53 protein-coding genes and 1 tRNA gene (1 of these 54 running past the window's edge) are annotated in these 57,671 nt (G+C 31.2%); 17 read left to right on the forward strand and 37 right to left on the reverse strand.

The annotated features are described in order from the left end of the window. Nucleotides 1-281: 281 nt before the first annotated feature. The 4 genes from AC1DVP_RS18060 (at nt 282) to AC1DVP_RS18075 (ending at nt 3,047) form a co-directional block, all read left to right on the forward strand. Nucleotides 282-953 carry a hypothetical protein gene (locus AC1DVP_RS18060; RefSeq protein WP_477184877.1) on the forward strand — a complete coding sequence of 224 codons (672 nt, stop codon included), beginning with the start codon at nt 282-284 and terminating at the stop codon, nt 951-953. A 150-nt stretch (nt 954-1,103) separates the two neighbouring features. After that, nucleotides 1,104-1,505 carry a hypothetical protein gene (locus AC1DVP_RS18065; protein ID WP_477184878.1) on the forward strand — a complete coding sequence of 134 codons (402 nt, stop codon included), beginning with the start codon at nt 1,104-1,106 and terminating at the stop codon, nt 1,503-1,505. A 95-nt stretch (nt 1,506-1,600) separates the two neighbouring features. After that, nucleotides 1,601-2,338, forward strand: coding sequence for a protein phosphatase 2C domain-containing protein (locus AC1DVP_RS18070; protein WP_477184879.1), 738 nt, complete (start codon nt 1,601-1,603; stop codon nt 2,336-2,338). 172 nt (nt 2,339-2,510) lie between these two features. Beyond that, a complete protein-coding gene (locus AC1DVP_RS18075) occupies nt 2,511-3,047 on the forward strand; it encodes a hypothetical protein (protein ID WP_477184880.1) in 537 nt (178 codons plus the stop codon). Between the two features lie 677 nt (nt 3,048-3,724). Here AC1DVP_RS18075 and AC1DVP_RS18080 read toward each other — a convergent pair. From AC1DVP_RS18080 to AC1DVP_RS18090, 3 genes are all read right to left on the reverse strand, one after another. Next, nucleotides 3,725-4,264 carry a hypothetical protein gene (locus tag AC1DVP_RS18080; RefSeq protein WP_477184881.1) on the reverse strand — a complete coding sequence of 180 codons (540 nt, stop codon included), beginning with the start codon at nt 4,262-4,264 and terminating at the stop codon, nt 3,725-3,727. Between the two features lie 85 nt (nt 4,265-4,349). After that, nucleotides 4,350-4,727 (reverse strand): ankyrin repeat domain-containing protein, encoded by a 378-nt coding sequence (locus AC1DVP_RS18085; protein ID WP_477184882.1) that lies wholly within the window; start codon nt 4,725-4,727, stop codon nt 4,350-4,352. Between the two features lie 300 nt (nt 4,728-5,027). Next, entirely contained in the window at nt 5,028-8,609 is a 3,582-nt protein-coding gene (locus AC1DVP_RS18090) for a LamG-like jellyroll fold domain-containing protein (protein ID WP_477184883.1), read from the reverse strand. A 309-nt stretch (nt 8,610-8,918) separates the two neighbouring features. Between AC1DVP_RS18090 and AC1DVP_RS18095 the strand changes: the two genes are divergently transcribed. The 3 genes from AC1DVP_RS18095 to AC1DVP_RS18105 all read left to right on the forward strand — a co-directional run bounded on the left by AC1DVP_RS18095 (nt 8,919) and on the right by AC1DVP_RS18105 (nt 13,020). Further along, on the forward strand, nt 8,919-10,373 hold the full coding sequence (locus AC1DVP_RS18095; RefSeq protein WP_477184884.1) for an FAD-dependent oxidoreductase: 1,455 nt from the start codon (nt 8,919-8,921) through the stop codon (nt 10,371-10,373). A gap of 262 nt (nt 10,374-10,635) precedes the next feature. After that, nucleotides 10,636-11,397: a LytTR family transcriptional regulator DNA-binding domain-containing protein gene (locus AC1DVP_RS18100; RefSeq protein ID WP_477184885.1), complete on the forward strand. Its 762-nt coding sequence runs from the start codon at nt 10,636-10,638 to the stop codon at nt 11,395-11,397. Between the two features lie 144 nt (nt 11,398-11,541). Next, nucleotides 11,542-13,020 (forward strand): amidohydrolase family protein, encoded by a 1,479-nt coding sequence (locus AC1DVP_RS18105; protein WP_477184886.1) that lies wholly within the window; start codon nt 11,542-11,544, stop codon nt 13,018-13,020. Nucleotides 13,021-13,279: 259 nt separating this feature from the next. Here the strand turns inward: AC1DVP_RS18105 and AC1DVP_RS18110 are convergent, their stop codons facing one another. Both AC1DVP_RS18110 and AC1DVP_RS18115 read right to left on the reverse strand, forming a co-directional pair. After that, nucleotides 13,280-13,912, reverse strand: a complete 633-nt coding sequence (locus AC1DVP_RS18110) for a hypothetical protein (RefSeq protein WP_477184887.1) — start codon at nt 13,910-13,912, stop codon at nt 13,280-13,282. Nucleotides 13,913-14,327: 415 nt separating this feature from the next. After that, nucleotides 14,328-14,531: a hypothetical protein gene (locus AC1DVP_RS18115; protein ID WP_269225085.1), complete on the reverse strand. Its 204-nt coding sequence runs from the start codon at nt 14,529-14,531 to the stop codon at nt 14,328-14,330. 267 nt (nt 14,532-14,798) lie between these two features. Between AC1DVP_RS18115 and AC1DVP_RS18120 the strand changes: the two genes are divergently transcribed. The 3 genes from AC1DVP_RS18120 to AC1DVP_RS18130 are packed head-to-tail and all read left to right on the forward strand — an operon-like array spanning nt 14,799 to nt 16,182. Further along, nucleotides 14,799-15,557, forward strand: coding sequence for a hypothetical protein (locus AC1DVP_RS18120; protein ID WP_477184888.1), 759 nt, complete (start codon nt 14,799-14,801; stop codon nt 15,555-15,557). Further along, nucleotides 15,557-15,952 carry a DUF5675 family protein gene (locus AC1DVP_RS18125; RefSeq protein WP_477184889.1) on the forward strand — a complete coding sequence of 132 codons (396 nt, stop codon included), beginning with the start codon at nt 15,557-15,559 and terminating at the stop codon, nt 15,950-15,952. Before AC1DVP_RS18120 ends, AC1DVP_RS18125 begins: the two co-directional genes overlap by 1 nt. 11 nt (nt 15,953-15,963) lie before the next feature. Then, entirely contained in the window at nt 15,964-16,182 is a 219-nt protein-coding gene (locus tag AC1DVP_RS18130; protein WP_477184890.1) for a hypothetical protein, read from the forward strand. Between the two features lie 246 nt (nt 16,183-16,428). Here the strand turns inward: AC1DVP_RS18130 and AC1DVP_RS18135 are convergent, their stop codons facing one another. From AC1DVP_RS18135 to AC1DVP_RS18175, 9 genes are all read right to left on the reverse strand, one after another. After that, on the reverse strand, nt 16,429-16,608 hold the full coding sequence (locus tag AC1DVP_RS18135) for a hypothetical protein (RefSeq protein ID WP_100844885.1): 180 nt from the start codon (nt 16,606-16,608) through the stop codon (nt 16,429-16,431). Between the two features lie 29 nt (nt 16,609-16,637). Then, nucleotides 16,638-17,060, reverse strand: coding sequence for a DUF6943 family protein (locus AC1DVP_RS18140; RefSeq protein WP_477184891.1), 423 nt, complete (start codon nt 17,058-17,060; stop codon nt 16,638-16,640). A 1,449-nt stretch (nt 17,061-18,509) separates the two neighbouring features. Next, nucleotides 18,510-19,325: a HEPN domain-containing protein gene (locus tag AC1DVP_RS18145; protein WP_477184892.1), complete on the reverse strand. Its 816-nt coding sequence runs from the start codon at nt 19,323-19,325 to the stop codon at nt 18,510-18,512. After that, nucleotides 19,318-23,670, reverse strand: coding sequence for an NACHT domain-containing protein (locus AC1DVP_RS18150; protein WP_477184893.1), 4,353 nt, complete (start codon nt 23,668-23,670; stop codon nt 19,318-19,320). The genes AC1DVP_RS18145 and AC1DVP_RS18150 overlap by 8 nt, the downstream gene beginning before the upstream one ends. Before the next feature lie 48 nt (nt 23,671-23,718). Next, nucleotides 23,719-24,570 (reverse strand): nucleotidyl transferase AbiEii/AbiGii toxin family protein, encoded by an 852-nt coding sequence (locus tag AC1DVP_RS18155; RefSeq protein WP_477184894.1) that lies wholly within the window; start codon nt 24,568-24,570, stop codon nt 23,719-23,721. After that, the gene (locus tag AC1DVP_RS18160; protein WP_477184895.1) at nt 24,545-25,543 is read right to left on the reverse strand and encodes a type IV toxin-antitoxin system AbiEi family antitoxin; all 999 of its coding nucleotides are present in this window, start codon (nt 25,541-25,543) and stop codon (nt 24,545-24,547) included. Before AC1DVP_RS18160 ends, AC1DVP_RS18155 begins: the two co-directional genes overlap by 26 nt. Nucleotides 25,544-25,706: 163 nt before the next feature. Then, nucleotides 25,707-26,516, reverse strand: coding sequence for an ImmA/IrrE family metallo-endopeptidase (locus AC1DVP_RS18165; RefSeq protein WP_477184896.1), 810 nt, complete (start codon nt 26,514-26,516; stop codon nt 25,707-25,709). Further along, complete coding sequence (locus AC1DVP_RS18170; RefSeq protein ID WP_477184897.1) at nt 26,500-26,907, reverse strand: hypothetical protein; 408 nt, start codon at nt 26,905-26,907, stop codon at nt 26,500-26,502. Before AC1DVP_RS18170 ends, AC1DVP_RS18165 begins: the two co-directional genes overlap by 17 nt. Beyond that, the gene (locus tag AC1DVP_RS18175) at nt 26,897-27,499 is read right to left on the reverse strand and encodes a hypothetical protein (protein ID WP_477184898.1); all 603 of its coding nucleotides are present in this window, start codon (nt 27,497-27,499) and stop codon (nt 26,897-26,899) included. Before AC1DVP_RS18175 ends, AC1DVP_RS18170 begins: the two co-directional genes overlap by 11 nt. Nucleotides 27,500-27,601: 102 nt before the next feature. Here AC1DVP_RS18175 and AC1DVP_RS18180 point away from each other — a divergent pair, with 102 nt between their 5' ends. From AC1DVP_RS18180 to AC1DVP_RS18200, 5 genes are read left to right on the forward strand one after another with little or no spacing between them, the layout of a single operon-like run. Further along, on the forward strand, nt 27,602-27,916 hold the full coding sequence (locus tag AC1DVP_RS18180; protein ID WP_477184899.1) for a DUF3892 domain-containing protein: 315 nt from the start codon (nt 27,602-27,604) through the stop codon (nt 27,914-27,916). 5 nt (nt 27,917-27,921) lie between these two features. Continuing rightward, nucleotides 27,922-28,344 (forward strand): lecithin retinol acyltransferase family protein, encoded by a 423-nt coding sequence (locus AC1DVP_RS18185; protein ID WP_477184900.1) that lies wholly within the window; start codon nt 27,922-27,924, stop codon nt 28,342-28,344. Continuing rightward, nucleotides 28,334-29,344 (forward strand): CBASS cGAMP-activated phospholipase, encoded by a 1,011-nt coding sequence (locus AC1DVP_RS18190; protein WP_477184901.1) that lies wholly within the window; start codon nt 28,334-28,336, stop codon nt 29,342-29,344. The genes AC1DVP_RS18185 and AC1DVP_RS18190 overlap by 11 nt, the downstream gene beginning before the upstream one ends. 1 nt (nt 29,345) lies before the next feature. Further along, nucleotides 29,346-30,287: a cyclic GMP-AMP synthase DncV-like nucleotidyltransferase gene (locus tag AC1DVP_RS18195; protein WP_477184902.1), complete on the forward strand. Its 942-nt coding sequence runs from the start codon at nt 29,346-29,348 to the stop codon at nt 30,285-30,287. Nucleotides 30,288-30,290: 3 nt separating this feature from the next. Then, nucleotides 30,291-30,965, forward strand: coding sequence for a hypothetical protein (locus AC1DVP_RS18200; RefSeq protein ID WP_477184903.1), 675 nt, complete (start codon nt 30,291-30,293; stop codon nt 30,963-30,965). A gap of 29 nt (nt 30,966-30,994) precedes the next feature. Here AC1DVP_RS18200 and AC1DVP_RS18205 read toward each other — a convergent pair whose 3' ends face one another. The 23 genes from AC1DVP_RS18205 to AC1DVP_RS18315 form a co-directional block, all read right to left on the reverse strand. Continuing rightward, nucleotides 30,995-31,663: an AAA family ATPase gene (locus AC1DVP_RS18205; RefSeq protein WP_477184904.1), complete on the reverse strand. Its 669-nt coding sequence runs from the start codon at nt 31,661-31,663 to the stop codon at nt 30,995-30,997. Further along, complete coding sequence (locus AC1DVP_RS18210) at nt 31,593-32,435, reverse strand: transcriptional regulator (protein WP_477184905.1); 843 nt, start codon at nt 32,433-32,435, stop codon at nt 31,593-31,595. The genes AC1DVP_RS18205 and AC1DVP_RS18210 overlap by 71 nt, the downstream gene beginning before the upstream one ends. 8 nt (nt 32,436-32,443) lie before the next feature. Beyond that, a complete protein-coding gene (locus AC1DVP_RS18215; protein WP_477184906.1) occupies nt 32,444-32,737 on the reverse strand; it encodes a helix-turn-helix domain-containing protein in 294 nt (97 codons plus the stop codon). 202 nt (nt 32,738-32,939) lie between these two features. After that, nucleotides 32,940-33,785, reverse strand: a complete 846-nt coding sequence (locus AC1DVP_RS18220) for an RteC domain-containing protein (protein WP_477184907.1) — start codon at nt 33,783-33,785, stop codon at nt 32,940-32,942. Between the two features lie 140 nt (nt 33,786-33,925). Next, nucleotides 33,926-34,759, reverse strand: a complete 834-nt coding sequence (locus tag AC1DVP_RS18225; protein WP_477184908.1) for a phospholipase A — start codon at nt 34,757-34,759, stop codon at nt 33,926-33,928. Between the two features lie 117 nt (nt 34,760-34,876). Continuing rightward, the gene (locus AC1DVP_RS18230) at nt 34,877-35,494 is read right to left on the reverse strand and encodes a TetR/AcrR family transcriptional regulator (RefSeq protein WP_477184909.1); all 618 of its coding nucleotides are present in this window, start codon (nt 35,492-35,494) and stop codon (nt 34,877-34,879) included. A 118-nt stretch (nt 35,495-35,612) separates the two neighbouring features. Further along, nucleotides 35,613-38,747 carry an efflux RND transporter permease subunit gene (locus tag AC1DVP_RS18235; protein WP_477184910.1) on the reverse strand — a complete coding sequence of 1,045 codons (3,135 nt, stop codon included), beginning with the start codon at nt 38,745-38,747 and terminating at the stop codon, nt 35,613-35,615. A gap of 7 nt (nt 38,748-38,754) precedes the next feature. After that, nucleotides 38,755-39,819 carry an efflux RND transporter periplasmic adaptor subunit gene (locus AC1DVP_RS18240; RefSeq protein ID WP_477184911.1) on the reverse strand — a complete coding sequence of 355 codons (1,065 nt, stop codon included), beginning with the start codon at nt 39,817-39,819 and terminating at the stop codon, nt 38,755-38,757. 17 nt (nt 39,820-39,836) lie between these two features. After that, entirely contained in the window at nt 39,837-41,177 is a 1,341-nt protein-coding gene (locus tag AC1DVP_RS18245) for a TolC family protein (protein ID WP_477184912.1), read from the reverse strand. A 112-nt stretch (nt 41,178-41,289) separates the two neighbouring features. Next, nucleotides 41,290-41,889 (reverse strand): TetR/AcrR family transcriptional regulator, encoded by a 600-nt coding sequence (locus AC1DVP_RS18250; protein WP_477184913.1) that lies wholly within the window; start codon nt 41,887-41,889, stop codon nt 41,290-41,292. A gap of 452 nt (nt 41,890-42,341) precedes the next feature. After that, the gene (locus AC1DVP_RS18255; RefSeq protein WP_477184914.1) at nt 42,342-43,136 is read right to left on the reverse strand and encodes a DUF4249 domain-containing protein; all 795 of its coding nucleotides are present in this window, start codon (nt 43,134-43,136) and stop codon (nt 42,342-42,344) included. Between the two features lie 3 nt (nt 43,137-43,139). Next, on the reverse strand, nt 43,140-45,449 hold the full coding sequence (locus AC1DVP_RS18260; RefSeq protein WP_477184915.1) for a TonB-dependent receptor: 2,310 nt from the start codon (nt 45,447-45,449) through the stop codon (nt 43,140-43,142). A 101-nt stretch (nt 45,450-45,550) separates the two neighbouring features. Beyond that, a complete protein-coding gene (locus AC1DVP_RS18265) occupies nt 45,551-46,702 on the reverse strand; it encodes a hypothetical protein (RefSeq protein ID WP_477184916.1) in 1,152 nt (383 codons plus the stop codon). A gap of 199 nt (nt 46,703-46,901) precedes the next feature. Beyond that, nucleotides 46,902-47,606, reverse strand: a complete 705-nt coding sequence (locus tag AC1DVP_RS18270) for an ABC transporter ATP-binding protein (protein WP_477184917.1) — start codon at nt 47,604-47,606, stop codon at nt 46,902-46,904. Nucleotides 47,607-47,613: 7 nt separating this feature from the next. Further along, the gene (locus tag AC1DVP_RS18275; RefSeq protein WP_477184918.1) at nt 47,614-48,849 is read right to left on the reverse strand and encodes an ABC transporter permease; all 1,236 of its coding nucleotides are present in this window, start codon (nt 48,847-48,849) and stop codon (nt 47,614-47,616) included. A 3-nt stretch (nt 48,850-48,852) separates the two neighbouring features. Further along, complete coding sequence (locus AC1DVP_RS18280; RefSeq protein WP_477184919.1) at nt 48,853-49,980, reverse strand: efflux RND transporter periplasmic adaptor subunit; 1,128 nt, start codon at nt 49,978-49,980, stop codon at nt 48,853-48,855. 1 nt (nt 49,981) lies between these two features. Then, entirely contained in the window at nt 49,982-51,274 is a 1,293-nt protein-coding gene (locus tag AC1DVP_RS18285; RefSeq protein ID WP_477184920.1) for a TolC family protein, read from the reverse strand. Between the two features lie 2 nt (nt 51,275-51,276). Continuing rightward, nucleotides 51,277-51,654, reverse strand: a complete 378-nt coding sequence (locus tag AC1DVP_RS18290; RefSeq protein WP_477184921.1) for a hypothetical protein — start codon at nt 51,652-51,654, stop codon at nt 51,277-51,279. A 104-nt stretch (nt 51,655-51,758) separates the two neighbouring features. Next, a complete protein-coding gene (locus tag AC1DVP_RS18295; protein ID WP_477184922.1) occupies nt 51,759-52,523 on the reverse strand; it encodes a LytR/AlgR family response regulator transcription factor in 765 nt (254 codons plus the stop codon). Continuing rightward, nucleotides 52,523-53,506: a sensor histidine kinase gene (locus AC1DVP_RS18300; RefSeq protein WP_477184923.1), complete on the reverse strand. Its 984-nt coding sequence runs from the start codon at nt 53,504-53,506 to the stop codon at nt 52,523-52,525. The genes AC1DVP_RS18295 and AC1DVP_RS18300 overlap by 1 nt, the downstream gene beginning before the upstream one ends. 74 nt (nt 53,507-53,580) lie before the next feature. After that, nucleotides 53,581-54,816: a site-specific integrase gene (locus AC1DVP_RS18305; RefSeq protein WP_477184924.1), complete on the reverse strand. Its 1,236-nt coding sequence runs from the start codon at nt 54,814-54,816 to the stop codon at nt 53,581-53,583. 272 nt (nt 54,817-55,088) lie between these two features. Continuing rightward, nucleotides 55,089-55,163: transfer RNA gene (locus tag AC1DVP_RS18310), tRNA-Val, on the reverse strand. 339 nt (nt 55,164-55,502) lie between these two features. Next, a complete protein-coding gene (locus AC1DVP_RS18315; protein ID WP_477184925.1) occupies nt 55,503-56,753 on the reverse strand; it encodes a glycosyltransferase in 1,251 nt (416 codons plus the stop codon). A gap of 107 nt (nt 56,754-56,860) precedes the next feature. Here AC1DVP_RS18315 and AC1DVP_RS18320 point away from each other — a divergent pair, with 107 nt between their 5' ends. Next, nucleotides 56,861-57,442: a MiaE family protein gene (locus AC1DVP_RS18320; RefSeq protein WP_100433237.1), complete on the forward strand. Its 582-nt coding sequence runs from the start codon at nt 56,861-56,863 to the stop codon at nt 57,440-57,442. A gap of 59 nt (nt 57,443-57,501) precedes the next feature. Continuing rightward, nucleotides 57,502-57,671, forward strand: partial view of a hypothetical protein gene (locus AC1DVP_RS18325; protein ID WP_477184926.1) — the beginning only. 2,596 nt of this gene lie beyond the right edge of the window; 170 of the gene's 2,766 nt are visible here — the first part of the coding sequence; it begins with the start codon at nt 57,502-57,504; its stop codon lies beyond the right edge, outside the window.

The raw sequence follows: 57,671 nt of genomic DNA on the forward strand, positions 1-57,671 counted from the left end.
GCCTTCACTTTTGATGGTCTGCACAGAAAAACCAAGCTTCGCAAGATCTACAAACGCTACAAAAGCATCTATAAATCGTACTTGATTATTGGGAGCTATAGCCTCTTCTAAACTAAAAATACGCATTTGGTGGCGGGAAATCCCTGTGATATGTTGCATTCCTAAAAATACGAAAATTCCTGTTTTGCCACAACTTTTTTGTTATATTTGAGGCAACTCAAACGAAGGTTTTTTCACAGACTGACGTTATGGGCAAGCTAAGCACTAAATAGAAAATTTAGATGAAATATTATATTTTGATTTTATTAAGTTCAGTATTATCGCTTTGTAGTGGAAAACCTGAAGAGAAAAAACTTAGTAAGAAAGTTTCAAATAAAGACTCTTTAATTTATTCGGTATCAGCAAAGATTTTAAAAGATACTTATCGAGCGGATTATAGAAGTAGTATGATTTTATACATCATAAATTCAAAAAAAGATACTCTTATTGCTCAAAAAGAAGAAGATCTTTCTCCAGTCCCTTTAACATTTGAGGATTTTAACAATGACGGCTATTTAGACGTGAGATATGGTTACAATAGCAATTATTACTATGAAATGATTCTTTTATTTAATCCTAAAACCAAAAAATTCAGAAAGATTGAAGATATAGATAATCCTGAATACGCATATTCAAAAAATATTAAAGGCACAGAGTTATATTATTCATTTTCTCCAAATGGTTGCGGAAAAAATAATTGGGTTAGTTATTTGTTTTCAATAAAAGATAGCAAAGTAAATCCTAAAGGACTCATAGAATACAATCAATGTGTTGATAATGAAAAAGGAATGTATGTGTTCAAAATCGATCTTGAAAAGAAAATCTTGATTGATAAGGTAAATTTAAAAGAATCCGACAAAAGGAGTTTTGAGGCACAATGGAATCTATACAGAAAGAAAATAGCCAGCCCATAACAGCCACTCCTATGATTTGGGCAATTGGCTTAATGGAAAGATGGTTTTGTATTTGGATGATTTGGCAAATCCGAAGAATGGGCTTAATTTAGTCCCAAACTGCTTGTAGCGCGAGAACTTTGGCAGTAATATTCGCAAAACCTTAGAAGAATGAAATATATTTTTAAATTGACAATTTTAATCTTTGTCTCTTTTTTACTTTTTAGCTGTGACCCTGCACGTAATATCAACTTTGTAAACCAAACCGAAGCTCCAGTAAAAATTAAAATTATGTTAAGCTCAAATAAAACAAGTCAAAGCCTTGAAGAAATTTCTAAAGGAGACTCCATTGTTTTGAACTTAAAATCAAGAGGAACTGAATACATATATTGCGGAATGGGAACATGGTCAGAAAGTGAAGTGGATAATATAACTAAAGGCATAGAAAATATAGCAATTGAAACTAAAGATATAAAGACAGTTTATAAAAGTAGAAATTCAATAACTGAAATTTTAAAAGATAACCGAAAAGGTTTGTGGTGGAAAACGAGCGTTGAAATTGAAATTGAATAAAAAATACTACTGCCAACACCTACTCCTAGAACGTTATGGGCTATGTTAGCAGAAAAACAGAAGACACATTATTTTAAAAACAAGAAAATCCATAAATGAAAATATATTCAGCAATACAAATAGGAGATTATCATCAAAATAATTGTGAAGACCATTTGTATATTGGAGAATATGGAAAAAATGAAATTCTTTGCGCTGTAATGGATGGTTGCACAACCGCATTGGAAAGTCATTTTGCTTCAACTTTAGTTGGAAAAATTCTAAAGAAAATTTGTATTGAAAAAGGTTATAAAGAATTTATTGAACAAAATGATGTACAACTCAATATCGAAGAAAACTTAAAATCAATTCTCCGAGATTTATTAAATGAGCTAAAAATTGTGAAAAATCAATTAATGCTTGACTCAAAGGAATTATTGACAACCTTAATTATAATGCTGTTTGACAAGAATAATGAACAAGGAATAATTTTAGCAATTGGAGATGGATTTGTTAATGTCAATGGAGAAATAACTGAATTTGAACAAGACAATAAACCCGATTATTTAGGTTTTCATTTATCAGAGGATTTTGAAACATTTTATAATTCTCAAAAACAGAAAATTGAATTTAACAAAATAAAAGACTTGACTATTTCGACTGACGGAATATTTAGTTTTGAGAAATTAGCACCGAATAAATCTAAAGAGGAGATTAATGTAATTGAATTTTTAACAACCGAAAAAACGAATTGTGAAAAAGACGAAATGCTTAATCTAAAACTAAAGATATTAGAAAATGAATTTGGATTGAAACCGACTGATGATTTTTCTTTAATCAGAATAACGGAATAAAAAACACAGCTCATAACAGTTACAACGGATTTGGGCAATTGGCATAATGGAAAGTTGGTTTTGTATTTGGAAAATTTGTGTTTAACCGAAAAATCACGCATATTTATTCCCCAACCTCGCCAAGCGCCAGAACGTTGGCAGAAACAATAGCAAAAATCGTATATAAAACAGAATGAGAAAAAACAATTTAAAATCAATTTTTTCTGTTGCAGTATTAATTCCATTTATAAGTTTTGCCCAAATTAAAATGGAAAAAATAAATTTATTAAATGGAAAAGTCGAATTTAATTCCCCGACGGAATTAACTAAAATGACTGATGAAATGTGGACATTAAAATATCATAATAGACCGAAACCTACATTTGTAGTATCAGATAAAAATGGAGGAGTCAATCTTATTGCGGACACAACAAATCAGTCTGCATCAGAAAGTCAATTGGGCTTATGGAAAGATTTCCAAATCGAACAGTTAAAAAAAAACAGACCTGATTTAAAAGTTTTAAATGGTGGCGTAAAAGTTATTAATGGAAAGAAAGTTGGATATTTTAAATTTATAACACAAGTAATTGACCAAAAAATTTTTAATTATTACTTTTTCATAATTGTTGATGGAAAAATTTTATTATTCTCATTTAATTGCATTGAAAAACTGCGAGTTAATTGGGAAAAGTCAGCAGATGAAATTGTAACTTCTCTTAAAACTAAATAAGATTGCTCCTGCCAACAGGTACAACGGATTTGGGCAATTGGTTTAATGGGAAGTTGGTTTTGTATTTGTGATGATTTGCTTCGCCTGTTCGCTATCGCTCGGGTGGCAAATTCGAATAATGGGCTTAATTTAATCCAAAATCCGCTGTTTACCAAAAAGTTACTAGTCATTAACTAAAAACAAAAAAATGATATTACTAAGAATCTTTATGACAGTATTTTTTTTGGTAATTAATTTTCTTGAATGGGATATGTATCTTCAAACAAAGAATACTCCAAGTGGTCTTGGTGGAGGTTTTTACATTCTCGGATATTTTGTTTTATCGATAATTATAACAATAACAGTCGCTATAAAAACGGACTTTAAAAACTTTAAAAAAACGGACATTGTTTTATTTGTTTTGTGTACTCCATTAAGTTTTATATCTGCTGTTTTTCTGTCAAATATTATAATGTAAATTTTCTGTCAGTAATATTTGAATCGATAAATTTTGGGTAAACGATCAAAATTTTAATTGACATTAATCTTTTCGCCCCCTAGATCTCGTTTGCAACGAGTACCTACTTAAATTAGAAGTTGAATCGCAGCGTTTGCAACGCGGGTAGGGCAGTTCATCTTTCGTAAAAATGCTTTAAAAGCCCTAAGTTATAGGTTAGTTACTTATACCGTTCTTACTTTTAATTCATCCCAAGAAACTTTTTAGTAGTAATTGAATTAATCATGATAGAATCACCATTGATTTTTTTGAAGTCTAATGGTTTTGCTTCATTTGTAACATTACTTTCAATAATTAATTCCATTTCTGCTACCTCATCAAATATTGTTCTTTCAATGTAAAGCGGGTAAATTGTATCTGAAACGGTATTTTCTATAACTAAATCTGATTGAGCAATTATTTCCCGCATTGATTCTTCATATTCCATAAATTCCAACTCATCAGAAACTGTTGCTTCGACAATTTTATTGCCTTCGGCAATAATGTCTTTTATTGTTTTTGGATTATAGGCAATTACAGTTTCAGGATTGAATAGTTCAACATTTTCTGCTAAAGAAGGTTTTCCAAATTTTGCTTCCTCACTGGTTTTATTATCTGTATTATCATTTGATGAAATGATGTTTTCAAATGAGCTGTATGGCAAGTTAACTGTGTTTTTTGCATTAGAAATATTTGAAAATGATACTAATGCAACTCCTAAAATTAAAACTGAATTTTTCATGACTAATGGTTTTTTGATTGATTGATTGATTGATTTTAAAATGAGATATCATTTTAAATGATATCTCATTTATATTTATACTATGTTATTGTTTTAAAAATTCGATGGCTTCATGTGCATTCGATAACTCTGCATATTTTAACGCAGTAAATCCTTTTTCATCTTTTGCATTACGGATAGCGCCTTTTGATAATAAAAGTTTAATAATTTCGGTTTTGTTGTAACGGGCGGCTACCATTAAAGGTGTCATTCCGTTTGATTTTTCATTTACATTTGCACCATATTCAATAAATTTTTTAACAATGTTTACATCTCCTTTGCAGATAGCAATGCTCAGAGGAGAAGCTGTTTCTGAGGAATTAACTTCATGTAAAGTATTCGAAAATGAATGCAGATTTGATGCTGATAAAGTACTTGTTGCAGTGATTAAAGCAACTCCTAAATAAATGATTGATTTTTTCATAATAATTAATTTTTGATTGATGATTGATTAAATAATTCGGATCATATAATAATATCCTATGCAAATATATGTCTTTAAAAAGGTATTGTGTATCGCATAGTACTTAAAATTAACTTTTAATTAACAAATTCAATTGTTTTATTGGCTTTGTGGATTAATATAAAAGAATGGTATGATTGTAAAAATAGTAAGAATCTGAATATCTTTCAGCTTCAAATTAATTATCGAGTTGAGGCTGCTATAAAAAAAAGCGATACCATCTTAAAAAATGGTATCGCTTTTACTTTAAAACTATAATTTTTATTTTATCAATAACTTCACATTATTATTTAGATCTTCACCAGTAATATTTAATATGTAAACACCGGGTAAATTCCTTTTTGTCAAATGAATTTTGAAATTTCCTTTACTGCTGCCATTGCTTTCCAGTACTTCTTTAAGGATAATGGTTCCTGTTCCATCCATTAAAGTGGCAGTTATGTTTGGCGAGTTGTAAGAAGGAATGTTAATATTTATCTGTTCTTTTACAGGATTTGGATGTATGACAATTTCATTTGTTGTTATTCTGAAACTCCATATATCTCCTGTTGTTGTCCCATAGTCATTTACAGCGTCCACTCTCCAATAGTAATATACTCTGGAATTTAAAGCTGTCGGCAGTTGGTATGATGGATTTTCCGAATAAGAAACATCAGTTAGTTTGCTTAGGTTTTCTGGGTCGGTACCAAAATAAACACTGTAATCTGTTGCATCAATATTACTTTCCCAAGCTAAATTGAAGTTTTGCGTAGGCAGTTCTAAGAAATAAGTTCCATTTGCAGGATTAGGATTAATCGCTTTTATTGGAGCTGGAGCCACTTCTGTAGTTGCTTCAAATATTTCGCTGTAATTCGAAGAATCGGTTTTGTTAGCTGCTTTTAATCGATAATAGTATTTAGTGCTATGAACTACATCGGTATCAGTATAAGTAGTTGTATTGGCGGCAAGTTCAGCTATTTGAATAAAAGAAGAACCGTCTGATGAGCGTTCTAATATAAAATTAGCTTCGTTATTTGAATTGTCATTCCAGTTTAAGATGGCTGTAGTTGAAGCTAATGGTGCTGCAATTGTGTGGCTTTCAAAAGTTATATTAGATGGCGCATTGATAACGGTTGTGTTGTAAATTGCAGCAATTTCTGAAGCAGATAAAGCGTAGTTAAATATTTTTAACTCATCTAATTTTCCTTTGTAAGGAGCAGGAGTAGTGTTAGCATACAGCTCAAGCGCTCCAATATTACCAATTACTAAATCAGTTGGTTCACCAATACCCACGGCTGTTCCTGTTGCATCAGTAACTTCATTAGTAAAAACACCATTAGTGTATAATCTTAATTTCTTTGCAGTAACATCTCTCATGATAACTACATGTACCCAATCTCCGGTATAATATCTGGTGGCTGCTAATGTTGATGTAAGTTCTGTTTTTACTTTGTCATCATCAATAGCAAATCGGAATTGATTATTTTTAATTTCTACATCAAATCTTTTACCTGTTGCGCCTGTCGTAGTATTTTTTGTAATCGAGCCTTTGCACAATATATAAGAACTCAATGTTGAGCCTGTTGGTATTAAACTAGCATCTGCTTTCATCCAAAATGAAACTGTAAAAGAATTTTTATCAAATAAGAGGTTTTCTTGATGTGGGACACTTACCATGAGTTTGTTCGGCAATAATGTTCCAAAATCTATTGCATTATTAGCTTTTCCAGATACTCTAACAGTAGCTTTGTCGAAAGCAGCATCTAATCGGCCATCATTAGCATAACTTGAAATATCTGCAATTTGATCACCATCTCCTGCGGTTTCTTTAAATGGCCAATGACCGACAAGTTCTGGATTTAGAGCGCGGAAATTCCATAAATCTCCAGTCACAATTCCTTTAGCATTAGAAGCATCAATTCTCCAATAATACGTTGTTGCTGGACTTAAACCAGTAACTGAATAGGTTGGAGCTGCAGTATAAGCTACATCGCCTAATTTTGTCAAGTTGTCAGGATTTGTTCCAAAATAAACAGAATAGGCTGTTGTATTTGAACTGCCTGTCCATTTTAAAGTTAGAGCACCATTTAGCAGCTCTACGGCATTCAACCCTGTAGCAGGTGTTGGAGTAGCTGCTTTTGTAGGTGCAGAAGGAATTGCCGGCGTAGTAATAGAATTTACATCACTATAACTCGAAGATTCAGTGGCAGTTTTAGCTTTTATTCGATAATAATATTTAGTGTTAGTGGTTAAATTAGTATCGGTATAGGTAACTGTATTTGCTGCTACTTGTGCTATTTGTGCAAAAGAAATTCCATCTGTTGAACGCTCAATTACAAAGTTAGTTTCGTTCTCTGAATTGTCTTTCCAGTTTAAAATAATTTTACTTGAAGGAGTTGGGATTTCAACTGAACTTGCATTGAATGTAATCGAAGTTGGCGGAATAATAAAATCCGGAGGTGTTTGATTTGTTAAATCATTAATGTATACTTCAATATTCAAATAAGGCGCATGTGTTGTGCTTACTGCCAAAGCATCGGCAGTGTTGTTTTTATTCAGCCCGTTTGCATCTTCCCAAGCATCTGGCATACCATCATTATCGGTATCCAAAGGAGCTGGAGCTCCATAAACATGACCTGCTCCACCATTTATAAAACCAAATTTTGATGTTAAATCGGTTTGAACATAAACATAGGTAGCAACTGTTCCTTTAGACATCAAATCGGAAATCATTAAATTTTCCACCTGGTCACGTCTCGGATACGACGCTCCTACACTTGACACAATTTTATCATAAGCGTTTTGAGCAGTTAGAGGAGTATTTTTCATTGGGTAATCATAAGGAGCAGACAGAATCGTTGCTATATCTCCAGTAGGATATCCAGTTAAATCTTGAGGAACTAAAGTACCGTCTAATACCCCATTTCTATTATTATCAAAATAGTTGCCCGCACCATATAAAGAGAAGTTATCATTTCCTCTGTTAAAAGGTGTAGTAACTGAACTGCTTGTATTTGGCCCTCCAATAAAATAATTATTGATAATATTTACATCCGAGTTTCCGGCAGAATCTCCTCCCATAATGTATGCGTCTCCAGATTCAGCATGTCCATAAGTATTTCCATAGTTACCCCAATTATAAACCACGTTGTTTACAAACTCGTTAATTCCTTTTATTTTATTGTTACGGGTTTTGTTGCAGATATATAAATTTCCAATTAAACTTATCTTACCGCCGACAGGAGGCTGCATCAATCCTCCCGCAGAGTGGTTGTGACGGTGCAATCCTTGGCCTATAATAGAATTCTGAATCGTTATATTATCAGGACTTGTGCCTTTGCTGTCCCAGTTAATAGAAAACACTTCGTCTGTACCCCAAGTAAAAGACATGTGGTCAAAAATCATGTTTGCACCATTTGCTATACCTGACGCGTCTTGCCCTTGGGTTGTGGTTCCATAACGAATACGAAGATATCGGGCTATAGTATTGTTTGAACCTGTAAATGTAACCTTTGCGCCTAGAAGCACAATTCCTTCCCCAGTAGCTGTTTGCCCTGCAATGGTTGTATTTTTTGCAACTACAATTTGAGATAATGTATTAATTATTCCTCCAACCTTAAATATTACAAATCTGCCTTCTTGACTAACTGCATCTCGAAACGAACCCGCTCCGCTATCATTTAAATTGGTCACAAAATAAATTTGAGGATTAGCAGCTCCTCTTGCTCCGGTTGTATACCTGCCAAATCCTGTAGCTTCTGGGAAGGCTAATGTTTGGGAATTTAAATTCCCGGAACTTAATGCAAGTCCGTAAATCAACAGTGCTTTTGGTACTTGTTTAAAAAGTAAAGTTTTTAATTTCATAAAGTAATTTGGTTTGGGTTAATTGTCTCAAAACTATTTATTTAACATTTCTTTAGTGTCCTGCTGTGTCCTGTTGTTTATTAGTAAAATATTTATAAATTCGTATAACCTTTTGGGTTCACTCTATTTTTGGACAGTTTCTTGTTGTTTGTATGAACCTGTTTGTAAACCATTTTTTTGCAGAATTTGAAGAAGCTTTCAATAAAAATAACTCAGAGAAATGCTTCTATTTCAATTTGAAAAAGTAGTTTTGCGGCGCTAATCTTTTGTCTTATAAAGGGAAGTCATATCAAGTTAAATAAAGAGGAAGTGGAAAAACCGGAAAATGAAGGAGTAAGCTGGACCATTTGCGAAGAATGTCAGGGACATGGCAAAAAAAAGCAAAGGCTCAGCAAGAAAGTGAGAGGCCGCTACCAGATGGAACTCGATCAATTTGAAAAAATGAAAGAAGGGACGGCTCCAGTTCGTCCTAAGGGTCACTTATATTCCTGCTTGAAATGTTATGGCTCCGGTTTGGTTCATTCTGCCAGCCATCCGATAATAGATAAAGAAAATTACCCACACGTTGCCATTATTGGAGGTGGAATAGGAGGTGTGGCTCTGGCTGTGGCTTGTTTGCACCGCGGAATTCCTTTTACTCTTTATGAACGCGATACTCACTTCGAAGCTCGGTCTCAGGGTTATGGACTCACTTTGCAGCAAGCCAGTAAAGCGATAGAGGGATTGGGGGTTTTTACTTTAGAAGAAGGGGTGGTTTCAACAAGACATCTGGTTCATACTATAGAAGGAAAAGTAATCGGTGAATGGGGAGTCAGAAAGTGGTTGCAGATCGATGTGAAGACTTCTCAGAAACGTTCAAATGTGCATATTGCACGGCAATCTTTGCGCTTAGCATTACTTGAGCAACTCGGTGGACATGATAAGGTACAGTGGGGACACCAGTTAATAGGCTTTAAGGAAAGTGAGAGTGGAGGTGTAGATTTAAGTTTTCAAGTAAACGGGGAGATGAAAAACTGTAAGGCGGATCTTGTGGTTGGAGCCGATGGTATTCGCAGTTCGGTGCGGAGGTTACTGATAGGTGATGATATTACCCCATTGCGTTACCTGGGTTGTATTGTGATATTAGGTATTTGCCCTTTAAGCGCTCTTGAAGGTCTTGATAGTTCTTTGCTGGACTCGGCCACTGTATTTCAAACCGCCAATGGCAATGAGCGAATCTACATGATGCCTTATACGTCAGACTCGGTGATGTGGCAGCTTAGCTTTCCAATGCCCGAAAAAGAGGCTAAGGCGTTAAGCGCTCAAGGATCTCAAGCACTTAAGGAAGAAGCGTGTCGCAGAACTCAGTGGCACGATCCCATTCCTCAGATTTTAGCAGTGACTCTGGAAGCTCAGATTTCCGGCTATCCTGTGTACGATCGGGAATTGCTTAAGTCAGAATTGTTGAGTAAATGTGAGCAAGTGACTTTAATCGGAGATGCGGCTCACCCAATGAGTCCATTCAAAGGACAGGGGGCAAATCAAGCATTGCTGGATGCTCTTTCTCTAGCTCGGGGGATTACGAGAGGATGCAGGCCTTTATCTCAATGGAGAAAAGCTGGAGTGAGGGAAAGTGTATTAACTGAGTTTGAAGCAGAAATGTTAGAACGCAGTGGTGCAAAAGTAAAAGATTCAGCCGCTGCCGCGGAGTTTCTGCATTCCGAAATTGTGCTTCATGAGGGTGATGAGCCTAGAGGACGGTGTTTAAAGAGAAAAGACGCATAGAGGTTGATAAGTATTTTTTGAACCATAAAAAAAACTTCCGAAATCTAATGACTTTGAAGGGTTGTGATTTTTTGTGGTTCTTATGAACCTGTTTGCCAATCATTTTTTTGTAGGATTTAAAGAAACTATCAGTAATCTAAATTTATAATTTGTGAATATATTTTAATGCTAACCTTATCGTAAAGATTAAATTATATATTGTAAGTTTAGACGAGTTTCAAAAAACAAACGCCACAATCTATAATAGTCATTTTTTATTAAAATGAAAAAATTAAACCCTTCGATCACACATCATTTACTGATTGGAATCTTCATTAGTATTTGGCTTTTTATTTTCGCTTTTTTTATAAGACCTTTTGATGATGGAACAATAAGCTTTAAAATGTGGCTTTTTATAAGTATTGGATTTAGCTTAATTGCATTTCTATGTTACGGACTACTTGCTATAATTCAAAAAAGTTTTTATCAAAAATTCTCAAAATGGAATGTCGGTTTTGAGATAGTTAGTCTAGCGTTTTTTCACTTGCTTTTTTTAGTAAGTACCTATTTCTATTATAAAAGCCCCATATTGAATGGAGGATATGATTTTTTTGAGTTTCTAAGTATAATAATTCTTAAATCGGCTTTGATTTCAACTCCAATAATAGTGTTGGCTAGAATATATTCTGTAAAATTAATTCCAGTGAAAGTCGAAAGCATTCTGTCCGAAAACGAAGAAATAATTATTAGAGGAGAAAATAAATTAGATATTTTAAAAATAAGAGCAAATGACTTGGTCTGCGTTTCTAACGCACAGAATTATGTAGAGATTTTCTTTATAGATGAGAGTCAGCTAAAAGTAAAATTAATTAGAAGTACACTTAAAAAAATTCAGGATAATTTTGACTTTTTAGTTCAGGTTCATCGTTCGCATTTAATAAATCCATCACATTTTAAATCTTGGAAAAATCAGGATACCATTTCCCTTACTCAAATTGACCTGCCTGTTTCTAAAAATTACAAAGAGTATTTATTGTCCTTGTAATTTTCGTACCTAAAACGACACATTTCATACCTAACTCTCATTAAATGTTAAATTAAGGATGTTTAAGAGTTTATTTTTGCCTCTAAAATCTAAATTAAATATTTTATGAAAAAGCTATGGTTTAGGAGATCAATATATCTCGTTATGATATTGTTAATAATTTTTATAGGTGTTTTTATCTGGGCGGATAATGAATTAAATAAAGTCTTGGGTCAGTCAACTAAGGTTATAAATGTTTCTTCAATTGTTAAGCCATCTAAAGCAATTCAAATAAAAAATGTAAGCATACTTTCAGAAGACTGTAGCAATTTTATAAAAAATCAAGATGTAATTATTAAAGATGGTGTGATAATTCAAATTGGTAAAATCCAGCTGCTGGATAGCACAACTATTATAATTGACGGTACAAACAAATTCCTGATCCCAGGCCTTATAGACAGTCATGTTCATCTAAAAGAAAGTAAAAATGATTTGTTTTTATATTTAGTTAATGGTGTTACCTATGTTAGAGAAATGGCTGGAAGTCCTGTCGTTTTAGAATGGAGAAAATCAATACAAGAAAATGGTATTGGGCCAAGAATGTTTATTGCTTCTCCGCCAATATTTAGTGAGAGTGGATTAACAGGTTATTATTATAGCTGGACACGGCATGCAATCAATTATTCAACTAAAAATGATGCTGAAAAAGCAATAAAGAAAATAAGCAAACAGGGCTATGATGCAATTAAAATGTACGGTTTTGTAAATCCAGAAATGTTTAAAACTACAATTGAGATTGCCAAAGAGTATAAAATTCCAGTTATTGGTCATATTCCATTAGTTGGTTTAGAAACGTTTTATCCATCAGGTCAAAATGAGGTTGCTCATATTGAAGAGATAACAGTAAAAACTATTGATGATTTTGGAAAATCAATTTCCAGAAATCCAAAAGAATATCTCCAGTTTTTAAAAGTACGTTCAGACCAAATTGCAAAAAAACTAAAAGAGAATAACATCAGTGTTACTTCAACGGTTTGGTTATGTGAAAGTTTTATAAAACAAAGATTTGACTTAAAATCTAAACTGAAAGAAATAGAACTAAAATATGCTAACCCAAAAATTGTTGAAGGAACGCTGCTTTACAAATTGGGATGGCTTCCCAGTAAAAATGGATATGAATATGACGGAGAAGACAAACCTGAAGCAAGAAAATTATCATTAACTTTTTGGAATACTTATGTAAAAGCTATTCATATTATGACAAAAGCATTAGTCGATAATAAAGTTACAATTATGGCTGGAACTGATGCCAATGTAGCTACTGTTGTTCCTGGGTTTTCACTTCATAATGAATTAGAGTCATTATCCAAATCTGGAATGACTAACTCACAAGCACTCTATTCGGCAACAGTTGCGCCAAGTAATTGGATGAAAAAGAGAACTGGGAAAATAAAAATAGGATACAATTCAGATTTAGTATTACTGACAAAAAATCCTTTAGAAGATATTAAAAATACAAAGGCTATAGAATATGTGTTTTTTGATAAATACAGGATTGATAAAATTCAAATTAGAACTATTTTGAAAGCGATAGAAGATGCAAATAATGAAAGCAGAAGTATAAAAATTGACGAATACTTATAAATGAAAAATTTTGGATTCCTTAAAGGTTTAGAATCTTTGACCTCTGTCAGTTAAGGTACTGACAATAATTTTCAAACAAAAAACCTCCAAAAGCTAATGACTTTGGAGGTTTTTAATTTTTTCAGTTTAGAGCAAAAAAAAATTTCTCAATTTCTTGAGAAATTTTGTGGTCCTTACGAACCTGTTTACGAACCATTTTTTACAGGATTTAAAGAATCTTTCAGTTAAATAAATATAATTTTACTAGGTTCTTGCAACATTATAATATAAAATGAAAAGTCTTTAATGATTTTCCATTTGGAAAAAAAGATTCCTCATTTTCAACAAGTTTTAATCCTATTTCTATCGCTTTAGTAACAAGAATCTCTTGATCTATAAGCTGAAAAATTGAACCCACTTTTTGGACGCTTTCAATTCCGGATTGGCTTACTGACTGTACTCCATTATTTGATTGTATAGAAACAATAAGATTTCCACCTGTTTGAAGATTGTTTATTGAAAATTCTAAACTTTTATCAATCCCCGTATATTCTAATACTAAACCTGCCCAGATAAAATCGGCTTTGCAAAATACTTTTGTATCTGTAGTTATATCAAAATTTTTAAGTTTTAGGGAGGTGATTTTTTTTTCATATCTTTCTTTCGCTTTGTCTAAGTAGTCTTGATTGATATCGATCCCAATTACATTTTGAGTAATAGTATTATCAATATGTTCTAAGCCATTTCCCCCTGCAACTCCTAAAAAAAGACATGTTTTAGGTTTTATGTTATTTAGATATTTTTTGGTCAATGAATTCAAAACGGCTAATTGACCAACTGAATTATGAGACATATGATTTTCATAATCCTCTAAAGGAATTTCATTCCAAGGGCTGGTTTGTTTCTGGTTCATAATTCTAATATAGTATTAGTTTCTTGATAATTCTAACTTTATTTTGACTAATCATTCGATTGTTTCGAACCAAAAAAACCTCCAAAATCATATGACTTTAGAGGTTTGTGATTTTTCAGTTTACAGCAAAAAAAAACTTCTCAAGAAATTGAGAAGTTTTGTGGGCGATGAGGGATTAGAACTTAATCTCCAATGCGTTGATATATAGTAAAATATATTAGTCTAAAACATAAGGGTCTCGATTTTGCTCCTTTAAACAGATACAAATATCACTAAATCTTATAATGTAAATTTACTGATTAATAAGGTATTGACCAAATGTATGCGCAATTAATTCATACTAAAAAATGAACTAGTTATTAAACTAGTTGGGTATTCTAGGGAAATTTATTCTCTATTTTTTGGTTTCTTCTTTTCATCCAAAAATTAGCGGTTCTACTTGTTCAATTTTCAAACCTGCATACTGGCAGAACTCTTCAATGGTTACTAACTCATTTTCAAGCTTATTCAGGCTCTTTCTGATGGCTTGCAACATTCGAGCGCTTTGTCTGTAACTCTTGCCTGTGATGCGTTCAATGTCTTTTGGATAAATACATATTCTCTTAATTTGTATTTTCATACTCTATCTATAGCTTTGAGTAGGCTATGCTATACGTCTAATAGCTTGCTTCTCTTTTTAAAACTAGTGCAATTTAATCATTATTTCAAGACGTTCAATAATGATTATTGATGCTCTATTGAGTCATTTGCGTCGTTTTAGGACATATCGAACACCTCCCCCTTTTTATTGTTCTGAAATAGCTTAAAATTTGTTTCTAAATCAATCGGAAGATGTTGCAACGGAAAGATGATTTAGAGTAATTATTAATCTAAAATTTTAGAAATTATGGCAAGACAGAAAGGCATAATTAAATTGAAAGGTACTATCGGAGATATTACTTTTTACAAAACCCAAGACGGGCATTTGGCACGTGAAAAAGGCGGCATTGATGCTAGCAGAATAGCCAATGATCCTGCGTTTCAAAGAACGCGTGAGAATGGTTCTGAATTTGGTCGAGCGGGAAAAGCTGGAAAGATTTTGAGAACGGCATTTAGAGCCTTGCTTTTGAATTCTGCGGACAGTAGAATGGTTAGTCGATTGACTCAACAAATGGTTAAAGTTATCCAAGCTGACACAACTAGTGTTAGAGGATTGCGAAATGTAATTGATGGCGAAGCAGAACTTTTAGCCGGTTTTGAATTCAACATTGGTGGAAAACTAGGCACTACTTTGTTTGCTCCTTTTGTGGCAACAATTGACCGTGCGAATGGCGATATTGTGGTTGATTTAGCTTCATTTATTCCTTTGAATATGATTGCTGCACCAAGTGGAACCACGCATTATAAAATCATTTCTGCTGGTGCGGAAATTGATTTTGAAGCTGAAACTTTCGTGGTTTCTAATTCGGAATCAGATATTTTGCCTTGGGATATTAATCCATCGGATGCTATTAATCATTCTAATCCTGTTTCTCCAGCAAGTACAAAACCATTGTTTTTAGCTCTTGGAGTTGAGTTTTACCAACAAGTTAATGGTCAAATGTATGCCTTGAAAAATGGGGCTTACAATCCATTATCGATTGTGAAAGTGGATAGCGGTGTATAATGGTTATTTCTATAACTAGAACTTATTTCCCTGATGGAACGAATGGCAAACTCGAATGCGAGGGTAAATTCATTTGTAACACTATTGAATTGCCTTGGAAAAATAACGAAACGAAAGTTTCCTGCATTCCGGAAGGGAAATATTTTATAAAAAAGCGATACAGCAAGAAATTTCAATGGCATTTGGAGGTTATGGATGTCAAAAATAGAAGCTTGATTCTATTTCATCCTGCCAATAATGCTTTGCAAGAATTAAATGGTTGTATTGCTCCAGTAACGAAGCTTTCAGGACCAGGCTTGGGGCTGATGTCACGTAAAGCTTTTGCTAAATTGAAAAATTTAGTAAATGCTATTTTAGAAAAAAACGAAAGTGTAGAATTAATTATCAAATCTTAAATTCATAGATTATGAATGCAATAAAAAGAGCGAAAGCTCCAACTCCAAAATTTTTCAAAGTGCTTCGAAATATTGGTTTGGCATTGGTCGCCGTTAGCGGAACTGTTTTGGCTGCTCCAATTGCTTTGCCAGTTGTTGTTACTTCGGTAGCAGGTTATTTGGCGGTTGCTGGGGGTGTTATTTCGGCAGTTAGCCAATTGACCACCGAAAAGGCAGATGGATCACAGTAATTCGACCGTAATGGGTACAGCTGGCGGTACATTTTTGAGTGTTTTACCGAATTTACATTCGGAGGATGTACTAAAAACTATAATTCTTGCTACACTTGGTGCGATTGTCAGTTTTACAATATCTTTTGTACTCAAAATTTTCATCAAGAAGCACAAAAAATAGTCTAATTCTAGTTGTGGTGACCTTTGGATTAGATCATATTGAAGCCCAAACCGCAAGGATTGGGCTTTTTTTGTGGCTAAAAATTAAACTTCTTCAAATAGGTTTAGCGTAATTTCTAAAACGACCACTTCGGAATTGTGGTTGTATAATTCTTGCCATTTTGCACTATCAATGGCTTTGGCTCTGGTGTCGAAAACTCCGAAACATACTCTTGATGCTTTGGACTTCCAATTGTCGGTTTGATACAAAATAAATAGTTTCATTTTTATTGATTTTTGGTTTATAAATGGGTTTATTTCCTGCAATACCTGTATAAAATGGTTTTACGTAGGTCATTTATTAAATTGATGTTCTCGTGAAATTGTTTTTCCTTTTTTTCTAAAAGTTTGAGTGCTGTGATGTTTTTTTGGTGTTCTTCGTGTTCCTGCATCATCAAACTAGCTTTCTTATTGAATTCTTTTACGAAATTTGGAAGGCGTAAAAACGGAATTACTGAACCTACTAAAAAAGGATGCCAAAATTTAGTTTGCCATAAGCTGTAAGCCACAAAATAAATACTCTCGCAATCTTCTTCATTTTGAAAAATGACCACAAAACTATTTGTAAATGGTTCTTTTTGTGGTTTACCGCTGTTCATTCCTTTGTTGAGTATAAACAAATGAGGTTTTGTATAACTGGTATTCTTTTGGTGAGTTTTAATGATAAAATTTAGCATACTTTCGGTTTTTAGGATAATGCGCCTCGCTCCGCTCCGCACACATTAAATTTTTTAAAAGAAAAAAGGAAAAAAAAGAAAGTCGTCTCTCAAGTGGAGGTTTCAAGAAAAGCAAGTTTTTTCAAGAAAATACTACCCGGATTTTTAAGATGGATTTGTTCGGAAGTGGGTTTTTGATTCTAGTCAAATGTTGATGCGAAACGAAAACGTAGGGTGGAGATTTTATTGAAAACCGTAGGCTTGAACTTTCTTTTCTTGAAACTGGAGCTTACCTTTACTTTCTTTTTATTTATTTTTTTATTTTTCTCGCGACCGATAGATTTCTTATGAAATGGGATCTAAAAACGTTGATTAGGAAGATAGAAGTTCTTTAGAAAGGGTATGGATTTTTAAAACAGAAAAAAGAAATATAAAATTCATTCCTATTATTTTTCTGGTTTGAAAATCCATACTCTTTCCTGGACTTGATTTTGTGAGTATTGAAAATCACTTTTCGATATTTTTTATTTTATGGAAAAGTTTCAAGTGATTTTCAATACTTACAAAAACAATGAAAAAATAATTCCTAGTGCGATGAGGCAGAAGCGCAGGCAAGTGTGTGGTTTTTTATTTGCTTACTGGTGGTGTTTCTGATTGTTTTTATGATGGCTTGATGCCACAAACGTTCTTGGAATTATTAGATTTTCGGCAACCAAAGAATGTGCTATGAAATTGCTATGGCATCTTGGCCATCGTGAAAACAATTACTTCGATAGTTCTGGCAAATAAAAAATCACACTCTTGCTGGCTTTTTGGTTTTATGGGTAGAAAAATGGCTTTATCCATAGGCAAATCAACTACATATTAAAGCCATTTTTCTATTCATAAAAGCAATGCAAACACTACCGATTTAACCACAACGCTGATAAAACCGTTGTGAAGTTCTTGCGAAATAATTGCTTGAATTTTAAGAAAATGTTGTTCGGAATTATGACAGTGGTTTGTGAAGGACGGTTTTTTTGAGCTGCTCTCTACGAATGTTTCAATGTTAAGATATTATTTATGGAGCTGCTCAAAAAAGTTGTCCTGGAGCAAACCACAAGCGCGTTGGGTGTGGCGGCTGTTTTACATAAATGATATTATAACTTCATTGCAAAAACCAAAAAAACAATAACAAAGCTTTATAATGAATTATAATACTCAATTATGTAACACAGCTTGGGGAAAAGTTTTTGTTGCCCTACCCACAAATTTCCTTTTGAACCGTAAACGTTCTAGGGCGTACAAAAACTTTTGGAGCGTTGGCAAAGGAGGGGCAATTGGAATGTAAAACTTCCTTTTTACCAACGAACGAAAAAGAATTTTCTCGTTATTGGAGACGTAATTAGTGAAATGAAGCAAACAAAGAATTGATGCTAGGAATATTTGGACTAGGAGCGATTTTTGTGCAGCTGAATGAGATAATGGGTTTCAATTAATAAGATCATTCCATTTTTTTAATTGAAGTAATGTTGAATTTAAGTATTTAGAAAATTCAGGTAATCTTTGAATTATAGGACAACTTAAATTGTAGTATTCTAATGGATTAAAATCAATCTCTGGATACCTTGATTTATTGTTGTGATTATGTGAAATCAAATTTGAATAATAAAGAATTAAGACATAATAATTTTCAATCATAGTATTATTGAAATGTTCTTTTGTAATTTCTATAAAATCATTTAGTTGCTTTTCATTTTTTAATAACTCATTAAATTCTTTTCTAGTTTCATCTGCTTTTTCAGGATTTAATTTATAAATTAAATCAAAAACTAAATCCATTTTTTCAATTAAATGCTCTTTAAATCCATTTGGAAGTTCAAAATTATATTCACGTAATTCACTTATCGTTTTTAAAATCTCGTGTAATATTTCATTTGAATATTCAAATATTTCTGTTCTTTTAGGTAATAAATTTAAACCGTTCTCCAAATTATTCGAATAACCATCTAAATTTTCACTTCCAATAATTTTTTCAAATTCATAATCCTTCAAAAAAGCTATCTCTTTTTGTCTTTCGTTTGCAGAATCTAAAAAAACTTTTAGTGTATAGTGACTCGTATTATGTGCATCTTTTTCTTTAGTAAATGTTTTAACCATAAAAGCATACGCTTTTAACCCTTTTTCAGAAGCTTGTTGAAAATGATAAAAGGAATTAGAATACTTTTTGTTTTCATAGAGAATTCGTGAAACTTCTAAATCCGCTATTGCCAGATCTATCCAAGACTGAATGTAATTTTTATTCATTTGAAAAAGTGTTATCAGAATATTTTAAAGATTGTAATTCATTTTTATCATTAAGCCAAATGATGTATTTTCTAAATTTTTGTATGTGATTAATTTTTTTAATTTCATCATTTAATGGATTCTTTTTGATAAAATGACTTGCTAACCAAAATAATTTCAGCTTGTTATTTTTTAAAGCATTTAATAAATTTTCTTTGTTTAACAAAATCAATTCTTGAGTATCACCATAGCTAAATTGTTGTGTATTTATTTGATGTTTGAATCCAATACTATTCTCATCAATATTTAGATAAGTATTATTATCTAACTCTGTAATTTTAAGCAATTCTCTAGTTTTTTTCGATGGTATTTTTATTTCCTCTTCTCCATCAACGTTATTACTCATTACTCTTGCTAAACAGTTATATACAAACTTATTTTCCTGAAATTCAAATGTGTTATTAGTTTCATTTATCCAATTCATCCAAAATAAATTAGAAGGATTTGTATAAGTATCTGTATCAGGATATGCAAAATAGCTGATCGAAATAGATTTTGGATCTTTTATTAACTGTTGAAATAAATGTTTAAAATCATCCTCAAGAATAAAACAACCAATACATTCTATAAATGAGTTAACGGTTTTTGATGAATTTGTTAACGATGTGTATTGATTAATTGCCAAATATTCATTTTCAACATCTTCATCAAAATCAACATTGTTATACTTTAGCCAATTATTAAAATCTATTTTTGGGTCTTTAGTAACAATTTTATCTATTTCTTTTTGAATATCTTTTGAACTGTCAATTTCTGGAGCTAATTCTTCTTTAATTATCCACAATGGCGGATTAAAGTATTCATCTACTTCACTTTCAAGATTAGTTTGTAAATCTTCTATAGGATTATTTATGTGTACAATTTTAGAATAATCATCAATCCAATCGAATTTCCTGTTCTCTTCATTATATTTATAAGGTAAATAGTCTGACAAATAACCTTTTAAATAATGAACAGCCAACCAAACATACTTTTCTTCATATGTGAATTCTTTACTTTTACTACCGTGACTGGCGTCGGTATATACACTCCCTTTTGTTCTGTCAAACCCTAAAGATTTAATATATGCTATTGCCGTTGACATACCCCAAGTTCTTGCAGATTCACAGCCTTTTAAAACTGAACTGTATTTAGAATAAAAATCACTAATAAAAGGATTAGTTTTTTCATATGAATGTGAATTGAAACCAGTAGCTATTGATAAGAAATCATCGTAGGCCTCTTTTATAACATACCAAGACAAATCGTGACCAATTGGATAAAACTCTTCTTTAGGATTAGCAATGTATTTTGAATCAACTTCTAAAATTATAAAATCATCTTTTTTTATAGGTCTTGCTTTTATAGCTTCCTCTTCGTTTATTAGATTAAATTGAAAAGCTCTTTCGATTATCGCTCTAAATCCATATCTAACAATTACATTTCTAAATTTATTAGTATCATTAAAAATATTGTTTAAACACCATAAGGCAATTTCGTGTATAGCATTTTTGTCTTTACATTTAGTTGCAACACCCAGAGTAATTGATGCCAAATCTTCATTAATTTGCGGGTCATTAATTTGCACCATTAAATCTAAAAGTTTCTTGAATTCTATTGGCAGAATTAAAGCCCATTTCGTTAATTTGACACGAATTTTTTCTCGTAGCTTTTGGTCAATAGTTGTCAGACCCCAAGCATATATTAATGGAAGTCCATCGAACATATCAGTTTCGTCTAAATCAAAATTATCATCAAGAATACTTTTTATTGACCATTCATTTAGTTCGTATTCTCTGATATTTAATTTATTTGAAATAATATTTTTTTCTGTACTATCAAGACCAGACCAAAACTTATCTCTTTCAAAAACACTTGGAATGTTTTTTAAAATATCGTGAAGAAACATTGCATTAAAAGCGCTTTCATTATCATATGTCAGAGGTATAATTAAATTTTGTAAGATTTGAAATCTTTTAATGTAATCTTCCTTAAATATTGTAATTATCCAATCCTTAAACTTACTACTTAAATCATTAGGTACTAGATATAAAGTACTTAATTGAAGTTCGAAAACTTCGCTTTCAGAAAACCCTTTTGTCAAAAAATTATCAATACCAATAAGTTTTTGATTCTTTATAAATACATCTGTAATAATATTTTCGATGATTCTTCGATTTGGTATAAAATCTACATAAGAATTATTTACATCATCTAACTCATTTGATAACGGTATTGGCTTAAAAATAGAATCTGGTAAACAATCAATATCTTCATTTATTATTGAATGACTAATTTTGCTTGAAACAACGTTTTCAAGTATTGATTGGTAACTAAAATTATAGAAACGTTCTTTTTCTTCTAATATTGAATTAGTTTTTTTGTCTCTTTCATATTTTATAAGAATTCCGTTATTTGATAAAAATTCAATTAAAAGTTCTATCTCATTATTATCTAAATACTTTAATTTATTTTCAATTTCTAAATCAAAAATTTGAGTATGACTTACTTCGGAATTATAATAAAATAAATCAGAGATTATGTTTAAGAAATCTAAAACAGGTTTTACGGATTTAGATTTTTTAGTCTCTAGTGATTCTAAATATTCATCATTTATTCTTTCGACTTTTAAATTAATAAGTTTAGAAGTGGCAGTTTGAACAAAATCATTTCCTTTGATTGTTGAACCTTTATAGTTTTCGCAAAATAATTTTAAAGCAAATAAACTATCTAATCCTTTTACTAATTGATGATTTTCAATGTTAATATCATATTTTTTGAAATAATCATTTGCAACATCTTCTACCTTTACATCCCCTTCTCTTTTTAATCTTAATTCTTCGTATTGTTTTTTATAAACTGGCAACTTTTGATTATTATAAAAATATTCTCTTGCGCTAAAAACAAACCGAATCCTTTTGTATTTATTAGTTATTTCAATTATTTCATTAATTCTGTCGTACCAATTTGCTTCGTTTGAAAAGTCTTCATCAAGACCATCAATACAAATCAATACAGTTGTATTTTCAGCTGCTTTAATATTGTCAAAAGCTAATTGACAATCTTTTCTAACAGCAATTGCTTCGAGTGCATTGAAAATCTCGTTCTTGTTCCAATTAGTTAACTCCAATTCTTTGGATAATAATTGTGTCCAATCTTTAGAATTAGCTCCTTTTGCTTGAATTAATATGGCTGGTGCAGATTTTTTTACACATTCTTCGACAGCATAAGCCAAACCAAGTGTTTTCCCTGTTCCTGGCTTTCCCAAAATTATGCTAGTCGATATTAGAGTTAAATTATTTTCAATCTCTAAATATTTATTAATAATATCGGTATTAAGCTCTCTTAAACAAATTTTTAAATTTTGATATATAGGTTTCTGAAAATCTGTTGGATTTATAGTCTCAAGTATTTCAACAGCTTCATAAATAGTGTTTAAAATTGTTAGTTCTTTCTCGTCATTTATGCTTAAATTTATTTCAACTCCATTTGTTAATTTTGTTTCTAATTCTGTCGAACTTTTTATTAACTCATCAAGAAAATAATTAATTATTTCAAGCTTGTTCTTGAGGTCATCTGAATTTACAGTGACATTGATAAACTTGGCAGAAATTTTTAAAGTGTGATTTATTTTATTTTTGAGATCTAATATTTTGGCAAGTATCTTTTTTCTAAACGGTAAACTATTAAGTTGTTTGTCTATTAAGTTTTGAATATCTCCTTTTGTATGTAAATCACCAACATACCTTTCTTTTAGCCAGTAATTGGTTTTTTGCAAGTCAAATTTATCCTTTAAAAAACTTGAATAAATTACTTCTTTTTCAAACCAATATTTAGTAACTCCCTCGTTTTCTGGAAATTGTAACTCGTTTAAGATAGTTTGTTCAAACCACCAAGTAATTTTAACGTTGGGTAAAGATTCTTTTATTTCTTTTTCAAAATTTTTAATCCTTTCATCTTCACTGTTTACAGTTGGCTTTTTGCCTCTACCAATTTTAATAGAACTAACATTGTGCGGAATACATATAATATACTCAATGATATTTGGTCTAATATTTAATGCTGTAGTTACAGAATTCTTTATTTGATTTATTTCATTATTATCCAATGCTTGTTTAAACCATTTTGATTGGATCGCAATAAAATTCCCATTTGATAGTTTACCGTAAGCTTCAATTCCGCCATCTCCACCAGCACCATTTATTACTTTGAATTCATCTAATGTAGTATTGTAGTTTCTTGATAAATATCTCTCGAATAATTGATTACATAGAGTCTCAAATGAATTTTGATACCCTCCACCATAAGTATTAAATGAATCCCACATTTGTAATATATTAGATTAGTTCTTATTTATAATTTTAGAGCAATAGAATTAAATTTGTGGATTATTTTCAGTCAATCCTTTTTTTAATTCCTCCAGTATTTCAACAGCATATTTTAAGTCCCAATCTTTATCTCTAATCCATTGTTTTGCGATTGCTGATTTCTCGACATTCACAACATTTTCATTTATAGTTTTTAGGATTCTATCGTTTATTGCTTCTGAAACATTTAAAAACTTGCTGGCTTTTCTTCCTAATACTCTTGCTGCAATTTTAAACTGGTCTAGTTTATCGTCATCAGGAAAAGTATCAAAGTGGTGTTCTATTATTTCATCAAAATTTAGGTCAAAATAATGTTCTATTATCCTTAAAATATCATACAGATCATTCCCACGATCTTCCGGTCTATCGCTCCAGGCAATTAGTTTTAAAATAACCATTCCTGGTAATGATGGAATCTGCACAGACTTTTCTTCTATCTTGATAGTTTCCGGTTCCTGCAACACTTCGGTAAGTCCCAATACGTGCAAAAAGGTATTACGCTGATTGAAATTTACAGTAAATTTTTCTTCAATTTCTCCAAAAGGCAATAAATCAATGACGGTATTGAATTTGGGATGGTAAAATGTCCAAGGAGCTTGCACTTTGTTAAATCCAAATTTGACAAGCTCATCCTCGATTGATTCAAATTCGTGAATAGAGGAAATCATTATCGCAAAATCGATATCTTTTGTACCTCTGCTTGGTTTTATGCCATCTTTTAAAAGATTTAAGGCTACTGCACTTGCCCCGATTAGATAATAAGGTACATTTAGTTTGATCATTACGTCATCAATGCAATCAAAAACTTCCTTGAAGTAAGGAATGGCGAGTTCTTTATAGGTTTGGTTCGATATATTCATTGAAGATTAATTTTGCAGTTTCTTTGCACCTTTTGTCATCAGTAATCATTAAATCGGTATATACTAATTCCTTTGGAGCTGTATTTGTATTGTAATTATTATTCCAAAACCTATCATAAACCATTATTTCTCCCTCATCATCCGGCAACAGTTTGTAATTTAGTATTAATTCTTTTGTTGTTTCTTTTGTGTATAAAATGAATTTTTCCGGACGTAAATGGTTGGTTATTATATCCCCAGCAGGTTCGCCTCCCCAAACTGTTTTATCGGTATTTAATGGTATTGTTCTCCAATCTTTATCTTTGTTTTGAAATCTAAATCGTTGTTTGAAAAGAGTAGGCTTTAATGTTTGTTCGAATTCTGTAATCCATTTGTTTAGTAATTCTTCATAATTATTGATTACATATTCATTTTTGTCTAGTCTTGCTATTAAATTAGTTTCCAATAATCCATTTATGATTAAAGGAATGTTTCCCAATGCTACATTCGTTACTTCTGCAATTTCACGTTGCGTTTGGTTGATTAATTTTGGTTTTAACAGAAAATGAAAAATTACTTTTAATCCTGTTTTGGTAAACGCTCTATTTCCTTTTTCCTTCAGAGTTTTAGTAGCTTCATTCGTATCGATATATAGAAATAAATTATCCGTATTAATATAAACATTCCCATTGCCTTCCAGATAGTTTACACGATTTTCTCGAAGTTCTTTTTTTACTTTTGGATATAATTTTTCTGCCACCAATAAAAAATGGGTGAATTTGTTTTTATAATTAAGAATGTTAAATAGTTGATGGTTTTTGACATCTTTCTTTATTTCAACAAAAAACATTTTTTTTTGATTGTTCAGAATAATGCTTAATTCTCCATCAACTCCTTTATCCTTATTATAGTCAATAGTTTTCCAATCCCAATTTATTGGAACATTTTTCTCTAAATTATGAATCGCATTATTTAAAATATCTATTTCATTCATTGTAAAAACTCATTATGTTCATTATTTACTTATGTTCATTATTCGTGAACAGATAAAAATTATGAACAAATATATGGATTTTATATAAATAGCCACTATTTAAGGGAAGTGTTTTTTTAAACAATTGAAAGTATTGAATGGAATATTAAGAAATAAAACTATCTTATTTTTCCCAAATTACACTAATAATAGTTTCATATTGTTTTGTAGGAATACAGTATTCAAAGAAATCAGAATCATCTTCATCATCTTTTAACTCGAACCATATAGATTTGTAAATTTGTTGTGCTTTTTCTTTACCAGAATAAAGATATTCATAATTAGCATCTATATATTCTAATGCAACAGAATCCTCGGGAGGCGCTAATTTGGTAATGTTTTTGATTTTTATCCAAAAATTATTTGATTTGCTCCAATATCGTACTACACCTTTATTTACAAACACCACAAAAAGGGGATAAATATCTAGGGATAATAATCTGTAGATTATTGAAGTCAAACTAGTCTTAAATCTTATTGATAAATCTTTAACTAAATCGGGAGAAAATTTTTTTCTAAATGTTTCTTTTCTAATAAGGTCTTCAGGCATCAAAAGTTCAGATGCAAAATCATTAGCTTCCCATTCCTGAATTCCTTTTTTTGCTTGTTGAACTGTAGTATTAAACCAATTTAAAGTATTTGAAGTTTCATTATGTGCTCCAAGATCTAATTTACTATGTAACAAAAAGTGACCTATTTCGTGAGCAATAGTAAATCTCTTTCTTTCTTCAAATTGAATTTCAGAATTAATTTTTATTAGAGTTTTAGAATTTCCTCTTACAATTTTACCATCTGAATTCTTAAGTGGCATTTCAATAAGTGTTGCTCCAAGACTGGCAACAAATATATCCATAGGTATATCTGTTATTTCTTCAAAGCCAATTTCAAGTAATAGTTCTTTAGCTTTTCTTGCCCCTTTACTGTTCTTTATCATTTTCCAATTTCTCTAATAGCTCAAGTAAATTTTGATCTTTTATGATCTCTTGAATTTCTTCAATATCTAGATTCTCAAGATTTCTGTATTGAACTTGGAACTGGTTATTTTCAATTAGTCCTTTTAAATAAGTTATAGGTTTATCAATATTTTTTTCAATAGCTTCACGTAAAAGATTGGATGCTTTTTCTAATAGCATAATATCTTTTTGCTTGTTCATCATTCCTTTTAATAAAAATGCTTGTTTCTTGAAATTTTTTTGAGAATGGGTCTCAATCAAATTTAAATCATATCCTTGTTCTAAAAGGATAGAATCATAAGCCGAATAATCTCCTTCAATAATTTGAGAAATTATGGCATTGTCTATTTTATTTATGAAATTATTTTTCATAATTCAATACTTTGAGTTTTTCTCTGATAACTGGCAATTTTCTTTCTAATTTTTTCTTTATGTTGGTTAATTCTGTTAGGCTTATACCAAATAGATCTGCTAAATCCTGTCGCTTCATACCATTTATAATATAAGGCTCAAATAATAATAATTCTTCATCGGTTGCACCTAATATAATCAATTCATCATTACAGATTGATAACATTTCTTGATAATTGGAATCATCAAACGACAATTCTGTATCATTATCTAAAATTTCGAATGTGGAATTCATTTTTTCTAATTCTGTATTCAAATTATTAGAAATCACACTATCTAATGCACTAATAATTTGTTTTCGAAAATCTGGGAATTTTTCAGGATACCAATTGCGACCGTTAATTTTAAGAAATGATTCAATTGTTTCACTAATAAAATCTTCAATCATAAGACCTCTAAAACCTTTTCCCAAATCATATTTTATTTTAAATACACTATTTAGTCTTACTATACAATGTTTCATCAATAACGTATTGAATTCAGGAGTATATACTTCTTGAATAGCCCTACATTTTTCGTCAAAAGTTGCAACTTTTCGATATTCAACTCCCATTTATATAGTAATGCTTTAATTTATCTTAAAATTTCCACAGCGATGGCAATTTATTACTTTTTCATAGCATTACAATGTATAACACAATAAAAAATATTAAAAATGACAAAATTAGCCGATTACTTTATCTCGGGAGTTTGGAAAGACAACTCCGAAAGAATCACAGATGTAATGTTACATACTGTAAACGAAAATAATTCATTTAATATGGGTGTAAAAACATCTGAATCAAATGCAATTAACTTGGTGAAATCAAAAAAAACTATTAAAACAATTACCTGGGGCTATCCTCATTGGCAGATTGGCGCATTGGTAACGATTGTTACTATTGGAAATGTAGAATATTTAAGAACCGTCGCAAACGCTTCTGTAAAAGACAATTTAGACAATTCAATTAATATGGAACCTATAAAATAAAAAATATGAATATAGTAAAACACTTTAATTTAGAACCTGGAGACAGAATAATTATTCCAAAAAGTCTTTTAGGTTTAGTACAACACCACGCATTGTATTTAGGGTATAATAATTTAGGACAACATCTTATCTGTGAAAACGCGTTTGGTGTTGGTGTAAAACTAACTAGAGTAGAAGATTTTTTTTATGATGTAAAAAGAGTGACACGTATAGAAAAGTTTCAAGGAAACAATTTTGAAAGAAAACAAATAGTTCAGAAGGCATTGACTAAATTAGGTAAACCATATAGTTTGATAAACTATAATTGTGAAAGTTTCTGTAATGATATTCAGTATAATGTAATAAAAAGTCCTCAAGTATCAGCTGGATTACTTATTGGTTTTGTGGGGTTAGTATTCGCTTTATCAAATAGTAGTTATGGAAAATAAAACGTTTAAAATTTTATCTATAGATGGTGGCGGGATAAAGGGATTGTATAGTGCATCTGTTTTAGCATCTGTTGAGAATAAAACAGGAAAAAACATTACGGATCATTTTGATATGATATGTGGTACTTCTACAGGTGGTTTAATTGCAATTGGTTTAGCCAATGGAATGAGTGCTCAATCGTTAGTGGATTTATATAGTACTAAAGGTTCTAGAATATTCCCTACTTCAAATAGTTATATTATTAGAGGTTTTCAGAATTCATATAAAATAATTAAGMAAATATTTTTCTCCAATAAACATTCTGTCAAGCCTTTGAAAAAAATACTTGATGATTTGTTTGGAGATAAAACAATGGGTGATGCCAATAATTTGCTTTGTATTCCAAGTTTTAATTTAACCAATGGACAACCAAAAGTTTTTAAAAAATCCGGTAATCAAACTGAACATTTTGTAGATAAAAATATAAAACTTGTAGATATTGCATTAGCTACTTCTGCCGCTCCAAGTTATTATCCAGTTCACGAGCATAACAACTTTTTATATACTGACGGAGGTGTTTGGGCAAACAATCCCTCACTTTGTGGATTATTAGAAGCTATTGATTATTATGTTGGAGAAGGAAAAGAATATGATGATTTTAGCATTTTATCAATTTCTAGTATAACTAATCCAAATGGTTGGATATCTACTTCAAATAAATCAAAGTCAATTATTGGATGGAAAGAAAAGATGTTTCAAACGGCGTTGGATGGACAATCGTTTTTTACAGACTATTTTTTACAGAAAATTGTACCAAAAATAACTCCTAAAGGGAATTATTTTAGAATAAAGTCTCCTGAATTGTCGAAAGCTCAAATGAATGTTATTACTATGGATAGAGCTGATAAAAATACACTATTAACAATTCAATCACTAGGAAATCAAGTTGGCAATACATTTGCCACAAAACCTGAAGTCTTAGAATTTTTCAAAACTATTAAAAATTATAAAAACAATTAATATGGCAAACTGTCACAATTTGTTTGGAGAATTTAATACCGAAATCTCTCTAACATCAAATAAAAAATCAAAAATGACTAACTCTAAAGACGGTATTAGAGAAAGAATTAGAAAATATTTTAAAGAAAATCATCCTGAATACACTCCAAAATTCTATATACAAGGTTCTTATAAAATGAAAACTGGTATTAGAACCAAAGATGATATTTGTGATTTAGATGATGGCGTTTACTTCTTTAGAACACCAGATGTAACGGCAACGACATTGCAAAATTGGATTTGGGATGCCGTTAATGGATATACTACAACTTCTCCGGAACATAGAAAAAAGTGCATTAGAAATATTTTTTCTGGTGATTATGAAATTGACATTCCTGTTTATTATAAAGTGAGTGGAGAAGAATATAAACTTGCTGTAAAAAATAATGGTTGGGAAGATAGCGATCCAAAAGCACTTATTGATTGGTTTAACAACAATAAAGATGCTAATAATAAGATTGTAAAAGTCATAAAAGAAATGAAAGCTTGGTGTGATTATAAAAGAAATAAAATGCCAAGTGGACTTGCAATGACTATTCTAGCTATGAATGCAAAAGAGAAAATTGTTCTAAATGATAGAGATGATATTTTATTGACTGATATTTTGAGAGAAATTAAAAAAACTTTAGCTCAAAAATTTGAATGTATTGTTCCTGCCACTCCAAAAGATAATTTATTTGCTGATTATGATGAAACAAGAAAAACTAATTTTCTAAATAATTTGGATAGCTTTCTTTCTGATGCAGAAGCAGCATTGAAAGAGCAAAATCATCTTAAAGCTAGTAAGTTATGGCAAAAACATTTAGGGAATAGATTTCCTGATGGAGAGGACAAAAATGAACAATCAAATAGTAATTCTGCAACGACAACTGGCGCGGCATTATCAAGACCTTGGGGGAAATAAAAAATGAATGGTTATACAATCTTTGAAGAGCAAGTAACAGCTGTTGTTGAGAAATACAAGGAATTGTCTTTTAAAATTGAAGATGGAATTCCTTGTATTTTCGGGACTATTATTTTGGCTGATGAATACGGGAATATTGAAGATACTTATCAAATTGAGATTAAGGCTGTAATTGATTATCCTTATAGTTTTCCTTTGTTATTTGAAACTGGAGGACGCATTCCAAGAAATATTGATTGGCATATATTTGAGAAAACTGGAAACTGTTGTATTGCGTCTCCTCCTGAAGAATTTATCATTTGTAATAGTGGAATTAGGTTACTTCAATTTATTGAAAATCAAGTTAAAAATTATTTTTATAGTCAAACATTCCGCAATCAGAATGGTTATTTTTTAAAAGAAAGATCTCACGGTAATGCTGGTTGGATTGAGTTTTTTGAGGAAACTTTTATGACAACTAATATTTTTAATATAGAATTTGGGTTAATTCAAATACTTGAAGGTAAAAAAATAGATAGGGTTTCAGATTGCTTTTGTGGTAGTGGTAAAAAATATAGAAAATGCCACAAAAAAAGTTATGATGTTTTATCGAAATTAACTTTAGATAATGTCCGTTTATTTATGAATGCTTTGAGAGATACTAATGAATATAAAATGGCAAAACAAAAGCAATTTTAGGATAGTGCCCGCCAAATTAATTGAAAGTTTTATTTTCTTTTATCCTCAATTCCTTTTTCAAAACCAATCAAATTAATCATTTCACGTAACCGAGAACGAACCCGATTCCCATAAACATTCTCAATTTCACTTGCAGAAAGATTAGTAGTGATATGCGTTTGGATTTTTTTACTTGTGAAAATATCATAGCGACTTAATAGAATTTCTGCCATAACATTACATTCGTTTCCGTAATATTTCAGGTTGTTTTCAGTTCCTAGATCGTCGAAGCATATTGTTTTGGGTTCGGATTGATAGAGTTTACCTTTGCTGTATTTGTGGATTATTTCGTAGCCGTCCTGGATAAATTCAAAACTTATATCTCGACACGGTTTTATGAAAAACTTATGCTCTGTTGGTGCTAAGTGTTTCATTAAATTCATTAGTGATGTTTTACCACATCCAACTGGGCCAGAAAGTAAAATTCCTTTATTGAGGTTGATGTTGTATTGAAAACAAGTTGCTTCATCTTTTAAAAAATAAGCAATGAGTTTATAAATTATGGGATAATCGCTTTCAAGAATTTTGAAATGATTTCCGTATAATTCAACGCCTTTTTTTTCTAACCAAACAATTATTTCAGTGTAGCTATAATGGCTCTGAATAGTCTTTGTCTGTTCCTGTGTTGAGGTGTTTTGCTCTGTTAGATTGTGGTTCATTTGAAATGAATTTAGGTGCGTTTAATATCCAGTTTTGTGCTGATGCCTGCCAATCGACCATCGGGGTTTTGCCACCGACTAACCAACCGTTGCTGGAGAAATAATTAAAAAACTTAACGGCTTCGAGTTCCGGAAAGTGTTGTTCGAAAAAATAAACTTTCACATTTTCGATTGTTGGTGTTACATCTTTCTTTTTTTGGCGCAACTTTTTTTCTTTTTCAGCAGTTTCGTTTTTTAAAAACTCATCATCATTTTCATTTTTTTTTGCTTGCTCGTCCAAGTTTGCAATCTTTAAATCGTTTGAAATGTTTGGTATGTTTGTATTGTTTATATAAGATACCAGAGCTTGTTCAGTACCTGTCTCATTACTTGTACCACTACCAGTATAAAGCTTGTTCACTACTTGTTCATTGACAAGTTCAAAAACAGGTTCGTTTTTTGGTATTGCTGTTTTTTCACTTTTGGGAATTGGTTTTAAATCATCTGAAAAATTGAATAAATAAACGTGGCTTCCTTTGAATGGATTGTATGATGGTTCGTAGTTGATATAACCTAGAGAATGTAAGTTTTTCAAACACTTATGATAGGTTGCTTTGGAACTGATTTTGCTTATCCGCATTACCTCATCACGAGAAATACTGATTGGATTTTTGAACCGATTGCAATTCCAGAATTGAAACAACGACATATACAAACTTACGTGTGTTGGATTGAGTGTTTTGTCGATAGCCACTTTTTCGAAAAATCCTGTTAGATGTTTTATATAATTCATCTTGGAAATTATTTGCGATTGAATAAATTGGGGGTGGCTTCGACTTTGTTAGTTTCTAAAACTTTGTCTAAATCGCTACTGGCATAATATAGAATGCCACCGATTTTAGTATAAGTGATTGTTCCGTTCACTCGAAGGTTTTGTAAAGTACCTGGAGAAATGTTTAACAACTTTCTGACTTCGGAAGATTTGAGCCATTGTTTTTGCTGTTGAGGTTTTGAATTAAACATTGCGTTTAGATCGGAAAGAAGAAGTGTACGGAATTCGTTCAAATCTTCGCGAGTAATAACTTCGATTGCCATAACGTGAGGTTTTAGATTGTTATGGTACAAAATTGTATGTTTTGATTGGTTTTATTCCCCAAGTTGTACCCAAGTTGGGTGTTTTATTTTTTTAAATCAGCGTTAGCCCTTGTTTTTATTAGATAATTTTAAAAGTATATCAAGAAAAACAAATTTTTTCACTCTCAAATTACTAGATTTTTAAAAATGAACTTGGGTGTTTTTATTTTTCATCAGCCTCATCAATTCTTTTAATCAAACTTTCTGCCAATGAATTTAAGAATTTTGTACGTACCCCTTTTCTTGTTTTCAATTCTAAAAATGTTCTGTAATATTCTCCTAAATCAATATTGAATATTTTTTCGAAATATTCAGCTATTTCTTTTATTTCTGACGAACCATTATTGATGACTTTTTGAGTTTGTAGGGCATATAATAATTCGATTAATGCCACTTTTGAACCCGTCCAAATCAATTTTGTATTGTTTGTGTTTTGAGATTTTTCTTTGAGCGTTTTGTAATCAATAGCTCGCAATCGGTCTTCGATATAGACTTGAACTAAATCGTGTGCCAAAATTTTGGCTAATTTAAAATCGTGTGAAGTAGTGAAACTATGATCGGCTTCAAAATAAAAACTATCAACTGCCAATTTAATATCAATTTTGCCACGGATAAAATATTTTGTATCAAGATATGTAGCGCCAGTACGATGGTATTTATTGAAATCGTGGTTGTTATAAAAATACCTTCTTATTTTATCCAATTCATTATTGAGGTATTTCTTTAAAATACGTTCGCCACCATAGGGCATTTGAGCCTCCATTTTGTAAATGATGTTGTAGTATATGAGTTTTGAAGTAAATTTTGGCTTTACATTTTTGAAAAAATCTATTTCTTTTTCTTCGCTTTTAATGTTCTCTTTTATGAAGATATTTTTGAGTTTTTGAACTGATTTTAAAATAATTTCAATTGCTTTTTCACATTTTACTAAATTATCATCAATTTCAAGATTTATGAAATTAAGTTGTTCGTTAAGGTCAGAAAGAAGTAGGTTTATTTTTTGATTCACTATCTTATTTTGAAGATTTTTTCGATTTTAATATTTTGATTTTCAATCTAAAGTATATTTATTCTAACATAAAAATTTAAAAATATTTTATTAACTGAATTTATGTTGTTACAAAAAAAAGCCTACTCTTTTGATGATTTTTAAAAGAAGTTCATAAGATTGGGTTTAATTACAATACCAAATCTCAACATATTTACTTCTTTATTGTACTCTAATAAATTTTCGCCATATCCGTGAAACCCTTGTAGCATTAAATAAAAATTTGAAGATTGAACTGGCTTGAAAAACAATTGTGTTTCAATTGAACCTTTCCAGTCCCACGAAGCTCCTTTCTTCAATATAATTTTAGTATATAGTTTTTGAGGGAGAAAAACATAAGTAAATCCGATGTCTCCATATCCAACATATTTAAGTAAATCCGGATTTTCCGTTTTATAACTAAACGGGATTACTGCCTTTGTTTCAATAAGTAATCTTGAATTAATTTCGGCGCTCCAATTTAATGATATAAAATTCCAACTTCGAGAATAAATACTATCTTTTCCGTTGGATTCGTGTTCCAACATTAGGGAATAATATCCTAATCTTCCTTTTTTGTTCATATAAGGTTTAATTAATCCAATTCCCGGATTAAAATTGATATCACCGAAAGGGCTTGATTCCTGATAAATATCCCAAAATGACTTTTGTGTATAGGTCAAATAAGCGTAAACATTATCAAACACAGGTTTCTGGTCTATTCTATATTTAAAACTAATTTGAAATTTAGCATCTGAATTATTTATTGTTGCGTTTTCTTTAAATGCTGTGCCTGTTATGAAATAATTGTCTTTGTACATACTAAAACTGGGCTGACTTAATAAAATTTTGGTAGCCTTTGATTTGTTAATGGAGTCATTATTTTGTGCGTTTGCATAAAAAATTATACAAACAAAAAGTGTTATGGTTAGGAATTTTGTTTTAAAAAAAGTCATATTCTTTATAATTATTTTTTTATTACTTCGGATGTTTTTTATTTATGCTGTTTATTCCACTCTTTCCAATTTTAGAGGGTTTAGGTTCAGCTTTGTGAAATAATTATGGATGCATAATTATTTGTTGCCAATTTCATTTTTAAAAAATTCTGTTTGAATTTGTAACCCTTTAGGGCTTAATAAACTGTATAGAAAATAATTGTTAACACACTTAATTTGATTGTGTCTATAGATGGATGAGTTAGATTCATTTATTAGATTATGTAAAAAATTAAAATATATTTCAATTGAAAAATTATCATCTAGTACATTGCTGAAAATATCTTGAGAACGACCTTTGTGAATTATTTTTTGTAAATTATTCTWTAAATTAACTAACTCAAGATGAGTTATTAAATCGTAAATATTCTTAAAATTAGTTTTTGTCTCAACAATAAATATTGGAGTAATTACCACATAAATTTTTTCAACGGCTTTGAAAATGAGTTCCAAACTTTCAAAAATTGTTTCTGTATAAATTAAGTTTTCAAATTCCAAGGTGTTCTCAAGGAAGGTTGCCAAAACAATTTTATGCAATAGCAACTCTTTTGTTTTGAAATGTTTATAAATAGTTTTTTTTGAAATTTTACAACTCAAAGCGATAGAATCCATTGAAACAGATTTTATTCCATAGCTTGTAAATAATGAACTTGCCTTATTCATTATTAGGCTATCAATAGTATGATTAGGAATCATTATTAGCTGGATTTATATTAGATTATCAGGAAAGTGTGCCACAAGCAATTGCTGTTTTCAAGCATTAAAAAGTCAAAAGCTCGGAAAATATAATACCTCGCTTTCGACCTAAAAAAAATTAATGATTGATTTGAATTGAATTAGTATTCTCTATTTTTTTGGGGAATTTTAACCTCCATTTGTAGTTGAATCTATCAATAGAGTAATATACCATTGGAACAATAAAAATGGTTAAGCATAGACTTGTTGAAAGTCCACCAATGATTACCCAAGCCAGTGAATTTTTCCATTCGGAACCTGAAGAAGTGGACAAGGCAATAGGTAACATCCCTATAACCATTGCGATTGTTGTCATCAAAATTGGACGTAGCCTTCCCTTTCCAGCTTCAATAAGTGCAGTCCAAGTGGATATGCCTAGTGTCTTCTTATGATTTGCAAAATCGACTATAAGAATAGCATTTTTAGCAACCAAACCTAAAAGCATAATCATACCTAACATTGTGAATATACTCAAAGATGATTTAGTTAGTGCTAATAATAAAAACACACCCACAAACGCAACGGGAATTGAAAACAGAACCACAAATGGATATACAAAGTTATCGTATAGTATGACCATTACTAAGTACATTAAAATAATAGCGACAAGAATTGCCAGTCCCAGAGAACCAAAAGAGTCTCCCTGTCGTTCAGCATCTCCACTCCATTTAATATCGATATTTTTTGACAATGGCTTTTCTGAAAGCGATTTTTTAATGTTTTCTGCTAAATCTCCAGAAGTGATTCCCAACACATCGCATTTTACCGTTACTGCAGTTCTTCTGTCTTTACGTTCCAAGACACTTGGTCCGCTTCCTTGTGTTACTTCAGCAAATTGTGATAGTTTTATTGCTTTTCCAGAAGAATTTGTCAAAGTGATGTTTTTGACATCTTCGACACTCTTTTTATCAAAATCGTCAAACTTTACGTTAATATCATATTCCGAAGTACCTACACGAAATTTGGCGTCATCATTGCCTGCATAAGCGTTTTGAAGCGTTGCCCCAACAGTATTAATATCCAATCCAAGGAGACTCATTTTTTCTCGGTCTATATTTACTTCCGCTTCAGGATTTCCTTCCTCTACACTCAATTTTGTATTTATAGCTCCTTGCATTGTGCTAATTCTATTTTTTAAATCATTAGCTTCTTTCATCAATTGTTCGGTGTTTTCGCCATTCAAAACTATTTGAATCGGTTCTCCACCATTTACCATACTAACCATTGTTGGATTGACTTTTACGCCACCAAATTTTTTAGCTATAGTTTGAGCGTATTTCAGCATAAGTTTTTCTGTAGGCTGAACCCTTTGGAGCTTATCAACTAATGTTACTGTAAGTTCTGTTTTATAGTCAGAACCTACACCCGAAACTATAGATGAAGTACTACTTCCTGCTACATTACTAAATACAGTGGTTATGTCAGCTTGTTGACGCAAATAGTTTTCTATTTCATTACTTTTAATATTATTTTGGATAACCGTGGTGTTTTTATCAAATTCTAAAGCCAATCTAAATTGCCCTTTATCAGATTGAGCAACAAACTCACTTCCAATAATTCCCATTTTTAATATCATTCCTGTGGCTACAAATAGAGATAGTATGAAAACAGAAAAAATAATTTTATGCGTTAATACCCATTTTAAAGAATTAGCATACCAATTCGTAAAACCTGTTAAAACATTCTCAAAGTAGATAAGAAATCTATGAAAAAAGTTGTCTTTATTTAAAATTGTTATTTTGCCATAGCGGGATGCTAACCAAGGGGTTAATGTATAACAAACAAACAAGCTCATTAATGTAGATACGACTATTGTTAATGAATATTGACGCAGTAAATCACCAATAATACCATTTAAAAGTGCCAATGGAGTAAATACCACTACATCAACCAGCGTAATTGCCATTGCTGAAAATCCAATTTCATTTCGACCATCAAGAGCGGCTGTTCTTTTGTCTTTGCCCATTAATAGATGGTGGTGAATGTTCTCTAAAACCACTATACTATCATCGACCAAAATACCAATTACCAACGATAATGCTAAAAGAGTCATTAAATTCAATGTATATCCAAACATATACATAGCAATGAAAGTTGCTATTAACGAAGTTGGAATTGCAACTAATACAATTAAAGAATCTCTGATGCTATGTAAAAACAAAAGCATAATTGCTGATACTAAAAGAACTGCAATAAGTAAGTCGTGAATAACTCCATCAGCAGCATCTAGGGTATAATCTGCCGTGTCATCGGCAGTAATAAATTTTACATTTTCCTTTTCGTATTTATTTTCTAAAATTTTTATTTTTTCTTTAACCTCTTCACTAATTGCAACAGCATTTGCATCGCCCTGTTTTTTTATCAGTAAACCAATTCCATTTTGTCCATTATATCTAAAAATAGAAGCTGGAGTTTTGGTAATGTCGGCTACTGTTGCAACTTCGCCCAATTTAATAGGACTTCCAGATGCTGGTAATGCAATTGTTAAATCATTTAACTGTTCTACCGAATTGAATTTACCTGTTAATCTAACTGTCATTTGGCCAGTTTCTTCAGATTTAACTTTACCAGTTGGAAATTCAACGTTAGCATTATTTATTGCTTGTGTGATGCTTAATATTGATAAACCATAATAGTCTAATTTATTTTTATTGATATTTACCTGAATTTCACGTTCTTGACCACCAATTAAATTGATTTCTCCAATTCCGGAGATTTGTTGAATTTGTGGCTTAATTTCATCTTTTATGATATCATAAAATTTTGAGTTTGATAAATTTGAAGTTACACTAAGCTGAATAATGGGTTGGTCACTAGGAGATATTTTAGTGATACTGGGAGTTTTTACTTCAGATGGCAAGTCGCTCATAATATTATTTATTTTGCGTTGTACATCTTGTTGTTTTTCATTTATATCTACATCTGTATTAAACTCCGCAGTAATTATTGAGGTACTTTCCAGAGATTGTGTTGAAATACTTTTTATACCGTCAACCCCACTGATAACATCTTCAATTTTTTTAGAAACTGTTTGTTCTACATTTGAGGGAGATGCGCCCGGGTAACTTGTCATTACCGATAAAGTTGGCTGACTCATATCGGGCAAAAGTTCATAGCTTAAAAGGCTATATGAAAACAGCCCGCCTCCAATTAAAATTGTAAATATTACAATTATCAGTGAAGGTCTTTTTATCGCGATTTCTGTTAAAGACATATTTTACTTATTTAATTTCTACTTTAGAACCATTTGTTAAGTTTACTATTCCACCGGTTACGATGGTTTCCCCTTCAGTAAGACCACTTACTACTTGAACAGCAGTTTCATTGCTGACTCCAACTTTGATATTTCTCAAATTAGCTATCCCATTTTCTACGACATAAACTTTTGGATTTGAAGAATCTCCAGTAACTGCGGATCTTGGAATACTTATCCCTTTGCTTGTTATTGAATTATCAACTGTAACATTACCATACATTCCCGCTTTCAAAGGCATTATACTATTATTAGGAACTAAAATTTTTACACTATAATTATGAGATTCGTCAGCTTGACTTCCAATAAAGCTAACCTTCCCATTAAAAATTGCATCAGAATAGACGTCAGATTTGACTTTTAAATTCATATTCTCTTTAAATTTGGAAAGATGCTTTTCAGGGACATTTATTTCTAATTTTAAACTGTTTATATCTATTAATGTAGCCAAAGGAGTGCCTATGGACACAATAGCTCCTAATTCTACATTTTTTGAAGAAATTACTCCGGAGAACGGTGCTTTGATAACACAAAAACTTATTTGTTTAATTAACTGATCAATTTGAGCTTGGCTAGTTAATTTTTGAGCTTTAGCATTTTCAATTTGTAATTGGGTAACTCCTGAAGGTGCTGCTTCATATCTATTCAATGTGTTTGATGCAAGGTTAAAACTAGCCTTTGCAGAGCTTAACTGTGCTTGTAATACACCATTATCCAAACGAGCAATTATAGTACCCGTACTTACAGTAGAACCTTCCTTAATATAGACAGCTGTTACTTTTCCAGAAGTTTCAGTTGAAATAGTGACTGTTCTACTTGGCGTAAAAGAACCAACAAATGGTACGGTTTCAATAAAATCGCTTTCTTTTACTTTCTCGGCTTGAATTACCGCTTTAGTGTTTGAATTAGGTTGATAAATTCTAGCTTTTTGTTCTTTGCTATTTGAGTTTAGTTTGAATGCAGTTAGTGTTATTGCTACTGCTACCGTAAGAGCAATTAGTATTGCTTTTGCATTTTTTTTCATATTTTCCATAAATTAGTTTAGACTTTTTAATTGTTAATCAATTTTCCTTGCGCTTTTTTTAGATTTAATTCGGCTTGTTTAATATTAATTATTGCAGTCAAATAATTATTTTGAGCAGATTGAAGTTCAGTGTTCGAATTAATGTAATCACTTACTTTAACCAACCCATTCTGGTATTGACTTTCAATATCTTTCATCACTTTTTGTGCTAGGACGAAATTTCTATTTTGATTTTCATACGTAATAAAATTGCTTTTTAAATCAGCCATAGCATCAGCAACGTCTTTGTTGTTTTGCAAAATGGTTTGTTCCGCCTGTATATCTAATTTTTTAAGCTCAAAATCTTTCTGCTTTATTTGAAATTTTTTGCTAAACCCATCAAAAATGGGAACACTTAAATTTAGCCCAACGTATGAGGATGGATACCATTTTTCATTAAGGTTTTTTAATGGATTAGCAGAAGTATAATATCCCGTATAGCCTAAATTGCCTGTCATTGAAAGTGTAGGAAGATAACCGTAGCTTATGTTTTTACGTTGTAAATTAGTTATGTGTTTATTTTCTATTATTTGTAAATAATTGGTTTTATTTTGTGCATTAAATGAAGCTTGTTGTAATGCGATAGCATCTAACTCTATATCCGTGAAAGGAATTACTTGTATTGCATCATCTAAGGGAACATTCATTAAAAGTTTAAGAAGATTATAGTATTTCTCTTTTGAATTTTTTGAGGTCTCAATACTCGCAGCACTATTATCTCTAGTCACCAGTAACCTATCAACATCTGTCTGTGTTGCCAATCCTGCTTTATATTGATCTTGTGTTGACTTCAATAATTTTTCAGTATTATTTAAATTTTTATTGCTTAAATCAATTTGTTTCTCGATAGTTTGAATATTGTAATAAGTAGCTGTTATGTTATAAATTAATTCCTCTTTACTGTTTTGAATTTGCAAGTGATTTAGCTCTAAATAGGCTTTTGTCGCTTTTAATGCAATTAAAGAAGAGGCATTAAAAATGGTTTGATTTAAAGTGATGCCAGCAGATTTTGTTTGTGGGACTCCAAATTTTACAGCGCTATACGAACCAGCTTGTCCGCCAAAAGATTCTGATGGTAAAACAGAAGTTGAAACATCAAAATAATATTGATAGGATGCACTTCCGTTAATTGAGGGCAATAGCGTGCTGTACGCTTGACCTATACTTGCTTTTGTTTTCTCTAAGTCATAATTGTCAGACTTTAGTTGTAAGCTTTGATTTAATGCCTTTTCAATACATTTTTCAAGTGTTAATATATTTTGAGCATTTACATTAACTATTACACTGAAAAATATTAAAATGATTGATAATTGATTTCTAATATTCATATTCCTTTTTTTATTTAATGGTTATTTTATTTAAACTTAATTGTCTGTCAAAATAGTTCGACTATTTTGTCGAATTAGGGACAAAAAAAACGATTCGTTTTTTTTTTTATTATTAAATGCGGAAATTCTTTTCTATAAACTCAAATACAAAACTTTTTCTACTCACCATATATTTCATAAATTCCTTGTCATCAATGTTTAGCATAACCTGAAACATTGACTTAGCAACAAAAGGGTACATATTTATGGAGAGTAATGTCATAAAAATTTGCATTGCATCACCTTTTAACTCACCGTTTTCGATTGCTTTCTCAATTTCAAATAATAAATTATTTGTAGTATTGAGAGATAATCCTGAAGAAAATATTTCTTTCATTATATCTGGATTTTGATTGAACTCATTCAGAAAAAATAAATCATATTCAGGATAAAGCATTGCGCTTTCAAAATATCCATTTGTAAATTGCTTCATCTTTTCAATAATTGATGAATTTGAATCATAAACAAGATTGGCACGCAATGCTATTTGCTCAAAAGCTTTTGTCCAAACTACTTGAAATAATTTTTCTTTACTTCTAAAATAGTAATGTAATGCTGTTCGGCCAATACCAGCTTCGGTAGCAATTTCTTGTAATCGAGTACCTGCAAGTCCTTTTTTTAAAAAAACTTTTTTGGCTACTTCTAATATATGCCCTTCCATATCTGTATTCATTGCAGTCTAATTTTATTGTTCGACGGAATTGTCGAATGTAAATATATAGACTTTCTAATAAAAATTAACTAAAATCTCGAACCGTTCCTTTTTTTTATTTGGCAATCAGCATATTAGAACTTTGAATTAATTATCTGAACACACATTAGGAACAATGCACTAATTGCAATAATATTTTTTTTCGTTATCATAAATTATAAATTTTATGAAGCAAAATTGTTGAAATAAGATGAAATATGAAATAAGAATATATCCGAAATGGACAAATTGAGTTTAAAGTGGACAGAACATAAACTTAAAAAATAGATAGTCATTATTATTCGGTCCATCGAAGTTTCTGTTAGAACAACTAATATGACAAAATATATAGTTTGGATAAATTATACTATGTATTTTGTCATAAAGGTATCAGGAACCACAAGATCTTGATAATAATCAGGATGTCATTGTTATTACTGAAAAGTTATTGTTTTTACCTGTTTGTTTTGTGCCGAAAAATAGCCCAATGCTTTCCCGCTAATATTACTTTTGGGATTATTAGGTGTGTTTTGTCCATTTGAATTTTGATCTAAAACATAGAAGTAGTTGTAAACATTTTCATCAATACCCAGCATCTCGATTGTAACTTTTGAACCTTTAATAATTTCGTTATCTTCATCTGTACTGCTTATACCAAAACTGTTTACTTCTCCATTGATTAAATCATCATTTTGAGTAAAAAATCCTTTATCAGCAACTTCATTGATTATAAGATTGAAACGATAAAAATTTGGAGTAGCTGCCGGATCCATAAATACAGGTATAACTACATAGCTGCTTTCTTCCCCTGGTTGTGTGAAAGCATTTTCTTCAAAAGTTATGTCTGTAAACGGAACTACTTCTGGCATAGTGGAAGTAGCTTTATATTCAACGCCCTGAATAGTTACTGATAGTGAGTATGTTTTCCCCGAAGTTCCAGTAAAGTTAGTAGCCTGATAAACGCCCGGACTGGTTTCAGTAAAAGTAAGTGCAGCATTACCATTTTCACTCACTTTAACTATAGCATTTGAAACAGCTGGATAGTCACTAGGCGCATAAAAATCAACAGATTTTGTAATTTTGACCGTTTGGATATTACTGTCATTCGAAATTATACCTTCTATAACATATTGGCTTTCAGAAGATTCTAAATCGAGAACAATTTCTTTCTCACAGGATGTAAAAATAGTAAGGACTAGTAGCAATGAGATTAAAGTTATATTCTTCATAGTCTAAAAATTAAAATTATACGTTACACTTGGTACAAATTTGAATAAAGCAGTTTGAACAGCTCTGGTTTTTGTAGCATCATTGGGGTCATCTTCAAAATCTATTGAATAAGCATTTTCTCTGCCATAAGCATTATAAAGGCTAAAGTTCAATGAACTTTTATATTTCCCTCTTGGGGTTAAATTCATCGTAGCGCTCAAATCCAGTCTGTGGTAATCGGGCATACGGTCTCTATTTCTGCCGTTGTAATAATAAACGTTTGTTCCGTTAATATTGTATTTACCACTAGGAAAGGTTACGGCATTACCGGTATTGTAAACAAATAAGGCAGAAAATGTCCATTTTTTGTTGAGTTCATAGGTTCCAACCAGCGATATATCGTGAGTTTTATCTTGTCTGGCATTATACCACAGATCATCATTGATACCGTCGATTTGTTTTTGGGTTTTTGATAAAGTATAACTTACCCAACCTGTAAACTTACCTCTGGTTTTCTTTAATTGCATTTCCAATCCATAGGCTCTGCCTTGTCCATAAAGGAGTTCGCTTTCAAGATCTGGTGCTGTATTGATGTTTGCTCCATTTTTATAATCTACTTGATTCTGCATCCATTTATAGTAGGTTTCGACACTTAATTCAAATAGACCATCTTGAAGATTCTTAAAGTAGCCCATCGAAATTTGATCACTTATTTCGGGTTTAATATTATAAGTACTTCCAATCCACTGGTCTGAAGGTCTTCCTGATGTAGAATTGGTTAATAAATGTAAATTTTGAGTATTTCGGGCATAAGCCGCTTTAATACTTGTGTTATTATCCAAAGTAAAATTACTGGAAAATCGAGGCTCAATATTGTAATATGTTTTTCCAATTTTTTCTTTTTCCAGAGTAACTGAACCCATTACGACATCGCCGTCATAAAAATTGTATTTGCCTGGGCCGACAATACTAAAGCTGGAATAACGCAGACCATACTCAATGGTCATCCAAGATAAAAATTTGTTTTCGTGTGAAAAATAGATAGCATTTTCCAAACTTTTTCTAACTGTTTTAGTTGAAGTGTCTTGATTAATGTCCTCTCCCGTAACTCTTGTTGGGTCAATGTTGTGGAAAATGGAATTGAACCCAAATTTGAATTTGTTCTTTGTGTTGTGAAACCATTGATAATCCTGTTTTAAATTATAATCTTCAATTACAGAACTCAAATTGATATTGCTTCCGGAATCTACATTTACATTGTATGAATATTTGCTATAAATAAGAGAAGTGTTTACAAACATTTTTGGGCTGATAATGCTATTCCAACGTAAAGTTCCGGTAGCATTCCCCCAATCAATTCCAAAACTACTACCAATACTTAACTCATCTCTACCAAAATAACCGGATAAAAATAATTTGTTTTTATCATTGATTTCATAATTGGCTTTCATATTCATATCATAGAAATAAACCTGATTATCTTTAAAATCTTCTGTTGTCTTGAGGAACAAATCAGCATACGTTCTTCTTGCTGACAATAAGAATGAAGATTTTCCTTTTTGTATAGGTGCTTCTACATTTATTCGGCTACTGATGAGGCCTATTCCTCCGCTCACACCAAATTCCTGGTTATTACCATCTTTCATTACCACATCTAAAACCGAAGAAAGTCTTCCACCGTATTGTGCTGGAGGATTTCCTTTTATAAGCGTTGTTGATTTAAGCGCATCGCTATTGAAAGTGCTAAAAAATCCTAGTAGATGAGAAGAATTATAGATTGGTGCTTCATCTAACAAAATTAAATTTTGATCGAAACCACCGCCACGAACAGAAAACCCCGTACCACCTTCTCCATTTGACTTTACTCCGGGTAATAATTGAATGGTTTTTAGTACGTCTTTCTCCCCAAAAAGTACAGGAAGTTTTTCGATGTCTTTCATATTGAGTTTATCTACTCCGATAGCAGTATTTCTAATTTTGTCATTTTTTTGGAATTTTACAACTACTTCCTGCAACAGATTATCATTGGTCAGTTCTATGTTTAATTTTATATTCTTATCTATTGCTACCTCAATAGATGTATTGGTAAAACCAACATACGCTACTTTAATCGTATAATTTCCTTTGGGAACAGTAATGGAGTAAAACCCATACTCGTTTGAGGTTGTGGAATAATTTTTTAGATTAGATTGAAGTATTATATTACAGCCTAATAAGGTTTCCCCATTGCTTTTATCAATTGTTTTTCCACTTAAAGTGAAATTCTGACTAAAAACCATATTGGTGAAAAACATTAATAATAAAGGAAGGATGAAATTGTTTTTTAAAATCATAATTTTACATTTAGAGTTCAATTCGATGGGTTAATTATTGGGATTAAAATATTTTATTATAGAGAATTACAATTTTAAATTGCATTTTTTGTATAAAAGACTCAATTACTTTTCTTACCTGATTTGCCAATAGTATTTGGATTTAGTGTGACGGTAAAACCTAGATTTAATCCCATACTAAATGTATTTGCACTATTGTCAGATTGATTTATATAATAGCGTAATGGTATTGAACTATTTACTTTCAATACAGGAGAAAGACGGTACTCTAAACCCATATCCAAAGCTGGTGTATAATAACTGTTTTCATTGCTTTTTGCAGAAACACCAGAAGACTTGATCTTAATTCGAATATTAGTCATTGAATACATTCCGAAGCCAACTGAGCTGAATAAGCGTAATGGCTTGTCAGGATTATTAAAGTATCTAAACATAAATTCTCCACCAAATAAAGCGTATGAAGAAATTGTTCCTTTTTCATTTGATTGTACTTGCTCCATAATTGCATTTTTGTCAGGCTTTTTAGTTCCCATACTTAAATTGATTATAAAAGCTGTTTTATTTCCAACAGATTTTTTAAAAGATAACCCATAGGTTGCCATTACATCACTAGTGGTATTTAACTTTTGGCCAAACAATACAAATGGTGAACAAAAAAATCCTACATCAAAATTTTGTTTGTAATTGGACATTTTTGTAGCTTGTATTTCTTCACTTGTATAAGCCTTCGGCTTTGCATAATTTTGATTAATCAATAAAGTGTCCAATTCTGATTTTAGTATTTTTAAATTGTCCTGATTGTTATCAACAATATTAAAATGATAGCTATTGTTTTTTATTAAAAAGGGTGTTTTATGTTCTGTTTGACCTGATTCATAAATTAAAAAGAAAACCGACTCTTCAATTCTATGAACATAGGATACTGCATTAATAACCACATTATAACAGCTTAATGATAATACATCCTCTCTATTTACTAATTTGATATATAAGAAATTATAATCTGTAAAAAATCCTGAATCGATATATGAATTACTTTGGCTATAATTTTTCAAATCTTCTCCTTTTACATCTACTACAATTACCCCTTTTGGGTTTATTGCGTTTTCTTTAAAGATATACTCACTATAACAATTTGCTCCAGAGCTGTTGTAATTGTATATTTTTTGTGAAAAAATCAAGTTGGTTGTCAGTAAACTAAAAATTATAATTAGTCTTTGTTTTGATTTGTTAGTTAATATTATATTGGACATATTGCTTTTAGATGAATTTGTTATAACCGTTTGATTTTAAATTTTTTTTAGACTTATTCATTGAAGAAGAGATAGTAGTAATAATAATCCCAGTACGATTCTTGCCAATAGAAAAAAAAGTAATTCAATAACAAAACAAACAGACTTATCATTATGAATTCTAAAATTTTATCCAGCGTCTTTCTCCCTAATATAATTTTCATAGACTAAATTTTTTGCTATGGTCTATCAATCTTCCATCGGCTAACTCAATTGTTCTATCACTTGCTTTAGCAAAATCATTATCGTGTGTTACGGCAATAATAGTCTTATTGTGTTCTGCCGTGATTTGTTTGAAAATGTCGAATACGATTTGTGTATTTTTACTATCCAAATTACCTGTTGGTTCATCGCACATTATTATCGCAGGGTCATTAATTAAGGCTCTAGCAATAGCTACCCTTTGTTGTTGCCCTCCACTCAATTTTGACGACTGTTTTAAGGCTTGTTCTTTTAATCCTAATATTTCTAGTTTTTGGTAGGCTCTGGCTTCAACTTCTTCATAAGAGTATTTGCCCAACTTTAATCCAGGAATCATAACATTTTTTAGACAGGTAAACTCTGGCAATAGGAAGTGAAACTGAAAAATAAATCCAATATTTACGTTACGTAATGTTGCCAATTCCTTTTGGGTTTTACCTGTTATTTTTTCGTTGTTGATATATAATTCCCCATCGTAAGAAGTGTCCATTGTGCTGAGACAATACAGTAGTGTTGATTTTCCGGAACCACTTTTGCCAACCAAAGTCAAGAATTCACCTTTGTAAGCCTCTATGTTTATATCATTCAGTACTTTGAATTTTACAGGCTCATAGAAATGCTTACTTAATGAATTTGTTTTTAATATAATTTCTGTCTTTTTCATAATCCGATTATTTTCTAAAAATTTCAACAGGATCTACATCTGCTGCTTTTTTTGCAGGAAAAAAACCGGCACACATAGTAATAATTAACCCTAATGCAGAACTGCTGGCAAATAATCTGGTCTCAAATTGTATTGGAAAATAGCCTACAGGTCCCCCCATATAAACATTGGACATTATACCGATAAGAACAGCACCAATAACTAAGCCCATAACAATCCCTATTAGTCCCATTACAATGGCTTCGACCATAAAAATTCTAATGACATCACCACCCGAAAAGCCTGTTGCTTTTAGAATTGCGATATCATTAATTTTTTGCGATATCGTCGAACTAAGAATGTTATAAATACCAAAAGCTGCTACAATAAGTATGGAAAGAGATATTGCTGTCATTAAAGTATCTCTCGTTTTTCCTGATGATAAAGCATCTGCATTGGTTGTTTTCCAGTCTTCTACTTTATAAGGGGTAAGTTGTTGCAATTGGGCAGCATAAATTTCACTTTTGTTTGCATCTGGTACATTAATAAAAATGTCATTCACAAAAGAAGGACCTTCTTTGACAAATTGCTGTGCTGTACTTATGTTTACATAAGATTTGGAATTATCCGTAGTGGTAGCTCCACTCGAAAAAATTCCTACTATCTTCATTACTTTCACAACCCCATAGGAAGAAGTTACCGTAATGTTATCGTCAATACCTAGATTTAGTTTTTCTGCAATTCCGCTACCTATAATAATACCGTTCAAATTATTTTGTAACCCTTGCAGACTACCTGCCACAATGGTTTTGCCGGTCTTGAACATTGAATCGTATTCAAAAATATCTACACCGCTCCCCATACCTTTAATCTGGGTCTGACCTCGGTTATAAAACGCATCGAAACTAACCTGGGAAATTGCATTAGTCACATAAGGTTCTTGTTTGATTCTCGATAATAATGATTCGGGATCAACAATCTTCTTTGACAAAGTGGTAATTTGAGGATTAATAATAGCGAAGACTTCTGTGGAATTTTTAGCATTTATCAAAGGTTTACTCAATTCATCATCTTTGTAAATCTTAATATGTGGACTATTCTTAAACATTTCTTCTTGCGCAAAAGCAGTAAAGCCAGCTGTTAGAGAATTAATAAACAAATAAATACCTACTCCTAATGTTACTCCTAATGCTGCTACCAAAGTTTGTTTTTTCCTCGTAAAAATGTGAGTTAAGGCAATTTCTATATTTACATTGCGTTTCATAGCTTAATCTTTTAATTGCCCTTCTGAAGGTTTATTCTCAAGCAGATTATCAGTAACTAATACAGTATTTTCATCTATTCCTTTTAAAATTTGTACCCATTCATTACTTACAAATTTTGTCTCTACTTTTGTTTTTCCATTTTTACCTTTTATTTGAACATTGCCACCAAAATCTATATAATTACGTGGAATAAGTAAGGCATTTTTGGAGGTTGCAACTACAATGTTACTTTGTAATTGAGTACTAATTATTTTAAAATCTAAGGAATTAATAAAAGCAATTTTGCAGATAAATGATTGGGTGCTTTCATCAAAGGCTGGTGAAATTTCGGTTACCACACCTTTATAGACTTTTCTTTTTTGTGTATTTAACTGGATTGCTGCTTCTTGACCTATTTTTACTTTTGCAATATTTGCTTCATCAACATTAACTTTTGCATAGATACTTGTTGGTTCTCCAATCAAGGCAATGGCTTCACCACGTTTTACAAAATCGCCTTCTTTTTTGTACACCTTCAGGACTTTTCCTCCAAACACTGCTACAACTGTGTTTCGTCCTGTTATTAAGTCATTAATATTTTTACTAGCTTTTTTACTTATTACTTCTTGTTCAGCTTGTTGTTGTACTTGTTTATAATTCTCTAAAGCGCTTTCGTAATTGGCTTTTGAAGTTCTATATTGCAATTCAGCATTGTCTAAATCCATTTTCGCTATACTATTAGTTGCCCACAATTTTTGATAGCGTTGTAAATTGATGAGATCCAATTCCATTTTTTGGTTGTAACTTCCAATAGTATTTTTAGCTTGCTGTAATGCGGGAGCACTACTATTCGTATTGCTAAGTGCTATATTATATAATTCGGAGGAACTTCGCTGATTAAATTTAGATTCTCTGTTATCTACCACCGCCAATACTTTTCCTTCATTAATCAAATTACCTTCTTCAAAACTTACTTGGGTTAGATACCCATCGGCTTCAGCTGCAAGTTCATATGTGTTTTTGGCTTCTAAAATTCCAGAAGCAAATACAGTCTCGGTAACATCTTTTCGAATTGGTTTAGTTTCTTCAGTTTTTTTTCCACAAGAAGCTGTGAAAATGGAAACGATTATTATTAATAATGACTTTTTCATTCTATCTAATTTTATTGTTAATGTCAATTCTTGCTTGTGATAAGTGAATACTAATCTTTGCAGAGATTAGATTGTACTCAGCATTTACCATTGCATTAAAACTGTCTAAAGTCTGATCTAGCGATTGTAATCCGGAAGCATATAAATTCTTGTTTTTCCCATAAGTATCCTTTCTTAGGATATAAATTTCATTATAAGCCTGATATTGTGATTTATTTTTACTAAATTCATTTTCAAGCTTTCTAGTATCTAAAACTGATTTGATTTTGGCCTGCTCTGTTGATTTTTGAGCTAGTTCATAATCATACTTTGCATTAAATTTTTTAGTCATACTACTGGCGTTGGGCAACGGTATCGAAAGTTTTAACCCCATATAACTGCTTTTATACCAAGGTCCCCCAAACACTTTGAAAGTATCACTATATTGTTGAGAAGATTGATTCGTAGTAAATGAAAGATTTGGCAAAATGTATTTTTTTGCTTGTTTGAAACTTCTTAAAGCATATTTTTCTTTTAATACTGCATTATCAAGATTAAGTGTATTTTCTATCACATTAGGTTCAAAAAATTCAACAAAATCTTGATTGCTGTTTTCGATTATAATTTCTTTTTCTTCCGGAATATCACAAAGAATTTTTAAGCTTAAATAATTTTGTTGGATTGAGAATTCAATTTGATTTGCATTTTCTTTTGCATTTAAAAAATTAGCTTTGGAATCGTTAACATCTTGTTGTTTTACCAGCCCTAGATTATATTTGTTCAGTACAATTTGATAAAGTGTGTCTGCTATAGCTTGATAGTCTAATGCACTCTTTTTTTGTTCTTGGAGAGAAACAATATTAAAATAGTTATTGGCAATATTTTCCTGAAGATTTTTTAATGAAATTTGAGAGTTTGAATTAGTAAGGTCTAAATTAATCTTTGCTAATTTCAAATTTTCCCATCCTTCAAAGTTAATCAGTTTAATACTTGTATTCATTTCAAATGAAGTATTATACTGTTGTCCAAACGTAGTCTCATTATAGGTTCCAGGGTTGCTTTCATCAGGAAATAATGTGACCGGTAATTTTGTGTTATCGGTAAAAGATAAATTTTGGGTTCCAGTAGGATCAATAACACCAAGTAAAGCAGCGAGCTTTGCTTTTTTTGCTTGGTTGAATTTAATAGAATTACTTTGCAGAGTTAAACTGTTTTTTGAAGCGTATTCTAAAAGAGTATTAAGGTCTGTAAATTTTTCTTGCGAATAGGTGCTTGATATAATACATATCATAAATAACACGATGGTTTTTTTCATTATCATTTAACTTTTGAAAAATAAACCACCCTAGTTATCAAGAATTTTTTAGCAACTACTTTTATCCTATTGCTGTTTTCGATATTTATAGTTGCATCGAGAGAAATGTCTTTGTCAGCGGGGGTAAGTGTGCCCGATAATTTTTTTTCTTTCTCATTATAAATCATTTTTTTAAAAATAATTTTTCCATAATACAGATCTGTTGGATCACTTATCTTACCATAATAAGCACCATCAGTACCCAAATAAAATTCAACTGAAAGTTTAGGACCATTTTCACCTTTCCATTTGCCAACCAGTGTATTAGAACTTTGATTAATTGTCTGAAAATACATTAGGGACAATGCACTAATTGCAATAATAATTTTTTTCGCTATCATAAATTATAAATTTTATGAAGCAAAATTGTTCAACTAAGATGAGCTGTGAAATAAGAATATATCCGAAATGGACAAATTGAGTTTAAAGTGGACAGAACATAAACTTAAGAAATAGATAGCCACTCAATAAAAGAAGTAATTTTTAGTTTGCCAATTATGATTTGGTACTTAAAAGGGAGATTAAGATTCACTAATACTTTTCTGTTAAAATGATGTGAAGCATCTTTTACCGCTTTGCGATTTATTAAAAATTGGCGATTTGCTCGAAAAAAAAATGGAGAAAATGTTTTTTCCAAGGAATCTAATTTCTGCGAAATAATAAATGTTTTTTGTTCAAAAGTGTATGCAAAAACATAATCATCTTCTATATAGAATACAGCAATATTTTCACCACTTATAGGTAAAATTTTATCTTTTTGTTGAATTATGATTGATGGTAATTTTGAAGGATTCAAATTGTTTTTTAAGGCATTAATTAAGTGGCTATATTCGTTATTACCAATAGAGAATTTATCCTTGATCGTGAAGTATTTCTCTAGAGCATTAGCCACTGTATTTTTGCTGAAAGGTTTTAAGATATAATCAATTCCAAATACTTTAAATGCTTCTAATGCGTATTCGTTATAGGCAGTACAAAAGATTACAGGTATTGAAACATTGGCTTTTTCAAAAATTTCAAAACTCAAACCATCCCCTAACTCAATATCTGAAAAAATTAAATCAATATTTTGATTTTGCTTAAAAAATACCAAAGCATCTTCTACCGAATGCAAAATCTCTACTATTTCAGCATCGGGTTCTACAGACAAAATCGTTTTTGATAAATCTTTTGCTGTAATCTTTTCGTCTTCAATAATTAATATTCTCATCAGTTGATTAATGGTAATGTGACACAAAATGAAGTCTCTGTATCAAATACTTCAATGTTTTTTCCAGTGATAATTTCGTATCTCCTGTTTAAATTTGCTAGTCCAATAGAAGTCCGTTCAGTTACTTTTAAAGAGACTTTATTGTTTTTTACACTTATGTAATCTTCGTGATATTCAATTTCTATTTTGAGAGGTTTTTTTTCTGTAAAATAATTATGTTTTAATGCGTTCTCAACAAGTGTTTGTAACGCAAAAACAGGGATTTTTCTTTTCATAATTTCATCAGGTAAATTGCATTGAAATATAAATGCATCTTCAAAACGTACCTTTTGAAGTATTACAAAATCATTTGTGAATTTTAATTCTTCTTCAAGTGCAACAATATTTGTTTTATGCGATTCTACAGAATATCGCAAAAATTCAGAAAGTTTGATTGCGTAATTTTCTGCCTTTTCACTATCCTCTATAATTAACGATTTCAAAACACTTAGTGAATTGAACAAAAAATGAGGTTGCAATTGTTGTATTAAAACCTGTTTTTGCGCTTCAAGTTGTTCTATCTTGAGGTGTTCAAGTTTAAATTCAGCACTTTTTTTCTTTTCAGAAATTATAATAGAATTGCAGATCATTAAAATAATTGTATTTATTGTAATAGACGATACTATAGGGTATAGGTAATAAACATCTAACAAATCAAAAATTGTTGTCGATTTGAAAACATTTAATAAATATGCTCGTTGGGGAATAATCGAAAGTGTAATGATATAACTTAATAGATATACAACCCACCTTTTTGAATTTTTTAGGTATAAAATTAGGACTATGTTAATAATCCAAAATATTAAATTGTTAATTGTTACTCCTAAAAGCGTGAAAAAAAAATATTTTATTGAAAATATATTAAAAACATATAAAGGACTAATACCATAAAGTGCAATAATAGGCGATGAGATCAAAGCATTTAAGTAAAGACGTTTTTTCATTATATATTTTTCATTTAAAAAAAGATAAATTTATAATAAATCTTAAAAATAGTATCTTAAATACTAGAAAATGTTTACACTATCTTTTTAGTAATATTAATAGTTAGTTTATTCTTCAAAACCTGCATATCCTCACTCACTTTTTTGTCTAAAATTTTAGCGTAATGTTGAGTAGTTTGAATGTTTTTATGACCAAGCATTTTACTTACGGTTTCAATAGGAACGCCATTTGTGAGCGTTACAGAGGTAGCAAAAGTATGTCGTGCCATATGAAAAGTAATTTCTTTTGAGATATCACATAGATCTCCGACTTCTTTAAGATAGGCATTCATTTTTTGGTTAGTCAAAATTGGCAAAATACTATCTTCATTTAAGCACTTTGGATGATTGGCATATTTTTGAATGATTTCCTGGGCAATTGGCAGCACTGGAATTTTTGACTTGGTATCTGTTTTTTGGCGGTTTTTGAATATCCATTTTTCGCCATCAATGCCTAATGCTATGTGATCTTTCTTTAATCCTTTTACATCAACATAAGCCAAACCAGTGTAGCAGGAAAAAATAAAAATATCCTTTACTAAAGTTAATCGTTCAGATAAAAACCTTTTATTGTAAATTCTATATAGCTCTTCTTCAGTAAGAAAATCTCGTTCTACTTCTTTCATTTTTCCTTCATATCGACTGCAAGGATTTTTATCCAACCAATCGTTGTCCAGACAAATCTTGATTATTTTTCTGAAATTCCTAACATATTTAACGGCAGTATTGTTATTACACTTTTTAACACTTCTCAAATAGAATTCAAATTCGGTTACAAAGGCATAATCAATTTTGTTTATGCTTATGTCCGAAACATTGTATTTCCATTGGATGAATTCTTGCAAGTGTTTCAAAGATATTTTGAAGCGTTCTAATGTGCCATAAGCATAGCCATTTCCGATAAGTTCTTCAATTTTATCATTGTGATTTTGATAAATTGGAATTATCATTCGCTCACGTTGATGGGTTCCTAATATTCTTGATTTGAAATTCTCCAGGGATAATTCTTCATTTTTATGGATTAGTTCCATTTGAATATCAAATACTTTAGATTTCATTAAATCAAGATAGTTATTTATTGTTCTAGCTTCTTCAGAGCTCCCTTTCATTTTCGATAATTCTGGCGACCATTTGGATTTTTCAATGAATTTCTTGGAACTAAATTCGAAACGTTGGCCGTCAACGGTCAATCGAATATAAATTGGTAATTGTCCTGCTGCATTAGCTTTTGTGGTTTTTGCATAAATGTGTAGAGTGATTTTTGCTTTCATTGTGGTGACCTTTTAATTAGTATTCAATTTAATTTTCTAAAGGATAGCAAACAAGATGTACATATTCTGAACAAGCATTAAACTGGTTGTTAGTACGACTGTTTGCAAGGATTGAGAAGATTTAGCGAGACCCTAATTTTGATTTTTTTTAGGGTCTCGATTTTGTCCCTTTCCAATTAAGATTGAATGAATAATTTGGTATATGCGCAAAAGAAAAAACCCTATAAATCGTAAGATTTATAGGGTTTTGAAACCATTTGTTATTAAACTTGTGGGCGATGAGGGGTTCGAACCCCCGACCCCCTCGGTGTAAACGAGGTGCTCTGAACCAGCTGAGCTAATCGCCCTATTTTATTAGGTTGCTATCATTTTGTGATTGCGAGTGCAAATATAGGCTAGTTTTTCGCTTATGCAAAACATTTCTAAAGAATTTTTACTTTTTATTTTATAAAAATATTCAGTTTGCTGGTATTTAGTGTTTTAAAAAGTAAAAAAAATGCAGTAAAAACGAGTTTAATTCTTAATTGAGAGGCTAAGAGATTAAGCTGCTAAGATTTTAAGATGGAAAAATTGATAAATAACCAGCAAAAGCCTCGGATTCTTATTGAATTTTTTGAGCAAGAGACAAAAAATCTGTGAAAATTCGCCTGATCAGTATAATCCTGTGGGCTATTATTTCATTGGAATTAATCCTTTTTGCCGTTTTTGGCTTCAATCCAGCGTGACATATATTTGGTGCTGGTTAAAGTGTGATGTTGTAACAATGCTCCAAAGAAATTGTCCAAACGGTGCTGTGGTAAGTTGAAAAGCAAAAATTGTATTTGGGAAGCAAAATCATTTCTAAACAATTCTTTTGAATACCGCTGATTGATAATTTCGATTCCATTCTGCTGTGCTGCTGTCCAAAGTTTTTTGTCTTGGTATAGTTGTACGGCAGCTTTTGTAAATTCATTTATGTCATCAGTCACAAAACCATTCCAAGGCAGATTTCCCTGCATGGATTCGGCGCCGATGGTGGTCGTAATGCTCGGCGTTCCGCATTGCATGGCTTCGATCAGTTTTCCTTTTATGCCCGCACCAAAGCGCAGGGGAGCCAAAACAATTTTTGCGTTTTGTACTACTTCATTGGCATCGCTCGCACGGCCTTTTATATGAAAACCCTCTTTAGGCTGGTGCAATTGCATTACTTTTTGGGAAGGATATGCTCCGTAAATAGTAAGGTTGGCATCTGGCAATTGTTTTCTTAGTAAAGGCCAAATGGTTTCTTTCAGATACTGAACAGCATTCCAATTGGGTTCATGAAGAAAGTTTCCTATGAAAATAAAATCGGTTCTTTTCTCAAAAGAAGGAAGTTTTTCAAAAGCAGTTTCCTTAAGCGGCTCTAATAAAAAAGGTAAATAATATAGCAGTTTTGGATCTATTTTGAAAGTTGTTTGCAATAGTTCCATTTCAAATTTGGAAATGATTAAAGAAAGATCGCATCTCAAAATACTGGCGATTTCTCTCTTCGCAACTTCTTCCTTTAAAGTATCTGCAGTTGTGAAATCTCGATCTGCTTTAAAAGCTTTTTGTCTGGCCAACCGCAGGCAGTGTAAGTCTTCAGTATCCAATATTCTTAGGGCATCAGGGCAATTTTCGGCAACTCTCCACCCGAATTGTTCCTCAATCATAAATCGGTCAAATAAAACAACGGCTGGATTCAGTTCTTTGGCAAAAACATCAAAACTGGAGCAATTCAAAACAATTGATTTTTTATCGACATTCAGTGATGCCAAATCAGCCATAAAATCACTGTCCATGGCCGGACTTGCAAATGTTATATTAAATCCTTGTTGCTGGAACTGTTCAATCAACTGGAGCATTCTGCCTCCAGCCGCCGAAGAATTAGGTTCAGGCCAGACAAAACCAATGATTAAAAGTTTTTGAATTGAATTCATGATATTAAGATAATGGTGCAAAATAATGCAATTTAAGCGGTTAAAGCATCATTTTTAAAGGGAAATCAACAGGAAAACACTAATTTTGCAGGATTAAATCATTTGATATGCTTGGATTGAAATTAGTTACCGACCCGCGTTGGGTAAATATAGTAGAGAGTAATATTGAAGAAATATTGACAGATCATGCTTGGTGCGAACAAAAAGCGGCTTCGAACGCTATTAGTTTGATTACGTACAATTCGGAGTTGGAGGAATTGGTAACCGAGCTGTTGGTTATTGCAAAAGAAGAATTAGATCATCTGCAACTGGTGCATAATTTAATAAAAAGCAGAGGGCTGACTCTAGGCAGGGAACGCAAAGACCATTACGTAAATGAGCTTTATAAATTCATGAAAAAAGACGGCAGCCGTAAAGATGCTTTGGTAGATCGATTGCTGTTTTCTGCAATGATAGAAGCCAGAAGCTGTGAGCGGTTCAAAGTGTTGTCAGAGAATATAAAAGACCAGGAATTGGCTAAGTTTTATCGTGATTTAATGATTTCTGAAGCAGGACATTACACCACTTTCCTTGGCTTTGCCAGAAAATATGTGGACAATTTTGATGTCGATAAGCGTTGGCAGGAATGGATTGAGTTTGAAACCTCGATTATCGTAAATTACGGGAAAAACGAAACTGTTCATGGTTAATATTCCATAAACTGCTTAATTTTTAAATTTTCATTTTTATTAATTCATTTATCAAACTTATGCCGGCGATCAATTATAAAACAATTTTTTTTAAGATTTTAAAATATACAGGCATAACGCTTGCGGTTTTATTGGCGCTGATGTTTATCACACCTTTAATTTTTTCGGATAAAATAAAAGAACAAGTAAAGAAAACAGCCAATGAAAAATTAAACGGAGAACTGAATTA

This window comes from Flavobacterium sp. P3_A6, assembly GCF_056403035.1.

Excerpts from the sequence above, each read along its gene's own strand:
- AC1DVP_RS18315 (WP_477184925.1), bottom strand. The coding sequence starts at position 56,753 with ATGAATTCAATTCAAAAACTTTTAATCATTGGTTTTGTCTGGCCTGAA.
- AC1DVP_RS18285 (WP_477184920.1), bottom strand. The coding sequence starts at position 51,274 with ATGAAAAAAACCATCGTGTTATTTATGATATGTATTATATCAAGCACC.
- AC1DVP_RS18260 (WP_477184915.1), bottom strand. The coding sequence starts at position 45,449 with ATGATTTTAAAAAACAATTTCATCCTTCCTTTATTATTAATGTTTTTC.
- AC1DVP_RS18130 (WP_477184890.1), top strand. The coding sequence starts at position 15,964 with ATGAATGCAATAAAAAGAGCGAAAGCTCCAACTCCAAAATTTTTCAAA.
- AC1DVP_RS18255 (WP_477184914.1), bottom strand. The coding sequence starts at position 43,136 with ATGAAGAATATAACTTTAATCTCATTGCTACTAGTCCTTACTATTTTT.
- AC1DVP_RS18140 (WP_477184891.1), bottom strand. The coding sequence starts at position 17,060 with ATGCTAAATTTTATCATTAAAACTCACCAAAAGAATACCAGTTATACA.
- AC1DVP_RS18295 (WP_477184922.1), bottom strand. The coding sequence starts at position 52,523 with ATGAGAATATTAATTATTGAAGACGAAAAGATTACAGCAAAAGATTTA.
- AC1DVP_RS18290 (WP_477184921.1), bottom strand. The coding sequence starts at position 51,654 with ATGATAGCGAAAAAAATTATTATTGCAATTAGTGCATTGTCCCTAATG.
- AC1DVP_RS18120 (WP_477184888.1), top strand. The coding sequence starts at position 14,799 with ATGGCAAGACAGAAAGGCATAATTAAATTGAAAGGTACTATCGGAGAT.
- AC1DVP_RS18110 (WP_477184887.1), bottom strand. The coding sequence starts at position 13,912 with ATGAACCAGAAACAAACCAGCCCTTGGAATGAAATTCCTTTAGAGGAT.
- AC1DVP_RS18060 (WP_477184877.1), top strand. The coding sequence starts at position 282 with ATGAAATATTATATTTTGATTTTATTAAGTTCAGTATTATCGCTTTGT.
- AC1DVP_RS18175 (WP_477184898.1), bottom strand. The coding sequence starts at position 27,499 with ATGGGAGTTGAATATCGAAAAGTTGCAACTTTTGACGAAAAATGTAGG.
- AC1DVP_RS18265 (WP_477184916.1), bottom strand. The coding sequence starts at position 46,702 with ATGTCCAATATAATATTAACTAACAAATCAAAACAAAGACTAATTATA.
- AC1DVP_RS18065 (WP_477184878.1), top strand. The coding sequence starts at position 1,104 with ATGAAATATATTTTTAAATTGACAATTTTAATCTTTGTCTCTTTTTTA.
- AC1DVP_RS18205 (WP_477184904.1), bottom strand. The coding sequence starts at position 31,663 with ATGAACCACAATCTAACAGAGCAAAACACCTCAACACAGGAACAGACA.
- AC1DVP_RS18275 (WP_477184918.1), bottom strand. The coding sequence starts at position 48,849 with ATGAAACGCAATGTAAATATAGAAATTGCCTTAACTCACATTTTTACG.
- AC1DVP_RS18225 (WP_477184908.1), bottom strand. The coding sequence starts at position 34,759 with ATGACTTTTTTTAAAACAAAATTCCTAACCATAACACTTTTTGTTTGT.
- AC1DVP_RS18075 (WP_477184880.1), top strand. The coding sequence starts at position 2,511 with ATGAGAAAAAACAATTTAAAATCAATTTTTTCTGTTGCAGTATTAATT.
- AC1DVP_RS18320 (WP_100433237.1), top strand. The coding sequence starts at position 56,861 with ATGCTTGGATTGAAATTAGTTACCGACCCGCGTTGGGTAAATATAGTA.
- AC1DVP_RS18200 (WP_477184903.1), top strand. The coding sequence starts at position 30,291 with ATGAATGGTTATACAATCTTTGAAGAGCAAGTAACAGCTGTTGTTGAG.
- AC1DVP_RS18180 (WP_477184899.1), top strand. The coding sequence starts at position 27,602 with ATGACAAAATTAGCCGATTACTTTATCTCGGGAGTTTGGAAAGACAAC.
- AC1DVP_RS18135 (WP_100844885.1), bottom strand. The coding sequence starts at position 16,608 with ATGAAACTATTTATTTTGTATCAAACCGACAATTGGAAGTCCAAAGCA.
- AC1DVP_RS18160 (WP_477184895.1), bottom strand. The coding sequence starts at position 25,543 with ATGAATGAAATAGATATTTTAAATAATGCGATTCATAATTTAGAGAAA.
- AC1DVP_RS18300 (WP_477184923.1), bottom strand. The coding sequence starts at position 53,506 with ATGAAAAAACGTCTTTACTTAAATGCTTTGATCTCATCGCCTATTATT.
- AC1DVP_RS18145 (WP_477184892.1), bottom strand. The coding sequence starts at position 19,325 with ATGAATAAAAATTACATTCAGTCTTGGATAGATCTGGCAATAGCGGAT.
- AC1DVP_RS18090 (WP_477184883.1), bottom strand. The coding sequence starts at position 8,609 with ATGAAATTAAAAACTTTACTTTTTAAACAAGTACCAAAAGCACTGTTG.
- AC1DVP_RS18215 (WP_477184906.1), bottom strand. The coding sequence starts at position 32,737 with ATGGCAATCGAAGTTATTACTCGCGAAGATTTGAACGAATTCCGTACA.
- AC1DVP_RS18080 (WP_477184881.1), bottom strand. The coding sequence starts at position 4,264 with ATGAAAAATTCAGTTTTAATTTTAGGAGTTGCATTAGTATCATTTTCA.
- AC1DVP_RS18150 (WP_477184893.1), bottom strand. The coding sequence starts at position 23,670 with ATGTGGGATTCATTTAATACTTATGGTGGAGGGTATCAAAATTCATTT.
- AC1DVP_RS18115 (WP_269225085.1), bottom strand. The coding sequence starts at position 14,531 with ATGAAAATACAAATTAAGAGAATATGTATTTATCCAAAAGACATTGAA.
- AC1DVP_RS18100 (WP_477184885.1), top strand. The coding sequence starts at position 10,636 with ATGAAAAAATTAAACCCTTCGATCACACATCATTTACTGATTGGAATC.
- AC1DVP_RS18240 (WP_477184911.1), bottom strand. The coding sequence starts at position 39,819 with ATGGAAAATATGAAAAAAAATGCAAAAGCAATACTAATTGCTCTTACG.
- AC1DVP_RS18155 (WP_477184894.1), bottom strand. The coding sequence starts at position 24,570 with ATGAATATATCGAACCAAACCTATAAAGAACTCGCCATTCCTTACTTC.
- AC1DVP_RS18165 (WP_477184896.1), bottom strand. The coding sequence starts at position 26,516 with ATGATAAAGAACAGTAAAGGGGCAAGAAAAGCTAAAGAACTATTACTT.
- AC1DVP_RS18305 (WP_477184924.1), bottom strand. The coding sequence starts at position 54,816 with ATGAAAGCAAAAATCACTCTACACATTTATGCAAAAACCACAAAAGCT.
- AC1DVP_RS18170 (WP_477184897.1), bottom strand. The coding sequence starts at position 26,907 with ATGAAAAATAATTTCATAAATAAAATAGACAATGCCATAATTTCTCAA.
- AC1DVP_RS18280 (WP_477184919.1), bottom strand. The coding sequence starts at position 49,980 with ATGAAAAAGTCATTATTAATAATAATCGTTTCCATTTTCACAGCTTCT.
- AC1DVP_RS18070 (WP_477184879.1), top strand. The coding sequence starts at position 1,601 with ATGAAAATATATTCAGCAATACAAATAGGAGATTATCATCAAAATAAT.
- AC1DVP_RS18235 (WP_477184910.1), bottom strand. The coding sequence starts at position 38,747 with ATGTCTTTAACAGAAATCGCGATAAAAAGACCTTCACTGATAATTGTA.
- AC1DVP_RS18250 (WP_477184913.1), bottom strand. The coding sequence starts at position 41,889 with ATGAATACAGATATGGAAGGGCATATATTAGAAGTAGCCAAAAAAGTT.
- AC1DVP_RS18195 (WP_477184902.1), top strand. The coding sequence starts at position 29,346 with ATGGCAAACTGTCACAATTTGTTTGGAGAATTTAATACCGAAATCTCT.
- AC1DVP_RS18125 (WP_477184889.1), top strand. The coding sequence starts at position 15,557 with ATGGTTATTTCTATAACTAGAACTTATTTCCCTGATGGAACGAATGGC.
- AC1DVP_RS18210 (WP_477184905.1), bottom strand. The coding sequence starts at position 32,435 with ATGAATTATATAAAACATCTAACAGGATTTTTCGAAAAAGTGGCTATC.
- AC1DVP_RS18270 (WP_477184917.1), bottom strand. The coding sequence starts at position 47,606 with ATGAAAAAGACAGAAATTATATTAAAAACAAATTCATTAAGTAAGCAT.
- AC1DVP_RS18245 (WP_477184912.1), bottom strand. The coding sequence starts at position 41,177 with ATGAATATTAGAAATCAATTATCAATCATTTTAATATTTTTCAGTGTA.
- AC1DVP_RS18185 (WP_477184900.1), top strand. The coding sequence starts at position 27,922 with ATGAATATAGTAAAACACTTTAATTTAGAACCTGGAGACAGAATAATT.
- AC1DVP_RS18085 (WP_477184882.1), bottom strand. The coding sequence starts at position 4,727 with ATGAAAAAATCAATCATTTATTTAGGAGTTGCTTTAATCACTGCAACA.
- AC1DVP_RS18105 (WP_477184886.1), top strand. The coding sequence starts at position 11,542 with ATGATATTGTTAATAATTTTTATAGGTGTTTTTATCTGGGCGGATAAT.